We start from the raw sequence: 57,671 nt of genomic DNA on the forward strand, positions 1-57,671 counted from the left end.
ACGTCGACGGGTCTCAGCGCAGCGACCAGCGGGATCGCGTCGGTATCGACGGGCCTGAGCACGACCGACAGCAACGTCACGGCACTGTCGACCTCGACCTCGACGGGTCTCAGCGCAGCAAACAGCGGCATCGCGTCGGTGTCGACCGGGCTGAGCACGACCGACAGCAACGTCACGGCACTGTCGACCTCAACCTCGACGGGTCTCAGCGCAGCGACCAGCGGGATCGCCTCGGTATCGACGGGCCTGAGCACCACCGACAGCAACGTCGCAGCACTGTCGACTTCCACGTCGACGGGTCTCAGCGCAGCGACCAGCGGCATCGCTTCGGTGTCGACGGGCCTGAGCACGACCGACAGCAACGTCACGGCACTGTCGACCTCGACGTCGACGGGTCTCAGCGCAGCGACCAGCGGCATCGCATCGGTGTCGACGGGTCTGAGCACGACCGACGGCACTGTGACGGCATTGTCGACCTCGACGTCGACCGGGCTGAGTGCCGCGACCAGCGGGATCGCCTCGGTGTCGACCGGCTTGAGCACGACCGACAGCACTGTGACGGCATTGTCGACCTCGACGTCCACGAGCATCAGCACCGTGGCCAGCGATGTTGCGACCGTTTCCTCGGGTCTCGTGAGCCTCTCGACCACTACGAGCTCCGGCCTGGCGTCGGTATCGACCGGCCTGGTGTCGCTTTCCACGACCACGGCGCAGGATGTGGCTTCCATCAGCACGGCTCTGGCGCCGCTGCTTCCGGTAGCCGGCTCGGGCACGCAGGCGGTCGCCGTCATTGCAGGCGGTGCCGAAAGTTCGAACACCTTCAACACCCGCGGGGCAAGCGGGGATACCATCAAGACGGTGGAAGGCACGTCCTGTCGCACGGTGCAAGGGATCGATACGACGGCTGCCGGGCTTTGCTCCGCTGCACTGGGAGACGGTGCGACGGCCTATGGCTCGAACGCCAGGGCGGAATCGACGAACGGGACCGCCATCGGCTTCCGCGCGGTTGCCACCGGCAGCGGTGCGACGGCCGTGGGCTACAACAACAAGGCGACCGGCAACCAGTCCATCGCGATCGGCTATGCCAACGTCGTCAGCGGCAACAACTCGGGTGCGATCGGCGATCCCAACATCGTCAGTGGCAACGAAAGCTACGTCGTCGGCAACAACAACACGGTCGCGTCGAACCGGGTCTTCGTGCTGGGCAACAACGTCAACGTCGCCGCGGGCAATGACGGCGCCGTCGTGCTCGGCGACCGCAGCACGGCCAGCGGCCCGAACACGGTCTCGGTGGGGTCGGCGGATCAGACCCGTCGCATCACCAACGTGGCCGACGGCATTGTTGCATCGGATGCGGCGACGGTCGGTCAACTCGAGCGGTCGAACGCCGCGCTGGGCAACCAGATCGCCGGTGTCCAGAACCAGGTCTATGATCTCGCACGGTCGACCTCGTTCGGTATTGCCGGAGCGACGGCCATCGCGATGATCCCGGACATCGATCCGGATCAGCGCGTCTCCATCGGCATGAGTGTCGCCGGCATCAACGGATATCAGGCAGTCGGCCTCGGTATCACGGGTCGGGTTGGCGACAATGTCAAAGTGAAAGCGGGTGCGTCTATCTCTGGAGGCAAGTCGGTGTACGGCGCCGGCATCGCCTTCGGTTGGTAAACGCGTCGCTGCTCCGGGGCTAATAGTCCCCCAAGAGCTCCGGAGCGGGGAAGTGCGGGATCATGCCCGCCCGCACTTCCCTTTCATTATTACGTATGGACCATCACGAGTATTTCATGCGCATCGGGATTTCAATTTTCACCCAGGCTGACCAGAATATCTGGAACAACGGCATCGGGCAGAACGTGTATCACCTTGCCACCCTGTGCGAGCAACTGCCCTTCGTGGAAGCGGTATATCTGCTGAACTGCGGCGATACGGACGCCGTACCGGCAGGTGCAGGCGAAGCGGGTGCGCGCTTTCCGCTGTTGACGCTGCGCAACGCGATCGATTCGATCGACGTAGCGATTGAGGTGTCCGGCGCGCTGGATTCCGAATGGATCGATCGGTTCCGCGCCCGGGGCGGCCGCATTGCCTATCACATTTGTGGGCAGCCCTATGCCGCGCTCGTCGATCATACGACGTTCGGGCGCACCGGCTGCTTCGTCCGTCCGGATCGCTGCGACGAGGTCTGGCTGCTCGAGAAGGACGCGTCGTTCGCAGCGATGGTCGGCAGTCTGCACCGCTGCCCGGTCACCGTCGTGCCCTATTTGTGGGCACCGAATTTCCTAATGGAAAGCTTTACCGGCGGTGGGGAAAGCTTCGGCTATCGGAAGGGAGCCCTGTCTTCGGATACGGCAACCGTCGCAATTTTCGAGCCCAACCTGTCTCCTATCAAGACGGGGATCATTCCGTTCCTGATCGCGGAGGAAGTCGAGCGGATCGAGCCGCAGGCCATCGCTGCCGTCAAGTTCATGAACGCGGCACATCTGGCTGAGCACTATACCTTCTCAGCGCTGATCAGAAGCAGCAACCTGGGCCGAAATGGCAAGGTTTCGCTGCATCAACGCGACTTTTTCTCTCATGTGATGGGGCGAGGGGCGAATGTCGTCGTTAGTCATCAACTGGAGTGTTCGCAGAACTATCTCTATCTGGACGCAATTGCAGGGGGATATCCACTGATTCACAATTCTCCTCTGTTTGCGCAGGTGGGATATTACTATCCGGAATCGGACGTGGCTGCCGGTGCTCATCAGCTATTGCGGGCCTGGCGTGAGCACGATCGGGAGTTGCCGGCCTACAAGGCGGCGGCGGCGACCAAGATCGCAAGCCTCAGCCCTTTCGATCGGCATAATCAGAACGCCTATGCGCGGAGGCTGCTCGACCTCGTCGCGGTGGCTGAAAGGCGTCGCGCATGATCGCAACCAGTGCGCGTGCGGTCGGCCCTCGGCTCAAGGTCGGGGTCACCCTGTTCATCCGCGACGGCAGCCAGTCCCTCTGGGAAAACGGCATCTTTCAGAACTGCTATTTTCTTCTGATGTTGTTGGCGCAATCGCCGGTCGTTGAACGGTGTTTCATCGTCAACGGCGGGCCGGGCGATCCCGCCGCTGCCGGCGATTTCTTGCAACAGGCGCCGGCGCCGGTGCTCACGTTCACCGAGGCGATGAACGAACTCGACGTGATCATCGAACTCAGCGCCCAACTCGATCCCGAGTGGGGCCGGCAGTTCGCGGGGCGGGGCGGGCGCATCATCGGCATGCGGGTTGCAAACGACTTCGTGATCGATGTCGAGCGGATGATCTTTGCACTGCCGCCCGCATTGTTGATGTCGGGCGTGCCATACGACGAGATCTGGACGCTGCCCGCCTTCGAGAAAACCTGCGCGCCTTATTATCGGAGCGGCTTTCGCGCCCCGGTTCGGGTGATGCAGCACCTGTGGAATCCGACGCTGCTGGAACGCGCGAAGGCGACGGCAGGCGTCGAGGCACCGTTTGAATATCGACCCGGCCGACATCGATGGCGCGTGGCCGTGGTCGAACCCAACATCTGTACGGTCAAGACCTGCCACCTGCCGCTGCTGCTGTGCGATGTTGCCCACCGGCAGGATCCGAACGCGATCGAGCTCTTGCAGGTGTACAATGGCATGGCACTGAAGGAGCAGGCGGATTTCGTTGCCTATGCACGGTCCATGGACCTGGTGAATCAGGGGCTTGCGACCTTCGAACCGCGCTTTCCGATTTTCCACATCATGGGGCGCGCGGCGGATGCGATCGTCTCGCATCACTGGGAAAATGCGCAGAATTACGTGTATTACGAAGCCCTGTATGGCGGATTCCCGCTGATCCACAACTCGCACCTGCTCAACGACTGCGGCTATCGGTACCGTTCGTTCGATCCGCACGACGGAGCGCTGGCGTTTCGCCAGGCGCTGGCGGAGCATGATCGCAACCTGGACGCCTACCGTGCGCAGGCGCGATCCTTGTTGCGGCATCTGGATCCCGATGCGGAAGCGAACATCGCTATCTATGGCAACGCGCTGCAAGCGGTCGTTGCGCGGAAGCGGGAGCAATGAGCGAGCGGCGCGTGTGGCGCGGCAGGCTGGCGGTGGCGCTGCCGATGGCACTTGCCGGCTTCCTGCTGGGGCAGATGGCGGCCGCAGGGCCTAAGGCCGCTCCGACGCCGAAGGAGCCGCTGGTAGTAGCGGCGGCACGGACAGTGGGTGTGAAACGCTGCCTGCCGATGATCACCGCCATCGCCCAGCGCGGGACCGCGGGGGCGACCTTGCAAGACATCATCATCGACTGGGATCGTAAGGTGCCCGACAGCGCGCCGTTCTTCTCGCTGACCGGGCTGGGCAATGGCACGCTCCGTGCCGCGCTCACAATTGCTGCGATCCCATCTCCCGCAGGATGTGCGGTGCTGGTTGAGCGCGTCTCCTACGCCCCCCGCACTTGCTCTGCTGTTGCAGCCGCCGAGCTTGGCGGCTTCCCGTCCGGCCAGTTGATCGACGGCATCATGGTGTACCAGAACCCGCGTCAGGCGGGCGAGACCTACAGCCTGATCAGCAGCAACGGCGGCTGCATCATCCTTCGGCGCCAGGCTTCCCTCAACTGGACAGGATAGAATATGGCACGTCAGCCTTTGCGCATCGGTGTCACGATCGGCTTGCGTGCACCGGATGAAAGCCTCTGGAGCAACGGCATCAAGCAAAATGCGTTATTTCTTGCCAAGCTCTTCCGTACCTCGCCTCTCGGCCATGACGTCGTGCTGCTCAACACGACGGATGTTGCGATCACCCCCGCACTGCCCTGGGACTTGAACGCGTTTCCCACGGCGTCTTTCGACCAGGCCTGTGACGGTCTGGACGTGGTGATCGAACTAGGTGGGCAGATTTCCCCGGAGCAGACCGCCCGGATCAAGGGACAGGGTACCAAGCTTGTAAGCTATTGTTGCGGGCCGGAATATGTCCAGAACATCGAAGCCATGATCTTCGGGCGCCCGCTATGGGACTCGATCTTCATCAATCAGCAGTATGACGAGCTCTGGGCGATACCGCAGGTCTCGGGAACGACGCTTCCGTTCCTGCAGACGCTTCGCCGATGTCCGGCACGGGAGGTCCCCTTCGTGTGGGATCCGATGGCCATCGAGAGCGTCGCATCGGCGCTTCCCCATGGGGGTGAATATCGCCCCCGCGACGCACCGCGCCGGCTGGCGGTGATCGAACCCAATATCGACGTGCTGAAGTTCTGTCTCTATCCGATCTTGGCGGCAGAGCTCGCCTTTCGGGGTGCGCCCCAGAACTTCGAGACCCTGTACGTTGCCAACAGCGAACACATGGCGCTGGCGGATCGTGAGTTCGCCGGTTTGATGCGGCAGCTCGACATCGTGAAGGCGGGGAAGGCGGGTTTTCTTGGCCGCGTTCGCACGCCAGACTTCCTCAGCGGCCACGCAGACATCGTCATTTCGCACCAGTGGGGCTTGCCACTGAATTATTTTTATCTCGAATGCTGCTGGCAAGGATATCCGTTGATTCACAATGCGCAGCTGGTGCGGGATATTGGCTACTACTATCCGGATAACGCAGTGGACGTGGCCGCGCGTCACATCCTTGGCGTCTGTGCAAACCACGATGTCGAATGGCAGTCATATCGCGATCGTCAGCGCCGCCGAATTCAGCGTTTCCTCGCTAATAATCGCGCGTTAGCGAATCAATATGACGATCTCCTATTCCGCCTTTTGAACCGCAGCAGCACTTTCACGCGCCACCGCTAATGGGAAAGAAAATTGGGCAGTGAAAGGTGACATCTAGTCGTGAAGCTGATCGCCGGCCGTTCTGAACATGCAGGAAGAAGTTGAAAATGATTGTGATTGCTACCCTATTGAGTGTGCCTCGTGCGTCTGAAGGATTGCCTCATAGGCACGACGGCGGCATTGGTCGGCTGGCATGACCAATTCACTTGTTCGGCAACTGATCGATGCGGCGCGTGCTCGGATAGCTGCCGAAGGTATGCGAGGCCTCAGCCTTCGCATGATCGCGCAGGATGCCGGGATCTCGCTGGGTTCGCTCAGCTATCGGATCGGCGACAAAGCGGCGCTGCTTAAGCAATTGCTAGAGCGGGAACATCAGGATCAGCAAAAGCTGCACGCAATTTGGCACCGGCGCATCAAGTCGTTGAATCTGGCAGTTCCCTCGGTTCTTTCTGCCGTCATCACAGCGTGGCTCGACGAGGCGTCCCAACCACGCCGAGTAGCTGCATTGGCAGGTTGCGAGTTATTGCTCGAAGCCGGGGCCAATCCCGGCAGCTATCCGGGAATGGCCGCGTTTCTGGACGCGCAGGATGCTTTCTGGGGGGACATGTTGCTGGCGCATCTGCCCGCCGACGAAGCGCGAATCTTCGGCTGCGCTATTGCAAACTACATTCGCGATGAGCTTCCTTTCTCGCTCGCTGCCGGGAGCAACGTCGATTATCGACTGCTGCGCGCGGCCACGATCGAGCGTCTTGGTTCCCGGTTGACGGTCGGCGAGATTGGCCTGTCCGCCCATTTCGCCCAACTCGTGGCGGCTTCCGGCAGCGAGAGTGCGGACGCGCCTCTGCCCGTCGACTTGCTCGCTGGAACCAAGCGTGCGGAAGTGGCGACGGCGATTGCGTCGCTTATCGCTGAGCAGGGGGTTGCGGCGGTGTCGCATCGGGCGGTTGCGGCGCGCGCGGGAGTCTCGAATTCCAGCGTCGCACATTATTTTCGGACACGTGCGGATCTACTCGACGCCGGTTTCGGCGCGCTCGTGATAAACATGCGAGATGAATTTAAGGCGCATGGAGGGCTTGAGCGATACGGATCCTGGGCGGCATTAATGCGTTCGACCCACGCGCTTGCACTTGCCGCCGCGCGCGATCCGCAGTTTGTGCCGTTCGCATTAGACATGCGGCGGCGGCGGGCAGAAAACGGGCAGGACTTGCTGCGCACCGCATTATCGGGCGACGCGCCGATTGACGCTGCCGCTGTCCAGTCTGCGGCGTTGATACTCGTCGGCAATTTCCTGGCCATGCAGGCGCGGGGCGGGTTAGACCGGCCGGGGCGGTTGCAGTTCGAGGACCTCGCCAGGTTGCGGCGGTCAAGCATCGCGGAATCCGCTTGAAGGGGAGTGCCCGGGTTCGCGAGCAATGGCGAAGCCTGCCAAGCAGCAGCCGAGCATGACGAGAATGCCGAGCATCAGGAACCGCTGTGGATCGGCATGCGTGCTGATGTTGTTGAGAGACAGCCAACTCCCGACCAGCATCGCGGCAAGGCCTAGTGCGATCTTTGTCGCCATGGTGTAGACACTGAATGCTGCCGTGAAGCGTGCAGCAGCGCTTTGGCCATCGCGCTTGATCGCCTCCGTCAGCACGGCCCAGCTCAGGAACGCGACCCCGCCGCTCCCCAGGCCAAACCACGCAAGCAGCAGCGCTACGGCATTTCCCATGCTCTTCGTCCATGGAAGAAGCAGTGCGGTCACTCCACAGGCGGCATAGGCCCAGCCGAGGGCCTGTCGGTTGCCAATACGGCGCGCTATCGGCGACCATAGCCATATCGCAGCCAGTCGAGCGACGATGGTGACGAGCAGTGCCAGCGGGCCGATAGCGCCTTCGATAACATCGATGTGCAGCAACGCCTTACCCATTGCGGCGATCGATGCGAGGCCCAGCATGGTGGGAGCGCAAAAGCGCCAAAGAGCGGGCGATCCGCGCGGCGCAAGATCCGTTTCTAGTGTCTCGACGTGGAGACTATCGCGGCGCAGAAGAATTGGGAGCGGGACCATCAAGGCGAGTGCGGCCAATGCCACGCAGCTGGCCAGCACCGCCGCGCGATAGGGATCATTGCCGGTGCCGGCCTGAATCAGCGCCGCCACGAAACCTATCGCCAGGGTAGCGACCGCCGAGCCAATCGCGCGAGCCTTGGCCGCCATCAGATCGGCGCCTCGCGCGGCAAGGTGGCGGGTAAGGCCGTTATGCGGCACGTCCGCAATGCTGTAGCTCAACCGGAAGAGTAACAGCAGCAATGTTGCGGTCCAGAGATTGTTCGGTGCCAGGAGGGGCAGCGCGGCAAATCCGGCCGATGCCGTGAGGATCGCCAGGAACGATAGCCATGGTATTGCCCTGCGCAGCCAGGCGAAGCGAACGATCGCGCGGCCGACCATGCCGTCGCAGAGCGCATTAACCAACGCGCTCGCTAGAAACATCCCACCCGCCATACCTGGGGATATTGCGAGAAATCGTACCATGATATAGAGACCTAGAATTTCCTCGCCTATCCAAAGCAGGCTAATACCGAGATGTACTGATGTATAGCCGACGAGCAGGAGCTTAGCTCCCCAGCTTGGGGTGATGGATGAACTCATGTGAGTACCTGATTGATTTGATGGGAACCGTGACAGTGTTCTAGTTGGCGAGCGGAGGAGTACTCGCGCAACTGCTTCACCGGGAAGCTGCATTACATGAGGGTGCGATAACCGGCGCCATATTGCTCGAAATCTCTCGAAGCGATCTGCGCGTCTGTCGCGAATGCTGCATCCGCTCGCGTTCTGTCGTTAACTTGGCCTCGTACGCACCGATGTCTGCGTGTTCTGACCACGTAGCCCTTGACGATCTCGATTCGGATTTCGGCACCACAGGCCAATGCGTTGTCGTCAAGAATGAAGGCGGCGTGCGTCTGGCCGGGCTGGGAGTCGAGAAAGGCCAGTCGCCCGTCAGATTTGGATGATCCTGCAGATACGCTGCCACGCCGTCATGTCCGGTTGCGGTGATCAGTTGGAGCGGGACATTACCGCGTGGGCGCGCTATGGTTGGCCCGCTTCCCGCCCGTACTTCTTCTTCCAGCGTGGCGCACGGTCCGCGGCTCGAGTGGTTATTGTGCGTGCCGAGCATTTGGATGCGCTTGATGGACGTGGACTCCGGAATCTCGCTGGCTTTGGGGCGGGGGGCGTTCTGGGCCTTTTCCTGCGAGGGCTCTCCCGTCGATATCAGTGGCATGCCGGCCATTGCGGCAAGGGCAGGGGGAACCGAGTTGGCATCGCGCGCATCAGAAGTTGACGCTAACAAAGCCGCCTACCGTGCGGCGAGCGTTGGGCGAGGTGTAATGGAGCAATCCGATCGCACCATAGATCTGCCAGCCTGTCGAGAAATAGGTATCGAACAAATTGCGCGCGTAGACGCCCATCTCGGTGCCCGAGCGCGTGTGCAGAATGCTGACGCGCACGTTGGTCAGGCCGAATGCCGGGACATAGGAGTAGCCGGGCTGGCCCACCACGGTCCAGGATCCGCTCCGGTAGGCGTAATCGGCATGCGCACGCAGGCGCAACGAGGTCGAGAGTGCATGCTCGTAGGTTGCCGCGGTGGTCGCGGAAAATGCCGGCGAATTCGGCAGGCGCGTATTGGTATAGTTCGTCGTCGCGTCGGCGCGATAATCGGTGAAGTACGCGTCCGTGTAAGACGCCGACGCGGTGAGCGATAGCGACGCCGTGGGCCGCGCCGCGATGCTGGTCTCGACGCCCTGGCTGCGCAGGCCGCCGGCATTGCCGATGGCGGTAGTCAGAAGCGAGCCGCCTGCGCCGTCCGGTATCCGGGTTAGGATAGTCGCTTGAAAATTGGTGAAGTCGGATCGGAAGAGATCGATGTTGACGCGAAGTCGCCGCCCGAACCATTCGGATTTGAGGCCGACTTCCCAGGCCTTTACCGTTTCTGCTGAGAACGGATCATATATGTTGCCGACGAAGGCGATACCCGCCGGCTTGTAGCCCGTCGTGTAGGTGCCGTAGGCCATCAACTCCGCCGCGATCTGGAAGGTGGGCGAGATCCGGAAGGAGAAATCGTCGCCGGTCACGCGACCGAACGGACGTTCCGGCGGGGCGCTGGTCGGGACGAAACTGGGGGCGAAGCCGATTACCGGAACCGGGTCCACCGTCACATAGTCCAGACCTTGAGCATTGTCGTCATGGCTATAGCGCGCGCCTAGGTTGAGATGGAACCATCGCGTGGGGGTGATTCGGATCTCGCCGAATGTCGCTGCGGTTTCGTTCACGGCCCGGAACAGCGAGGCATTGCCGGTGGCGCCGATCGCACCGGAGAAGGCGAAGAGCGTACGAGTCGGGGTTCCGTTGGTGAAAACGGGGGCCCCCAGCGTAGCCCATTGGAGTTGCGTCTGCGTGGCTTCCAGTCGGTTGTAGAAGAGGCCGATCAGGTACTGGACCGGACCGCCTTCGGGCGAGGCGATATGGAACTCTTGGCTTACCTTGTCGGTGTGAAGGTCACCGACATTGTAGGGCACGTAGGCGAAGCGGTCGATCGGCGTCAGATTTGCGGGCGTGTCGTTGTTGTAGCGGGTGTAGCGGTAGGCGCTGATCGACGTTAGGTCGTGATTGCCAATCTTTGCATGAACACGCACCGAGGCGCCCCATTCCTCGGAATCGAGCTGCCCGTAAATCCCGTCTGCGGTATCGGCGTTTCTGGGGCCGGGGGTGACGCCGAGCGATCCCAGGGTCGCCGTCACGGCAGCGGGCTGGCCGGAGACCGGCGTCCGGACGTTGCTATCCCAATGATGGCCGTAATCACCCGACACCAACAGATCGAAGCGATCATTGGGCTGGACCAGCAGGCGGGCGCGGCCGCCATAGTCGTGCGTCGAACCCACCAGCTTGTTCAGGGTCACGTTCCGCCCGAAACCGTCCTGTCCTTGATCGAAGCCGGTGATGCGCAGCGCTGCCCTGTCCCCCAGTGGGAGATTGACCGTGGTATGCAGGATCCTGTCGTTGTGCGCCCCGAAGCTCGCGCTGGCCTGCACCGACGTCGTGTTCAGCAACGGTTTGTTGGTCGTGATCGCAATCACGCCCGAGGTGGAGTTCTTGCCGAACGCCGTCCCCTGCGGACCCATGAGGACATCGGCGTGCGCAAGGTCCGCAAGGCCGATCAGCCCATTGGCACGCTGGCCGTCCATTACCACGTCGTCGACGACGACGTTGACCGACTTCGCGTTGGAGAAATCGAACGACGTGGTGCCTACGCCGCGGATCTGGAATGCCGCGCCCTGGGTCGGATCATATTGCAGGCCCGGCGTGAGATACTGGAGATCCGTGAGGGTACTGTAGCCGGCGTCGCGGATCGCTTCCCCGGTGACGGTCTGGATTGCGACGGGCACCCGCTGGCCGTTTTCGCCGCGCCGCTGGGCAGTGACGACGATGTCAGCCAATTCAATCTTTCTGCTCTGGCTTCCATCAAGCCCCGCGGTCCCCCCACCGCTGGCCTGCGCAAAGCTCTGAGGAGCGTAAAATGCAGTCGTTGCCATTGCAACCATATTGGCAATACGAAACAATTGTACTGATTTGTCAGTGGTTTCCACAAAAATCTTACTATGCAAAAGGTGTGATTCGTCCGCCTTATAACAAAGATTCATTTTGGATCTAAGTCACTTGTACTGGTGGGTGCGCCGCCGCGATGGAACGTAGCAAGGCTCGACCCGACCAGCGCGCTGCCGCGCGATTAACGGGCGATCGGCTCCGCTTGTGAGTTCCTCCTCCTTGAACAGGAATGAGGGCAATAGATGGTTCGGAGAGCCACCCGGAAAGTGCCACGATTCGAGACAAAAAATACTAGGCGTAGACTCATATGGGCCGGCGCGGCGACATCATCGCGACGATGCACGTGCAACTGAAGGCGCGGGCGCCCGAGGTGCATCCGCAGGACTATGCGATCTCCGACCCGGCCGAGGGTAAGCCGCGCATCGGCCGCGTAGTGGCCGCCGGACTGGCCGACGAGCATCGCGACCGCCACTATCTGATCGTCGCGGGGACCGACGGGCGCAGCCACTATGTCGAACTGGGCAATCGGTCGCTCTCGGAAGTGAGCGACCACCCCCAAGTCGTGCGGGTGACGCCGGTCGTCGCAGGCATCCTTGATGTCGACCGGACGGTGGCCGAGGTCGCTGCCGCTAATAGCGGCATCTACAGCGTCGACCGGCACCTGCGCCATGACGCCAGCGCCAACCCGCGTTGCGCCGAAGCCCATGTCCGGCGGCTGGAAGCGGTGCGACGGGGAGGGGGCGAGGTCGAGCGCATGCCGGACGGCAGCTGTAAAATCGGCACCGATCATCTCGACAAGGTGCTGGCCTTCGAGCGAAGGGCGGCTGCGGCGCGGCCCGTCGAGATCGAAACGGGCGTTGCCTGTCCGATGATTGCAGGTGGGGACGCATCGACGGCACGACAGCCCACAAAGTGCCAATCCGTAGCGGATACGCATCGGCGGCAACGGGGGTCATGAATTTCGGCAGGTCCGACGGGCTCGGGTCTGTGTCGGTGTGCACCCAAAGCGCTCCTTATACCGCCGCGACAGGTCTGCCATGTGGACGAAGCCCCACCGGTGCGCCGTCTCGCGAATGGATGCCGCGTCCGATGTCTGCAACGCGTTGTGGACCTGGTCCAGACGCCGCCCGATGAGATACGAAAAGGGGCCGCAGCCCAGTCGCGCCTTGAACATCAGCTGCAGCATACGAACGCTGACGCCAGCCGCAGTCGCGATTTCAGAAATCTCCATCTTTCTCGCCAGGTTCGATTCAATATACTCCATCGCCAGACGGATCGCCCGGTGCTCGACCGGAGCTGCGCTGCTCGTGTCCGGCGCCCCCGACGAAGGCCAGGCGGATAGCAGCTGGTAGATCAGCAATTCTTCCAGCAGCGACGTCATCAGGCTGTCGGAGCCCTGATTGTCTAGAAGCTGGTGCTGGAGCAGCGACAGCGTCGAGCGCAGGGCGATCATCCCGGGCGTCGTGACGTCCGCGACGATTTCGAACGTCGGAGGCCGGTTCCTTCCGGCACCATAGAGCGACAGCCATGCTCGATCGAGCGCCTCCCGGCTCACCGTCGCGCTGATGGCGGAAAACCCCGGGGACGCCATCTCGCTCCGCATCTCCAGATAGGAGGTGAACAGCGCCTGCCCAAAGCCTGCGACGATGTTCTGCCCGGCGGCATTGTCCCGCGACATGTAGCCCGAGTTCACGAAGCGCAGCGTGACGAGGTCGGCCGGCACCTTGGGCGTGGTCCTGAAACCATGGCGTGTCGTGGTGGTCCAAACGCTGAACGTTTCGGACTGGCTGCCCTGGAAGGCGATATGCACTGGGCCGCGTGGCAGGCTTTCGAAGGCCACGGCGATCCCGCCGCCTGCGTTCAGCATGTCCAGCTGGCGGCAATCCCGGATGCTGTGATCGAGGATCAGCTTTGGCCGGGATTGGGGGGCCGCATGTTCACCCTCACCGCTTCCATGCATCGCTTTTGCGCTTCCAGGAAATTGCGTCCTCGGCGGTTCTTATCGAGCGGTGCAAACCTTTGAACAAGCAAATTTCGATGGCTATCATTATTGCGAAACGTCCCCGTGCGCCGCACGCGCCTCTGCTCTCCCAGGCTGATGTCGGGATAGAAGAAAAGCGCAAATTCCGGTGCGGGGTAACCATCTATCCAGTTGATAAGAAAGGTATTTCTCTAGGTTTTTTGTCGCATGAAAGCGCCGGTCGTCTATAAATGCGGCAGGAAGGCGGGCGTCTCTACCGCCATTTTCCAGGCAGTGCTCATCCTCTGGGAAGATCCTGAACGCGATTTGGAGGAACTGCGGATGCGTTGGTTCGAGGAGAGATTGCCTATCCGGCAGAAGACGATGGTGTTGCTGGGCACCAGCATCCCGCTCGCCGTTCTTGTCACGCTGTGCCCTGTCGTCGGCATGGTCCTCGGCTTCCCGGGGATCGGTGTCGGGGCTGGCTTGCTCGTCGCAGCCGGATTGCTGGTCGTTGCCCGCCAGATGCGCGAGGCGATCTGCGGCCCCTATGTGGCAACCGTGGTTCGCATGGAGGGGCTGGCGGGGGGCGATCTCGACACGCCCATTGCCTATACCGACTATCGGGACTGCGTCGGTAGAATGACGAAGGCGATGTTCACCTTTCGCGACATGGCGCTCGTCAATCAGCGGCAGGCGGCGGCGCAGCGAGACTTGGTGGAACTCCTACGCGCCCATCTTTCCGCCCTTCGCGACGGGGATCTGACCGCTCGCATCGTCGCGGATGTTACGCCTGAATATGCGGCGGTGAAGAGCGATTTCAACGATGCGATCGAAGGGATGCGCGACATCATCGCCGCTGTTTCGGACAGCGCCGCCGCGATCCAGACCGGGTCGGTGGAAATCGCGCAGGCATCGGAAGACCTCGCGCGCCGCACGGAAGGCAACGCGGCATCGCTTGAAGAGACGGCGGCCTCGGTCGTGCAGATCGACAATCGTCTGCGCGCCACGGCGATGGCGGCGGCGCGCACCGTCGAACGTGCGGATGTCGCCATGGCCACGGTGGGTGACGGGCGCGCAGTCGCGGAACAGGCGGCGGTGGCGATGGCGCGCGTTTCCGAAAGCGCCAAGGGCATCGATGCCGTGATCGAAGGGCTCGACAAGATCGCGTTCCAGACCCGCGTTCTCGCGATGAACGCCGCGGTCGAGGCCGGCCGGGCAGGGGATGCCGGTCGAGGCTTTGCCGTGGTCGCCGACCTGGTTTCCGCGCTTGCGATGCGGGCGGAAGAGGAGGCCAAGCGTGCGCGTGACCAGCTTACCGTTACCCAGTCCGAGGTGATGACGGCGGCCGGCGCCGTCGACAAGGTGGATGGCGCCCTTGCCGAAATATCGAAGGACGTATCGGAAGTAAACACGTTGCTGGCGCGCATGGCGGCGGACAATCAGGCACAATCCGTCGCGATCACCCAGATCTCGTCGGCCGTTGAGACGATGGACCGCGCAACCCAGCAGAACGCCGCGATGGTGGAGCAGACATCCGCGGCGGCACGCAACCTGGCGAACGAGGTCCAGGACCTGACCGACAAGACCGTTCGGTTCACCGTCAATGCGTCGCGCGTCGGTGCTGCAATAACGTCCGGCGCAAACGCCCGAACGGGTGGGGCATCGCAGGCCCGATCGGTTACGCGGCCCCACGCTCGCATGCGCGAGCCCGCCATCGCCTGAGGTATCTGGCAGGTGCTGCCCTGCGCTTGATGACGGGCCTGCCGGCATCTGGCGGCGCATCGGCGAGCGCGGTGCCGGGCAAGCGCGGATCGATCAAGCTGTGAAAGTGAAGTGTGCGATGGAGCGATCAATTTGCAACGTGCTCTTGTCTGCTGCCGATGACGCCGCCCTTTCTGATGGGCGCGATGCAGATTGTGCTCACCTTCCAGAATTCGTTGCTCGCAACGCTGTGCGCCGAAGCGACCAACCGTTTCTTGGCGAACCACGATGGTCTTACCGGATTGCTAAACCGGCAGGGGCTCGACGCGGCGATCGTCGCGCTTCGCGAGCGGGACGGGGCGGTTGCCATACTGGGTACCGACTCAATCGGGCCAACGACCAGTTCGACCATGCGATGGGGGATGCGCTGCTTCACGCGGTTGGAGCAAGATTGTCTGCCAATGTCCGCCCGGAGGATGTGGTCGCGCGTATCGGCGGGGACGAATTCCTGATCGTGCTCAGGAACATGCATCCGGATGCGGTGGGGCAGGTCACCGATCGTCTGATCCGCAGCGTGGCTGAAGAACCATTCGTCTTCGACGGCCAATCGGTCACTGTAGGAATGAGCATCGGATATGCCTGCTACCCCGAGGATGCGGCGGATCTCGATCTGCTGCGCCTGCGCGCGGACGCCGCGTTGTACACCGTCACAAGCGGACCGGCAAAGGCGTTGCGCTGCGTTACGATCACACCTGGTCGCTACCAGCCTTCGGCAGATCCTCGCCCCGGTCTTCTGCTTGTTGAGCCTTACGCGCGAGGGACCTGGCAGCTCGTTCGGGCGCACGGGTCTCGTTGGCGACGCAACCAGGCCGCCCCAACCCGAACGCTCTCGACTGAAATATCGCCGAGTCATCCGCGATGAACAAGTGGCTGCAAATGGCTTCAATTGAAGCTAAAATATAAAATCATGAACATTAAGATCCGTATAATTACGTAGGAAGTATAAACCACAGAATGTGGCCTATACTTAAGTAGGTTGTTCAATGCAAAGCCTAAAGGGGAAGATGCTGTGGATAAAAGTTCCGTTGGATATCGTCTACGAAAGGTCCTGCTGGCTGGTACGGTTTTGCTGGTACCTGACGCGCCCGCTTGGGCACAGGAGGATGCCAAGCAGGCCGTGCAACCCAAGGACGACGTTGAGATCGTCGTAACGGCGGTTGCTCGGGGCCGTGATCGGCTCGACACGGCAATCTCGACGAGTTCGCTCAAGGCAGACGAGATCCAGAAGACCGCACCGAGGTCCGTCGCGGAGATTTTCCGCAACATCCCGGGCATACGTTCGGAAAGCTCGGGCGGCGAAGGAAACGCCAACATCTCCATTCGCGGCCTGCCGATCGGCTCGGGCGGCGCAAAGTTCCTGCAGCTGCAGGAAGATGGACTGCCGGTGCTCGAATTTGGCGATATCACGTTCGGCAACGCCGATATCTTCCTGCGCGCCGACCTGAACCTGGCGCAGGTGGAAACGATTCGGGGCGGCTCCGCCTCCACCTTCGCCTCCAACTCGCCGGGCGGCGTGATCAATCTCATTTCCAAGACCGGAGAGACCGAAGGCGGCGCAGTCCAGGCAACCACCGGACTGGATTATCGCCAGTACCGCATCGAATTCGATTATGGCGCAAAGCTCAGCGATAGCCTTCGCTTCCACCTCGGCGGCTTCTACCGGCAGGGTGAAGGCCCCCGTCGTCTCGGCTATGACGGCGAGAAGGGCGGCCAGTTCAAGTTCAACGTCACCAAGACCTTCTCGAGCGGCTATATCCGCTTGTACGGCAAGTTCCTCGATGACCGGGCGCCCGGCTATCTGCCGATGCCGGTTCGGGTGACCGGAACCAATGCGAACCCCCAGTACCAGAATATTCCCGGCTATGTCGCCAACCGCGATCACCTGCTGTCCAGGTACATCACGCGAAATGTCACGCTGGATGGCAACAACAATCTCGTGACGGACGACATCCGTGACGGTCAACACCCGCTCGTGAAGTCGCTTGGCGTGGAAGCACAGACCGAGTTGGGTGCGTGGACGATCACGGATCGCTTTCGCTACTCCAGCATTTCGGGCAGCTTCACCACCAACTTTCCGTCCAACGTGGATTCCGCCAGCGCGATCGCAACCGCCCTTGGCGGCCCTGGCGCTACGCTCAGCTACGCCAACGGGCCGCGGGCCGGGCAGGCGATCGCAAATCCGGGCGGTTTGAACGGCAATGGCCTGCTTGCGCAGATCGTGGTCTTCGATACGCGCCTCAACAGCCTCGACAACATCACCAACGACCTGCGGGCCAATCGGGTGTTCGATCTAGGTCGCGGCAAGCTGACGACGACGGTCGGCTTCTACAAGTCCCGGCAAACGGTGGATACGGACTGGCTCTGGACGTCCATCCTCTCGGATGTTCGCGGGGATGGCGAAGCCGCGCTGGTCAACGTGCGGCGGGCCAACGGCACCGCGGTGACGCAGGATGGCTTCTACGCCTTTGGCGCCAGCTATTTCGGCGGCTGCTGCCGGCGCAGCTACAATGTCGATTACAATGTCAACGCGCCGTTCGCATCGCTGAACTATCTGATCGGCAAGGTTTCGGTAGGCGCCAGCGCGCGCTATGATTTCGGCAGCGCCGATGGCACGATCGCCGGCGCGGATCTGGGCGGAGGCCGTGTGGGCACCACCAGCCGCGACATCAACGGCGACGGCGTCATCTCCGACGCCGAAACCCGCGTTGCCGTCATACCGCTTACGAGCCCGGCACCGGTAAATTATCGCTATAACTACTGGAGCTATTCTAGCGGCATCAACTATCGGTTTGCCGATTATATGTCGGTATTCGGTCGCTACAGTCGCGGCGCACGTGCCAATGCGGATCGTCTTCTGTTCGGGCCGGCCGTCAGCACGACCGATGGCCGTCTCGTCAGCCGCCAGGCCGCGATCGACTTCGTCAAGCAGGCGGAGATCGGCACCAAGTACCGACGGGGCGGGCTCACGCTCAATCTGACGGGCTTCTGGGCGCGCACCGAAGAGCAGAATTACGAGGCGACGCGCCAGGTATTCATCGATCGCACCTACCGTGCCTATGGTCTTGAGTTCGATGGCGGCTATCGAAACGGGCCGTTCAGCCTGACGGCCGGGGCCACCTGGACCAAAGCGAAGATCGTCGCGGACATACTGAATCCGGGCGTGGTCGGCAACACGCCACGGCGTCAGGCCAGCCTGATCTTTCAGGCGACGCCCCAATACGATATCGGCCGGTTCGCGATCGGTACGAACATCGTGGGGACCACCAGCAGCTATGCGCAGGACAGCAATCAGCTGAAGCTGCCCGGCTTCACCCAGGTGAACGCCTTTGCCCAGTTCCGACCGGTCCCGCGGCTGCTCGTGGCGCTCAACGCCAACAACCTGTTCAATGTGACCGCGTTCACCGAGGCGGAAGACGCTGCCATTCCTGCCAACGGCATCGTCCGGGCGCGATCCGTCAACGGTCGCACCGTCAGTACTTCGGTTCGCATCGATTTCTGATCCCCCCCAGCCTTGCGGTCGGGAGCTCGCTCCCGGCCGTTCTTTTGCTTTGAGCCGCGCCGCCTCGCCCTTGGTCGCAGGATAGAGCAGTACGGCTACTAAGCTACAGTCGATCAAGCGACCCGCGCGCCCGACAGCGAAGTGTCGGCCACCAGCGCCAGACATTCCCGCGTGTAATCATCGACCACGCACAGGATGCGGAACCGACGGCTGCAGGTCAGGGTGTCGGAGACAAAGTCGAGCGACCAGCGCTGGTTCGGTCTGTCCGGCAGCACCATGGGCGCCCTGGTGCCCAGGGCGCGCTTGCAGCCACCACGGCGGCGAACCCGCAGGCTCTCCTCGCGATATATCCGCAGCAGCTTCTTGTTTGGGTGTCACGCCCTCGCGCGCCAGCAGATGGCCCAGGCGCCGATAGCCGAACCGGCGGCGTTCCGCCGCGAGCGCGCGCAGCCGCCGTGCTTCCGATACCTCCAGGCCGCAGAACTTGGCTTTGTACTTGTAGAACGTTGCGCCGCTGATACCGTGCCTGCGGCATACCTCCGCCGTCGAGATACCAGCCTCATGCTCCTTCAAGATCCCGATGATCTGCTCTTCGCTGAACCTGCTCCGCTTCATTCCGTCCGACTCCTTTGTGTCGGACTCTACTCAAAATCGGCTATATTTCAGGGGAGCACGTCAGGCGGCGTTGATGGTGTTGTCGGAGATGGGGCGAGCGTCTGACCGGACGCTTGGGAACAGAAGTTTCGACCTGCCGCTCACCTCTCGAAGCTCCGCTAGGAGCGCAAGCACCTGCCTGGAGAGGGGGACCCGATGCGGGCGGCCCATCTTCATCTTCTCGCCGGGGATGGTCCAGACCTCCGCTGAAAGGTCGAACTCTGCCCACGCAACAGCGCGCAGTTCGCCCGGACGCACAAAGACGTGTGGGGCGATCCGAAGCGCCAAGGCAATCGATGGCTGCCCCTCCTAGCCGTCAATGGCGCGTAAGAGCGCGCGGACCTTGCAAGTTCGATGATTGCGGCGTGATGCTTGATCTTGGGTGTGATCAGGGAGCCCTGAAGATCGGCGGCCACATCTCGTTGTGCCCGACCGGTGGCAATCGCGTAGCGAATGACGCTGCTGCAGGTGCTGCGGAGGCGTCGTGCCGTCTCATAGCGGCCTCGGACCTCCATGGTCCTCAATACGGTGAGCAGCTCTGGTGCGCTGATGTCGCCGATCGGTCGAGTGCCGATCAGCGGATTGGCGAACGCGATCAGCCAGCGGAGCTTTTCGAGGGTTTTCGCCGCTCGCCCTTCCGCCTCGATCTTCTTCAGCCATTCGTCAGCGACGGTGGCGAACGTATCTCCAGCCGAGATGCCGCCCACGCCGCGCGTCAGTTTGCCATAGGAGGAGGTAATGCCCTTCTCGAGCAGTTTCCGAGCGTTCTCTCGGCGCTCGCGCGCTTCCTTTAGGGGGACGTTAGGATATACACCCAGCGCCACCGTGCCGCGCTTGCCGTCGTGACGATAGTCCCACCGCCAGTACCGACCACCGCCAGGCTGAACGAGGAGGTACATGCCGTGCATGTCCTGAGTCTTGAACGCTTTGTCCCGCGGTTTGATTCGACGGACGGCTGCATCGGTGAGCATGACGGTATCTCCTCCGCTGGCGCAGTGTTGATACCGTCAAATATACCGTCAAATACCGTCAAGGGCTGCGAGTTCCAATGGATCGACCCGGATTTGGGTGGATCAGATACCGCCAAAACCCAGGGAAACCCGCCAATTTTGGATGCCCTTGGATGTCTATGAAAAGGCGGATGGTGCCGGTTGCAGGAATCGAACCCGCGACCTTCGGTTTACAAAACCGCTGCTCTACCAGCTGAGCTAAACCGGCGCTGGCGCATCGCCGCCAATCGGGTGTCCAGCATCTGGGCGGTTTGCCGTCGCGGGTCAAGCCGGAACGGCGCCGCGCCGGTGCAGCCGATGCACAAAAAAGCGCCTGCCCACCGAGGTGGACAGGCGCAGGCACTTGGGACTCTGAACGGCTTAGAAGTTGAGCGTCGCGCCCACCGCGACCTGGCGACCCAGCGAGTCATAGCGTGCCGACAGCGTGTTGCTGCGCGACAGGCCATAATTGTACGAGTTCGCGAGGATCGGCGGCGTCTTGTCGAGCAGGTTGTTCGCCGTGACGCGGAAGGTGAGGCTCTTCTCGACCCGGAAGGTCAGCGCCAGATCGAAATAATCATAGGCGGGGATCCGAGCGAAGGTGGTGCGGTCGTCACCCGGCTTCCAGCCCAGCGCCGGGTCACCCGAGTTGCTGACGTTGGTCAGCGGGCCCGTGTGGCGCCAGTTGAACGAGGCGCTGAAGACGCCGTTCGACGTGGTGTAGGTGCTGCGCAGGTTGTGCGACCACTTCGGGATCAGCTGGCCGCAAGGACCGCCGAAATAGCCCTTCGCGCAGTTGTACTTGGCGAGGATCGGCGAATCCTGGCCGCCGAGCAGCGTGGCGAGCGAGCCACCGAAGTCGAAGTCCATGCGACCGATCGTGCCCAGACCCAGCGCATACTGCGCCTGGAAGTCCCAGCCATGCGCCTTCGACTTGTAGTAGTTGGTCGTGCCCTGGCGGATATAGCCGGTCGCCGGGTTGGTGGCCGGCGTGCTGGAGAGCGTGCCATCGGCATTGCGGACGAACATCTTGCAGAAGAACTCGTTGCCCGTCGCAAGGCAGCCGGTGCTGAAATAGCTCTGATCGTTGTAGCCGATCGAGTCGTTCAGATCGACCATGTACCGGTCCGCCGACAGGGTCAGGCCCGGCAGGAAGCGCGGGCGCAGCACGACGCCGAAGGTCTTGGTGTAGGCCGTTTCCGGATCCACCGGGAAGCCGCCGCTGCGGAAGGTGCAGCCATCGGCCGGGCAGAGCAGGGTCGCGCTGCCGTAGAGATTGTCGGCCAGGCCGGTCGCGCGGCAGACCTCACGCGACGCGCGCGGCGCACCATAGATCGTGACCTGCTGGCCGGTCTGCGGATTAGTGGTCGTGCCGATCGCGGTGGGAGCGCAGAAATCTTCGAACGCGGTCGGTGCGATCCGGCCGTAATCGGTCCGCGCACCCTGACTCGCCTCGACCACGGTCGGGGCGCGCTGCGCACGGTTGATCGAGGCGCGGAAGGTGATGTCCTTCACCGGCGACCACACAGCCTCGGCCTTCCAGGTCGAGAAGGTGTCCGGGTTGGTGCTGTACTTCGACACACGGAACGCGCCGTTGAACTGCAGCAGCTCGGCGAAGCGCTTGTGCTCGACGATCGGCGCCTGGATTTCCGTCATGCCCTCCCAGACATTCTGGCTGAGCGCATTGTCGCTGCCGCCGTTCTGGCTGCGCCAGTTCGCATCGGCATAGCTCTTCAGCCGATCCTCGCGATACTCGGCGCTGAACGCGATCGCGATGCCCTGCTCGGCGAACGGGCTCTTGATGCCCATCTTGCCCAGGTCGCCCTGCACGGTCGCAAGGCCGTTGATCAGCGTGTTGACCGTGGTCTGGGTGCCGTAGGTGCCCTGGATCAGATAATTGTACAGCGCGGTGTTGTTATTGGCCGAGAAGGCGCTGAACGGATCGAGCGGCACGCAGCCGTCCGAACTGCCCGATGCGCAGGCCGGCTTGCCGTTGACCAGCACGCTGTCCAGCGCCCGGTTGATGCGGTCGATGTTCGGCAGGGCCCAGCTGATGTCCTGCTGGTTGCGGGCGTAGACGCCGCCGACGTCATACGACCAGCCGTCGGCGAACTTGCCGCGGAGGCCGCCGCTGAGGCGCAGGCCTTCATTGAGGTAGCGATCCTCGAGATCGGGCACGCCGCTCATGCGATAGCGCAGCTCGACCGGCACGGCCGTGGCGCTGCCAGCGTTGCTGCCGCAGATGATCTGCGCCTGCGAGGCCGAGAGGAACGGGTTGTTGCACTTCACCTGAAAACCGGACAGGCCATAGACGCTGGCGCTGTAGAGGCGGGCGGGGAAGGGGTTCGACGACTTGTCGCGGAACCACATGCCGTCCGCATAGACGGTCGCCGCTTCCGAGATCTCGAACTGGGTGAAGCCACCGGCGTTCCAGCGGTTGAACCGGCGCTGGAAGGAATAGCCGTCGAAGGGGTTGGCGGCATAGCCCGTCGCATAGGGCAGGAAGGTGCGGCTGCCGTCCGGGTTGTTGACATAGACGCTGCCCGAGTTCGGCCCGCTCCGCGGCGAGATATAGCCCAGCTTGGTGTAGGTCGAGACGGAGCAGGTGAGGGGGCCGTCCTTCACCGCCTGGAGCAGCTGGCAGCCCGAGGTCTCGCGTGCGCCGTTCGGCACCAGCGCGCCCTGGCGCCAATCGACATAGGCCTGCACGCGAAGGCGATCGTCGAACAGCTTCTTGCCGACGGTGAGCGACAGGTCCGAACGGCCGCCGTCAACCGCCATGCCGAGCGGCGGCTTGGCGAAGCCGTAGGCGGCTGCGGTCTGCGAGACGATGCCCGCCTTGTTCTCGTGCGCGTAGAAATTGTAGTTGCCGTCGATCCGGACGCCTTCGAAGTTGCGATCCATCACGAAGTTGACGACGCCGGCGACCGCGTCCGAGCCATAGACGGCGGAGGCGCCGCCGGTCAGCACGTCGACGCGCTGGAGCAGCGTCGGCGGGATCATGTTCGCGTCGAGGCCGTTCATCGTGCCCAGGCGCTTGCCGTCGACGAGGATGAGCGTGCGCTCGAAGCCGAGGTTGCGCAGCTTGATGCGCTGGCGGCCGTCCGAATCCTGGTAGTTCTGCTGGCTGTCGGGTGCGACCTGCGGCAGGCGGTTCAGCACGTCCTCGATGTTCACCGCGGCCTGGAGCTTGATCGCCTCCGAGGTGACCGAGGTGATCGGCGCGGCGGCCGTCAGGTTCGGGCGCGAAATGCGCGAGCCGGTCACGACGATCGCATCGCTCGCTGCCGGGGCGTTGTCCTCCGCCGGTGCAACGTCCTGCGCCATTGCCGGCGCCGCGAACAGCGTGGCAAGACAACTGGTTGTTATCAGTAAGTTGTTGATCGTACCCATAATGATCCCCTTATTTTATCGTGAACAAGCGTGCCGTCCCCATCCGGCACGCAAAAGGGGGGAGCGCCGGCATACACCGACGCTCCCCCCGGTTCCGGATTTACATCCGGAGCGTTGCGGTCAGCGAGAAGACGCGACCGTTCTTGTAGATCGACGTCGGAGCGTCCGGCGTCGAGCTATACTGGTAATAGGTTTCGTCGAACAGGTTCGATGCCGAAGCCGTAATCGAGAACATCTTGTTGATCGCGTAGGAAACCTGCGCGTCCAGCTGGCGATAGGCGTCGGTATAGTCCTGCGACTGCTGGCGGCCGAAGCGGTAGAAATACTTCGAACGGCGATTGTAGCTGACGCGTGCCTGGAACGGACCCTTTTCGAAATAGGGCGAGATCGTCACCGTGTTGCGCGACAGGAACGGCAGGCCGGTCGACTGCTGGGTCTCCGCATCGGCGAAGGTGTAGTTCGCCTGGATGCCGAAGCCCCAGATCACGTTTGCGTTCGCCGAGACCGAGAAGCCGGTGACCGACGCCTTGCCGCCGTTGACCGGACGGCTGATCGAGTAGCGCAGCGACTGACCGGTGACAGTGTTGGTGAAGGGCACGCCCTGGCCGTCGGGGCCGTCGTCGACCTCGTTGCCGACATAGTTGGAGATGTCGCGGTAGAAGATTTCACCCGAGAGGTAGCTGCCCGGTGCGAAATACCATTCGGTCGAGAAGCCGAAGTTGGTCGCCGCATAGGGCTTCAGATCCGGGTTGCCGCCGCTGCCCGAACGGGTGCTGTCGTCAAGCTGGATCGAGCCGGCGAGATCGCTGTAACGCGGACGTGCGATCACCTTGGCCGCCGAGCCGCGGAGCACGACGTCCTTGCCCGCCTGATAGATCAGGTTGAACGCCGGGAGGAAGCGGTTGTCGTCGGTGGTTACGCGGGTGAGCGCGTAGGTACCCCCGCTCTGCACGTAGAAGTTCGACTGGTCGCGCGTGTTGACGAAGCGGCCGCCGAGGTTGCCGCGGAAGTCACCGAACTCGAAGTCGGCCTGCACATAGCCGGCGAAGATCCGCTCCTTGACCTTCCAATACTCGCTCTGGGCGAGGCCGCGGTCGATCGAGAAGTTGCCGTACTTCTTCAGTGCCGCGATGATCGCGTCCTGGTCCAGGCCCACATAGGGCACGCCGTTGCCGGTGGTGCCCAGGCCATCCCACAGGCTCGCCGGGCGGATGCTCGGGCCGAGATCCGCTACGGTGAAGTTCTGGTTGGTGTAGATCGCGTTGCTGAAGCTGGTGTTGCTGTTCAGGTGGTTGACGAAGCGGCCGCCGAACTGGATCGTCTTGACCGGACCCCACTCGACTTCGCGCTTGGCGTTCAGTTCACCGAACCACTCCTTGTCGAGCGTAAAGCCGGACTGGGTCGGGATGCCGCCGATCTGGCGACCGAAGAAGCGGCGGCCGTCCGGCGCGGTGATGTTTTCGCCACCATTGGCGGTGAAGTTGCTCAGCCACTTGCTGCCGTCGCTGGCGGGCGACTGCCAGTTGACGATCGTGTTCTGGCCGTTCGCGCCGGCGGTGAAGCCCTGCTGGGTCCGGAAATCGAGCAGATATTCGGGGTTCTTGCCGCCCGATGCGCGCGTGTAGCCGACATTGCCGGTGACCGTCCACTCGCCCGGCTTCCAGTCGAGCAGCGCGGAGTAGGTATCGTTCTTCACGCGGGTGCGGCGGTACAGCGTGTCGAGCTGGCCGGTGGAGCCGGTGCCGCTGGTGATGCCGCTGAAGGTGGCGGAATTGACCACGCCGGGGCTGCCATCGGTGCCCGGGATGTAGGTGGCGGCGGTCAGGCGCGAGCCTTCGAAGCCATAGGTGTACATTGAGTTCGACACGTTGTCGAAATTGCCGCGAATGATCATCGCGGTGCCGGTCAGCGTCAGATTCTCGGCCGGCTTGACCTGGACGGCGCCGTTGAAGCCGATGCGCTCACGCTCCTGGCGGAAATATTCGCGGGCGAGGAACGATGCGTAGCGGGCGTTGCCGAACGCGGTGCGCTCGGCCGCGGTCAGCGCGCTGATCGCCTTGCCGTTCACAGTGGCGGTGGCCGGTGCGTTGTCGAGCAGCGCCTGGCCGGTGCGGTACCAGTAGCTCGCCACGCCGGCACGGGCCAGCTGCTGCTTGTCGTAATTGGCGCCGAGCAGGATGCCGAAGGTGCCGGCGTCATTGTGCCAGCTGTACAGCGCCGAGCCGCGGACGCTGCCCTTCTCGGCGCGGCTGTTATATTCATAGCCGCCGGTCGCCGCGATGGTGTTCGGCTTCAGATCGAGCGGCTTGCGGGTGACGACGTCGACGCTGGCGCCGATCGCGCCTTCCTGCAGGCGGGCTTCCGGCGTCTTGTAGACGACGGCCTGGCTGATGATCGACGGCGACAGCAGCGAATAGTTGAAGGTGCGGCTCGATCGGTCGGACGGGTTGCCGCCCCAGTCGGCCGAGGCGACCGAGTGGCCGTCGATCGTCAGGCGGTTGAGCGCGGGTTCGACACCGGCGATCGAGAGCTGCTCGCCGGCACCGAACTGGTGGTCGACGGTGATGCCCGGCAGGCGCGACAGCGATTCGGCGATGTTGTTGTCGGGCAGCTTGCCCACGTCTTCGGCGCTGAGCACGTCGACGATCGAGTTCGCCTTGCGCTTGGTCTCGATCGCGTCGGCGATGCTCTTGCGGATGCCGGTCACGACGATTTCGCTCTGGCCATCGTCGCTCTGCGCGCCGGTCTGGGCGAAGGCAGGCGCGGCGTAGAGGCCGGTGATCGCGATCGCGGCGACCGCGACCGAGTTAAGCAGCGGAATTTTGAATGTCATATGGTCTTCCCTCACTCCCCAAATTATCAGTTTTTGCCCGCGGGGCGCAGGCTCTGTGCCGCCAACACCTGTGTGTTGCCGTTCAGATCGGTAACCGCGTAGGTAAAGCCAGGCTGCAGCGCATAGGCGCCGACGCGGCCCAGACGGTCGATCGCAAGGAACGCGACCTGCGCGTCCTTCACGGCGTCGCCGCGCAGCTTGGCGATATGCAGAACGGCTTCGCGGCAGGCCGCCATCGGGTCCAGGCCTGCGCGCATCGAAGAAACAACGCGCGCGGAGCCCGCGATCCGCGTGACTTCCTCGCCGACTCCAGTGGCGGTGGCGGCGCCGACGCCGGGCTCTACCATCAGGCCGCAACCGGCCTGGGGAGAGTCCCCCACGCGCCCACGCAACTTGAAGGCCATGCCCGACGTGGTGCAGGCGCCGGCCAGCCGCCCGCCTGCGTCGCAGGCAACGATGCCGATCGTATCATGGTCCAACGCCGAACCGCGTTGGTTCTCGATGTTGGCGATCGGCTTGTACTTGGCAGTCTTCAGCCACTCGCGCCACGTCGCCTCGGCTTCGGCGGTCAGCAGCTTGGTCCGGGGAAAGCCCTGCTCGATCGCGAACTGGCGCGCGCCTTCGCCGACCAGGAAGGTGTGTGGGGTCTTCTCCATCACCCGGCGGGCGACAGAGATAGGGTGCAGCACGTCCTCAAGCGCGGCGACCGCGCCGACATTGCCGCGATCGTCCATGATGATCGCATCCAGCGTTACGTGGCCGTCCCGGTCCGGATAACCGCCATAGCCGACCGAATGGTTGCTGGCGTCCGCTTCGGGCACCCACGCGCCGGCCTCGACAGCGTCGACCAGCGATCCGCTCTTCTTCCACTGCGCATAGGCGGCGGCATTGGCCGCGGCGCCGAAATCCCAGGTAGAAACGATCAGTGCGCGCTTGGACGTCGGCTGGGCCAGTGCGGCACGTGCGGGCAGCGCCGCAGCGCCAGCCACCCCCAGCTTCAACGCATCGCGACGACGGATACCCATCGGTGCAACCCCCTCGAAACGCCGCATTTTCGCGGCCGATCCACGTCGCAGCGCGTCATTTGTCTGTCACTGCGATGAAGGGATGCTGTCATAGGTGCCACATCAATACAATACCATTTCGGAAAATTGGTTTTATATATGGCAACGTCAGCGCTGCCAGACGTCCCTTTTCGGGAAGGTTGTTGCGCGAATGCAACGCGCCGGCGCCCGATGGTTGCGGACGCCGGCGCGGCGGCATTCAGCGAGGCAGCGCTACCGTCAGCGCGGCACGGTGAATCCTCCGATTTCGGCGATCGCCAGCTTCGGTTCTGGCAGGGCGGTCTCGGCGAAGGTCAGACGCAGGAAACGCGCCGGACGCACGCGAGCAAAACCGATTCGCTGCGTGGATAGCGCATAAGCAATGTTGCTGAACTCACCGGTAGCAGCGGGCTCCCAATTGGTCCCGTCGGTACTGGTCTCGGCCTTGTAGCCCTTGGGCGGTGCGGCATCGGTCATCACATGCCGCGACGGGGTGAGGCTGAAACCGGCGAGCACGGTGCTGGCGCCGAGGTCGATCTCGACGGCCGCAGCGGTGCCGGGTCGCGGGGCTGGCAGGGTCCAGATCGTGCCGGGGTCGCGATCCAGCAGCTTTTCGGCACCGGGCGCCGGCGCGGCAGCGATCGTCCAGCCGCGCGTGTCGAGCACGGTCGGGTCCGACGAGACGATCGGCGCAACCGGCACCGGCGCCACCGAGCGGAACAGCGAAAATTCGCTGATCGCCGGACAGGCAGGCGCCTCGAGAATACGCAGGCGGACGCGGCGCGGCGCGATCGGCTGGGGCAGGCGCAGGATGCGCTGGGCGGAGATGCACTGCTTTTCCGCCAGTTGCTGCCAGACGCCGTCGATCTCCGCATCCACCGCAAAGCGCGTGACGCGCACGCCCAGCGGCAGATATTCGCGCAGGCGGATCACGTCGAAACGGGTACCCGGCTTCAGATCGAGGGTGAGGGTGGGCGTCTTGGCGGCGTCGGGGGTAGACCAGTAGGTCTCGCGATTGTCGTCGAGCACGCGCGCCGCCTCGAAGCCGGGCCCGCGCACGGCGCTGGCATGGGCGACGGCGCCCTTGGCCAGATCCTGCGCGAAGGTGGCGCGGATGGCGTCGCCGAAGCTCTTGAGGATTTTCACGTCCTGGTCGGCGATGCGGCCACGGCGATCCGGCGGCAGGTTGAGGTTTAGGTTGGTGCCGCGCCCGACCGACTCGTCATAGAGCTGGATCAGCCGCTCCGGACTCTTCACCCGCGAGTCCTCATCGGCATGATAGAACCAGCCGGGGCGGATCGAGACGTCCGTTTCCGCCGGCCACCAAAGTTCGCCGCCGCGTACGCCGGCATTGCCCTCGCTCTGAACATAGGGGTGGTTGGGCATGGTCGGCCAGCAGGGATCGCCCGCCACGCCGTCCTCATTGCCCACCCAGCGGATATCGGCGCCGAGCGGATCGAAGGTGCAGGCGTCGGGCTGCAGCTTGTGGACCAGCGCGATGATCGACGGCCAGTTGTAATAGGCGGGCGCATCGATCTTCCGCGTCTCGCGCGCGCCGCCATAATAGCCGTCGCCGCCGTTCGCGCCGTCGAACCAGACCTCGAACAGCTTGCCGTAGCGGGTGCACAGCTCGGTCAACTGCGCGCGGTAATAGGTGATGTAGCCCGGGCGGCCATAGTCCGCGTGGTTGCGGTCCCAGGGCGAGAGATAGACGCCGAAGGGCAGGCCGGCGCGCGCGCATGCATCGGACATCTCGCGGACGATGTCGCCCTTGCCGCCCTTGTAGGGGCTGTTGCGGATGCAATGCTCGGTCAGCTTGGTCGGCCACAGGCAGAAGCCGTCATGGTGCTTGCAGACGAGGATCAGGCCCTTCAGCCCGCCCGCCTTGGCGGCGGCGACGATCTGGTCGGCGCTGAAATCCGTGGGGTTGAAGGTCTTGGGATCTTCATCGCCAAAGCCCCATTCCTTGTCGGTGAAGGTATTCACCGAAAAGTGGATGAAGGCATATTGCTCGCGCTGGTGCCATTTCCACTGGCGGGCGGAGGGCGTCGCCCCGAACGGCTTGGGCGCGGAAGCCTTGGCGGTGCCGGTCGCCGCATGCGCCAGCGCCGGCGAGGCGAGGCCGGCGGCGACGAGCGCACGGCGGGAAAGGGTCGTCATTTGCGTTCTCCGGAGAGGGGTTCGGGGATGAGCCAGGTCTCGGCGACCTGATGGCCACGGCCGCTGCCGCCCATGCCGGCGGGCCGCGTCCAGGCGAGATCGAGGGTGCCGCCACGCGTGGCGGCGGCGGGAATGTCGAATGCCACCGTCATCGGGTTGGTCTTGCGGTCGAGCGGGGGGTGGATCTCGATGCTGCCATTGGCGACGAGGCGCATCGGCAGCCAATAGTCCTCGCCGGCATAGGTGGCGACAAGACGGTAGCGGCGCCTGCGATCGAGGCCGGTGTAGCGGAGCCGCAGCGGGGCGTCGTACAGGCTTTCGGCATAGCTGATCCACGCCATCCGCCAGCCGTCGTTCGGGGTGCGATCGGCGATGCCGTCCACCGCGCCGTGGAAGCGCAGCGGATCGGCCATCGGGCTGCTGCCGCGCACGAGGTGCGGGGCGTTCGAAGGATCGCCGAGATCGTCGTACAGCGCGCCCTCGCGCTGGCGTTCATGGTCGGCCAGCTGCGCGGGCGTGCGGGTGGCGAGCTGGCGCTCGATCCAGACGCGGTCGTTCAGGTCGACATCGACGCGATCGAGATTGGCGCCGCGCTCGATCGTGGTGGCGCCGTACAGCTGCACGCTGAGCTGCAGCCGCGCGCCCTGCCACAGCCGCTCCGCCAGCGCGAACAGCAGGGTACGCAGGGCGGGCACGGGCGCCGGATCGGCCTCCGCCAGTCGCGCGCGGGCGGTGGCGGCATCGGGTGCGGCGAGCGCGGCGGCCTCGCGGGCGCGCGCGGCGATCAGGCGGTGGCGGACGATGGCGTCGTACACCGCACGGTAGCGGAGCGCGTCGATCCGCCAATCGGCCCAGGGGGCGGGCCTGAGGCTGTCGACCAGCGCCAGCGTCGCGTCGATCCGGGCGTTGCGGGCGGGATCGCCGATCCAATTGTCTTCCAGCGCGAAGAGCGCCCTGGCGCCGGCGGGATCGCCGAGAAAGGCACGGGCATAGTCGCGGGCGAACGCCTCCGGCGTGACGCGCGGATCCCAGCCGAGACGGAACCAGAGGAACTGGTTCGCATCGTCGTTCACCCCTTCCGAATAGGTGACGAAGCCGCTGCTGCCGGGATCGAGGTGGCGGAACAGCGCCGTCATCGCGCGCGGACGCGGGTTGATCGGCTCGCGGCCTTCGGTGAGCGCGAAGGCCGGGCTCCAGCGGTCGACCGGCACCTGGGCGTGCATGGTGTGGGCGACGTCCGGGTAGAGCAGCAGCTGCATGCCGGCGGGCAGATGGCGGCGTTGGACGGCGACAGGATCGCGCGTCTGCGGCCCGGCGAAGATGCCGGTCAGCCAGCGCGGGCGGCGGGCAAGCTGGGCGTAGAAGGCGTCGAGCCCGGCGGCGTCGAAGCCCTGGGTGGATATCCACACGGCGGCCGCGGGATTGCGGGCGCGCAGCGCCGCCGCTTCGTCTGCGACGAGGGGAAAGAGGTTGGCGGGGGCGGCATGGCCGGGGTCGCCGCCGGGGACGTAGAGGGCATCCACCTGCGGCAGTTCGCCGAGCAGCGTGCGGAAGCGGGCGACCTCCGCGTCGCGCTCGGCCACGGTCGCATAGTCGTGCAGGTTGGGGTAATAGAGCGCGAAGTCGATGCCGAGCCGGTGGGCGATATTGCCGATGCCGCGCAGTGTTTCCAGCGGCGGGGCCGGGAAGAGCGGGCTGGTGGCGTCGTCGTCGGATACCGGCGCGATCACCTGCACGCCGCTGGCGCCCCACAGCGCGAAATCCTCGATCCGGCGCTGGAACATCGCCAGCGTCCAGGCATCGTAGCTGTTGTTCTTGGCGCGATAGCCGATCTGGGTGAGGCGCACCGGGCGGGCGGGGGCGCTGTCGTAGCGCAGCGGACGGGCGCCGGTGCGGAGGTACCAGCCGGCGCCGTAGACCAGCCCGCGCTGTCCCCGGGCCGTGATTACCAGCGTTTCGCCAATCCGCCGCACCGCAAATCCTTCGCGCGGGACGGTGCGGGGCGCCACCTTGCGCCACACCGTGCGCTGCCGTGCCGGGAGCGCCGCCTCGGCTGCACCGAGCGGCGCGAGCAGCACCCGCGCGCACGGTGCGTGGCGCTCCACCAGCCGCGTGCGCAGCAGCGCCGCTGCGACCTCGCCGCCGGCACCGGCGGCAACGCAGGGCGTCGTCGTCAGAAGCGCGGCGGCGAGCAGCATCAGCCGGGCGTACGTCCGTTGGAGGGCGGACGATCGGCCGGCGCACGACCGAAGGCGGGGTTGGGCGTAGCCGACATGGTGAAACGCAACGTGCCGCCCTTAACCAGATCGGCGTGCGCGATCCAGCTTTTTGTCCAGGGGCGGCCGTTCCAGGTGACGGCGACGACGTAGGGCGTGTCGGCGCGGTTGCCTGGCGCCTCGATCACCAGCCGCTTGCCCGCGCCCACCGTCACCTCGGCGCGCTCGAATAAAGGTGAGCCGAACACGTACACGGCCTCCACCGGATCGACGGGGTAGAAGCCCAGCGCCGAAAAGACGAACCAGGCGCTCATCTGGCCGCAATCGTCGTTGCCGATGATGCCGTCGGGGTCGTTCTTGTACATCTCCGTGCAGAGACGTCGCACCATCGCCTGCGTCTTCCACGGCGCGCCGCAATAGGCATAGAGATACGGCGCGTGCTGATCGGGCTCGTTGCCGTGTGCATATTGGCCGACCAGCCCCGAGATATCGGGCGGCGCATTGGCGGGCAGGGTGGAGGGCGCGTTGAACAGCGCGTCGAGCTTCGCCTCGAACTTCGCGTCGCCGCCCATATGCGCGATCAGGCCGTGCACGTCGTGCTGGTTGAGGAAGGTCGCCTGCCAGCCATTCGCCTCGGTATAGTCGCGCCACCAGGGCTTGGGCATGTGGCCGAGCTGGATCGGATCATAGGGCGTCCACCAGCTGCCATCGGCGAACCGGGGCCGCGCGAAGCCGATGCTGCCATCGATCACGTTGCGCCAGTTGCCCGAACGCGTGGCGAGCCGGGCCGCATCCCCCTTCTCACCGATCGCGGCGGCGAGGTGCGACGAGGCCCAGTCGTCATAGGCATATTCCTGGGTGCGGCTGACGCTTTCCCACCATTTGTCGGCGGGAACATAGCCAAGCTTGTCGTAGAGATCGCGGCCCTTGCTGTTGTCGAGATCCTTCGCGGTGAAATCGAAGCTGCGGCGGCGGATGGCCGGCCAGGCAGCGGCGTAGTCGGCCGGAATGCCCTTGGCCTGCGCCTCGGCGAGCGGCACGACGCCGTGCCAGCCGATCATCGTGCCGGTCTCCTTGCCCTGCAGCGGCCAGACCAGCGGGCCATAGGGCGACTGGGCGGTCTGGCGGATCAGGTCATCGACCAGCGACTTGACGCGGGCAGGCGCGATCAGGGTGAGCAGCGGGTGCAGCGCACGATAGGTGTCCCACAAGGAGTAGGTGCTGTACGCCGCGCCGCCCTTGGGCACGGTGTGGATCTGCCCGTCCATGCCGAGATAGCGGCCATCGACGTCCGAAAACAGCGTGGGCGCCAGCTGGGCGTGGTAGAGCGCGGTGGTGAGGATCGTGCGCTGGTCTTCGGTGCCGCCTTCGACGCGGACGGCGTCCAGCGCCGGTTGCCACCGGGCGGTGGCTTCGCGGCGGGTGGCATCGAAGTCCCAATGTCTCGCTTCGGTGACCAGATTCGCGCGGGCGCCGGCGAGATCGACCCCGGAAATGCCACAACGCATTATGATCGGGGCCTTTCCTGCGTCCGCATAGTGCAGCACCGCCTTCAGTCTCCGTCCGGTGACGTGGCGCGTGCCGGCCGGTTGCGCGGCATCGTCATCGGCGTAGAGCGTGATCCGATCGGGCTGGCGCGAGAGCTGGAGCGCGAAAAAGATCTTGCGGCCCTTGGCCCAGCGAAAGACTTGTCGCTGCCCGGTGATCATGCCGTTGGGCGCCACGTCGATCACCGCGTCGGCGATCAGTGGCGGGCTGTCCGAACTGTCGAGCACGAGGTGCGACAGGTCGAGCAGGATATGCCCGGGGCCGGCGGGAAAAGTGTAGCGATGCCAACCGGTTCGCTCGGTCACGGTCACTTCCGCGCGGACGCCGTTTTCCAGGGCCACGCTGTAATAACCGGGCTCGGCGCGCTCGTCCTGATAGCGCTGGCGATAGCCGGTCTCCGGCTTTTCGCGCGTGCCGGGCTGCAACACCACCGGTCCCCGGCCGGGGACAACGAGCAGATCGAGCATGTCGCCGATGCCGGTGCCCGAGAGATGCGTGTGCGAGAAGCCGAGGATCGAGCCGTCTGTGTGGTAATAGCCCGAGCAGGTTTCCCAGCGCTCGACACCGGTATCGGGGCTCAGCTGCACCATGCCGAAGGGCAGCGATGCGCCCGGATAGGTGTGGCCGGTGCCGCCGGTGCCGATGAACAGATTTGCTGCAGTGCGGCGAGCGGTCTGGGCGCGGGCGAAACGCGGGGCCGCGGCTGCGGCGATGCCGATCGCGCTGGTGGCAAGAAGGTTGCGGCGGGAGAGCATCACAGGGTCTCCTGAAGGATCTTGGGCTGCGTGGCGGCCAGGTGGGCGAGCAGCTCGCCGAACAGGCCGTTGGCCCAGGCGAACCAGTCCCGCGTGAACTTCGCTGGGTCGTCCTGGTCGACGGCCTCGTGAATGAAGCCGGTGTTTGCATCGCTATTGCTAAGCATTCGCAAGATATTGCGAAGCATTCGCGGGTCGTGATCTTGCGAGAAACCACGTATAATCAATGACATCGGCCAAACCTGGCGCAAGCCGACGTGCGGGCCGCCGATCCCCTCGACCACCTTGCCGCGCGACCAATAGGGGTTGGCATCGCTCCACGCCGCGGCAGCCGTACGCTGCCACAACGGGTCGTTCCGATCGACGCAACGCAGATAGGCGAGGCTGGAGAGCGACGGCACATTGGCGTCGTCCATGAAGATCGCATTGCCGAACCCATCGACTTCATAGGCGATCACCTCGCGCCCGTCGCGTAGCCGCATCGTGCCATAGGCGCGGAGCGCCTCCGTGATTTCACCGGCGAGAGACGTCGCTTCGTTCGCAAGTGCAGCATCCTGGCGCGCGGCCATGGCGAGCGCCGCGAGTTCCCGCAGAACCGTCACTGCGAAATAATTGGCTGGAATGAGAAAAGGATAGACGCAGGAATCGTCCGACGGGCGGAATCCGGAGTGAATCAGCCCCACGGGCCGCGTCGGCGCGCCATAGCCGTCGAGCATCAGCGTTTCGGTCGGCCGATCGCTGTTGCGCAGGAAACGATAGGGGCCGGGGCCGTGTTTTCGCTGCTGCTCGCGGAAGGTGCGCAGGATGGCGCGGGCCGATTCCGCCCATTGCGCATCGAACGGCGTGACGTCGCCGGTCGCCTTCCAATAATCATGTGCCAATCGAATGGGATAGCAGAGGCTGTCGATCTCCCACTTCCGCTCCGCGACGCCCGGCTTCATCTCGGTCTTGTCCGCCAGCGCCCAGCTGAGCTTGGTGCGGGCGTTCGGGTCCTCGAGAAAGGCGTTGGCGTAGGGATCGAGCAGGATACAGCGCGCCTGCCGCGCGATCAGCCCGTGATAGAGCCGACGCAGCTCGGCATCGTCCTTGGCAAGATGCAGATAGGGCCGCACCTGTGCCGAGCTGTCGCGTAACCAGAGAGCGTCGATATCGCCGGTGATGACGAACGCATCCGGTTTGCCGTCCACCACGCCCATCTTCACCGTGGTGTCGAGCGTGTTGGGATAGCAGTTGACGAACATCCAGCGCAGCTTCGGATCGGCGATCTGCCTGGAAACGCGGGCGATTTCGCGCTCCACCGCCTTGCTGACGAAGCGGCGGTCGGCGAGTGCCGGGCGCTTGCTCGCGAAGTCGGGGGCGGCGCCGGCGAATGCGGGCGTGGCGGCGAGCGCGAGGCTCGAGCCGAGCAACGTGCGGCGATCGATCATTTCGGCAACTCCTGCGCGGTGCCGGTGAGCGTGAAGTCGGCCCATTGCCCCGCACCGTCGCCGGGTTGTCCGCCGCCGATCCAGACGCGATAGGTGCCCGGCAGCACCCGTCGGGTGCCGTCGCGTGCAACGCTGCTGATGCTGCGCGGATCGAGCGTGAATGACAGGCTGGCCGATTTGCCCGGCGCGAGGGCAGTGCGCTGGAACCCGGCGAGCTGGCGCTGCAATACCGGCGTGGTGAGCCCGCCTGGTTTCCCCGCAGCTGGAGTGACGACATAGACTTGCGCCACTTCCTCACCGCTGCGGTTCCCCGCATTGGTCAGCGTGGCGCTGACCTGCACCGGCTGCCCGATGCCCGCCGCCTTCACCGCGACGTTGCCATAGGCGAATTTGGTGTAGCTCAGGCCGTGGCCGAAGCCCCAGAGCGGCTTGCCGGTGAAGAAGCGATAGGTGCGCTCCTTCATCCCGTAATCGACGAAAGCCGGCAGGTCGTCCACCGAGGCGTAGAAGGTGAGCGGCAGGCGGCCCGAGGGGTTGTTCTTGCCCGCCAGCGTCTCGGCGATCGCGGTGCCGCCTTCCTCGCCGGGATACCAGGCTTCGAGGATCGCGTCCGCGAGGCTCGGGTCCACCGCCACCGCGCTGCCGCTGGTGAGGACGAGGACCAGCGGCTTGCCGGTCTTGCGCAGCGCCTTGAGCAGCTCGAGCTGCGGGCGGGGCAGGGCGATATCGGTCCGGTCGCCGCCGACGAAGCCGGGGATCGAGACGCTGAGCGCCTCGCCCTCGAGATCGGGCGACAGGCCGAGCACGGCGACGATCGTGTCCGCGTTCTTGGCGGCGGCCAGCGCCTGGGCGAGCATCGGCTCGGCGGGCGGCTGCCACATCAGGCGGACGCCGAAATCTTCGCTGCGATGGTCGATCTCCATGCGGAACGGCACCGGCTTCCCGTCGCTGGCGAGCTTCACCGCCACGCGCGCCTTGCCGAGCGGGCCATCGTGGAGGAGCTTGCCGTCGACCCACAGCCGCACCGCGTCGTGCGTGGTGCAGTCCTTCCAGCAGGCGGGGATGTCGATCGCCAACTCGTACTCGCCTGCGCCCGGGGGCGTGAACTCGCCGCTCCAGCGCACCGCGAAGCCGGTGGGGTCGAGCCCCGGCAGCGGTGCGGCGCGGGTATAGTTGAAGTCGATGCGGCGGTCCTGCCGGGTGGCGACCGGCGTACCGGTTACCGTCGGCGAGGCGAAATATTCGGCCTTGAGGCCCGGCTTGCCGTCGGCGCGGAAGGCCGTTTCCGGCATGATCACCGCCGCTGCCTCGGCCAGCTGCGCGCCTTGCGCGTACACGACGCGATCGGCGCCGAACTGGCGGCGGATGCCGTCGAGCGGGGTTACCGGATCCCTGGCGGTGCCGTGGTAATTGCCCTCCAGCACGCCCAGATCATCGGCATTGGCACCGATCACCGCAATGCGGCCGCCAGGCGCGAGCGGCAGGCGGTCACCGTCGTTCTTGAGCAGCACGATCGCCTTGCGCGCGGCCTCCAGCGCCAGCGCGCGCTGGGCCGGGGTGCCGCGCTCGCCGGGCTTGATCCGGCTCCACGGATTGGCGCCGCCGAACGCGATGCCGAGTGCGCGGCGGGCATCGAGCGCGCGCTTGAGCGCCACGTCGACCTCTGCCTCGGAGACCAGCCCGCGCTTCACCGCTTCCGGCAGCGCGGCATAGGTGGTGCCGCAGTTCAGATCCATGCCGGCCTTGATCGCCGCGGCCGAGGCTTCGGCGGCATCGAGGCGGTAATGGTGGAACAGGTGGATGTTCGCCACCGCATCGCAGTCCGAGACGATGAGGCCGGTAAAGCCCCAGTCCTTGCGCAGCCGATCGTTGAGCAGCCCGCCGGAAGCACAAGCCGGCGTGCCGTGGATCGAATTGTACGCGCACATGACCGACTGCGCCTTGCCCTCGGTCAGCGCGAGGCGGAAGGCGGGGGTGTAGGTCGATTCCAGATCCTGCGGGCTGGGATCGACATCGAAGCCGTCGCGGCCTGCCTCGGGGCCGCTGTGCACCGCCAGATGCTTGGGCGTGGCGAGCACCTTGGGGTGCGCCGGGTCCGGGCCCTGCAGCCCCTGGATGAAGCCCACCGCGAGATGCCCGGTGAGGAACGGATCCTCGCCATAGGTTTCCTGGCCACGGCCCCAGCGCGGATCGCGGAAGATGTTGATGTTGGGCGACCAGATCGTCAGCCCCTCATAGATCTTGCGATCGGCGGTCACCGGCTTCGCGTTGAACTTGGCGCGGGCCTCGGTGGCGACGGTGTCGCCAACCTTGTGGAGCAGCGGCACGTCCCAGGTCGCGGCAAGACCGATCGCCTGGGGGAACACGGTGGCATAGCCGTCGCGGGCGAGGCCGTGCAGGCCCTCGTTCCACCAGTCATAGGCGGGCAGGCCGATCACCGGATCGGCCGGCGCCGTGCTCTGGAGCTGCGCGGCCTTCTGCTCGATCGTCATCTTGGCGATGGCGGCGGCGACCGGATCGGGATCGCCGGCGAGGAGGAGCAGGGGGAGAAGCGGCATCAGCGGGGTCCCAGCGTGCGAAGGGTAAGGGCGCGGGCGAGTGCGGCGGCACTGGCCTCGGACGTGATGGTGAGCGTGCGGCTCTCGCCGGGCAGCAGGTCGAAGCCATTGTCGCTAGCGTGCGCGACGGTGGTGCCGAAATCGAGCATCACTGCGCGGGCGAGCGCACCGGCGGTGAGCGTCACCTGCTTGCCCTGCCAGCGCACCGACAGGCGCGGGGCGGGATAGGCCATGTCCTTGGGCAGCAACCGCTCGACGATCTGGCGCGAGACCGGCTTGCCGTCGATCCACAGCTCGGCGACGGCATAGCTTTCAGCCGGCGCGGCGGTGCCGAACAGATCGGCATCGGCGATCTTCGCGAGTTCGAGGGAGCCGTTCGACAGGTCGAATTTCTCCGATTTCGCGCCCAGCGGCTTGCCGTCCATGGTGAAGCCGCGGACGCGCCATTCGGCGGCGATAAGCTGGCTGGCGTCGGACACGGCGGCGAGGCGGGTGGCGCCGTCCTTGTGCTCGGCGACGATCGCCTGGGGCGCGAACATCCGGCGCGCCTCGAACTGCAGCAGCTTCCACTGGCCGTCATGGTCGATGCTGGCCCAGCTGATCGCCGGCCAGGCATCGTTGAGCTGCCAGAACAGCGACCCCATGGTGATCGGCGCGCAGGCGCGGTGGTGGCGCGCGGCCATGCCGATCGCCTGCATCTGGTTCACCTGGGTGAGATAGACGAGATCGGCGAAGTCGGCGGGCTTGCGCAGCCGCTGGTCGAGATAGAGCTGGAGGCGGCTATTGCCTTCGCCGGCCAGGAACTTCTGGTGCGCCTTGAGCACCGGGCTGTCGATCGCCAGCGGGCCGGTGCCCGCGAAGCCACGGATGGTCGCGAGGTTCGGCATCGCCTGGAAGCCATATTCGGACATGAACCGCGCGCAGCCGTTCAGATAGTTCTCGACCGGCTTGGAGCCCGACCAGACATCCCAGAAATGGCGGTCGCCATTGGCGTCGGTGTCGGTGGGGCCGGTATAGTCGGTGGAGGGCGAGCCGGGCCAATAGGTGCTGCCCGGCGCTTCCTTCAGCACGGCGTCCCGCAGCGTGCGATCGAACAATACGGCCATGCCGGCGCCGATCCGCTCCTGCTCGTCCGCACCGACATTCTTCTTGAACGCCTTGCGATCGGACCAGTTTTCCCAGCCGGACAGGATCTCGTTGCCGCCGTTCCAGCCGACGATCGACGGGTGCGGCTGGAGCCGGGCGACCTGCTGCTCGGCCTCGATGCGGACATTCTCGCGGAACGCCGCGTCGGGCGGGGTGATCGAACCGCCGAACATGAAGTCCTGCCACACCAGGATGCCGAGCTCGTCGGCGGCGGCGTAGAAGGCGTCGTCGAGATAATAGCCGCCGCCCCAGACGCGGAGCATGTTCATGTTCGCGTCGCGCGCATCGGTGACCATGCGGCGCATCCGCGCCTCGGTCACGGCGTTCGGGAACATGTCGAACGGGATCAGGTTCGCGCCCTTGGCGAAGATGCGCAAGCCATTGATGCGGAAGCCGAAGCCGCCGCCCTGGTTCAGCAGCTCTACCGTACGCAGGCCGATGCGCTGGGAGATCCGGTCACTGACCGCGCCGTCTACCTCCAGCACCGCTTCCACCGTGTAGAGCGGCTGCGCGCCATAGCCGGCCGGCCACCAGAGTTGCGGCTTGGGGAGGGTGAGCGGCACGCTGACGGCGTTCTCGCCCAGGTCGATCGACAGCGTGCGGCTGGCTTCCACCGTCTTGCCGTCGGGGCCGGTGATGCGGGTGCGGACGGTGACCGACTTCTCGATATCGGTGAGGATCTTCCAGCGCGCGACCAGCCGCGCTTCCGCCGGGATCAGCGCTTCCTGGTCGATGCGGAAGCCGTCGATGCGCGCATCGTCCCACGCCTCCAGCCGCACCGGCCGCCACAGCCCGATCTTGACCAGGCGGGGCGCCCAGTCCCAGCTGTAATCATATTTGGGCTTGCGGATATAGGGCGAGGTCTGCTTGCCTTTGGGCTCGTCGCCGAAAGCGGAGTCATATTCGCCGGGGAGCGGAAATTTCTCCGCAAGCACCATCGGCTGCAGCGTCCTGATCGGCGAGGCGATGGTGACGACCAGTTCGTTGGCGCCGGCCTTCAGCGCCTGCTTGGCGTCCACCCGCCAGCGGCGATGGGCGTTGTCGGTCTCGAGCAGCTTCTGGCCGTTGAGCGTCACCGTGGCGAAGGTGTCCAGGCCGTCGAACACCAGATCGAGATGGTCGCGTGCCAGCATCGCGGGCGTGACGTTGAGCGTGCGCCGGAACTGCCAGCGGGTCAGGCCCGCCCATTGGATCGGTGCCTCGTTGATGCCCTTATAGGGATCCGGCACGCGCTTCGCCGCGATCAGGTCCTGCTGGACGCTGCCGGGCACCTTGGCCGGGAACCAGACGGCTTCCTTCGGATGCGCCTTGGCGGCGCCCGTGTCACTGGGGTCGATGCGGACCTGCCATGCGCCGTCGAGCGACAGCGACTGGCGCGGATCGGCCCAGGCCGGCGCGGCGAGGGCGAGCAGCGGCAGCAGCGCGAGGGAGCGTGCCTTCACTTCGCGTTCTCCGTCAGCACCACCTTCGCGACGGTGTAGAACGGGTCACTGAGGGGCGACGTGAACTGGAAGCACAGGTCCTCGTCGCCCGCCAGCTTGGGCAGGCTGCCGGTGAAGCGGAACTGCTGCGGCGCGCTGTCCGGATCGGGCAGGGGAAAGGTGGCGACGACGATCGGCTTGATCGTCTTGTCCTTGGCGGCCTCAATGCACCGGGTGGTGACGATCAGCTCGCCATGGGTGCTGACATTGTAATGGGCGCGGACCTTGTTGAAATCATGCGCCAGGCCATAGTTGCGCGGCGTGCGGGCGACGTCGACGGTGAAGCCGGTCGCCACGTCGAGCGGCGCGGCCGGATAGGCGGTGCAGGTGTCGAACAGGTTGACGTTGAACACCGGCGCATTCTCCTGCGCCTCGGCGGTCAGCGGCACGCGCAGGCCGAGCGCGCCCCTGGGGCAGGCCACCATGTCCGAGCTGGTGCGGGTTAGCAGTGCCGTCCGGCTGGTATCGAAGCTGCGCGGGGTAGCGGTGACGATGCCGGCTGCGTCGAACGCCGCCGCGGTGATCGTCGTGCCGGGCTTGAGCGCCAACGGTGCCTTGTACACCGGCGACTTGGCGGTGGGCTGCTTGCCGTCGAGCGTGTAGCGGATCGTGCCGAAACCGGTCTGGGTGGCGAGCGTCACCTTGGCCTGGTTTGCCCGCAGCGCCTCGCCGCGCGTGCCCTGCAGCTTGTAATCGACGGCGAAGGCGCTGTCGGCGACTTCCATGCCTGAACGGCGCCAGCGCGCGATCTGCGGCTGGAGGCGCGTCACGAAGCCGGTGAAGTCGCGCTTGTCCTTGCCCGACCAGGTGATTTCGGCGATCGCCGCGGCGCGCGGGAACAGCATGTGCTGCACCTGGTACGGCGTGATCAAATATTCGCTCCACGCATTGCCCTGCGCGCCGAGCACATGGCTCGCCTTGGCCGCATCGATGCCGACGGGCATCGGCTCGTACTTGTAGACATCGGCCAGCGTCTGGATCGAGAGGCGGCCCGGCGGCTCGTCGCGACGATCGCTCTGCAGGCTGTCGAGATAGAGGGTGGGGGCGGGCGAGAGCACCACGTCATGCCCCGCATTGGCGGCTTCCACCGCGCCCTTCTCGCCGCGCCACGACATCACCGAGGCCGAGGGCGGCAGGCCACCTTCGAGGATCTCGTCCCAGCCGATCAGGCGGCGGCCATGGCCCTCCAGATAGGCGCCGAACTGGTCGATCATCCAGCTCTGCAGCCCGTTTTCGGTCTTGATGCCGAGCGCCTTCATCTGCGCCTGCACCTCCGGCGAGCGCTCCCACTGGTCCTTCACCGCTTCGTCGCCGCCGAGATGGACATAGGTGCCGGGGAACACCGCCATCAGCTCGTCGAGCACTTCCTTGACGAAGGCGATGCCCTTGGGGCCGGGGTTGAACAGATAGGGGTTCACGCCCCAGTCGTGCGACACCTCGGGCTTGTCACCGAAGATGCCGAGTTCGGGATAGGCGGCGACCAGCGCCTGGGCATGGCCCGGCAGGTCGATTTCCGGCACGATGGTCACGCCGCGCTCGGCGGCATAGGCAACCAGGCCTTTCAGCTGTTCCTGGGTGTAGAAGCCGCCGACCTTCGGGCCCGGCGCGCCGCCGGTGCTCGGCGGGGTCCGCCAGCCGCCCACTTCGGTGAGCTTGGGATAGCGCTTTACCTCGAAGCGCCATCCCTGGTCGTCGGTCAGGTGCAGGTGCAACGTGTTGAGCTTCACCGAGGCCATCTGGTCGACCACGCCGTAGACGAACTCGATCGGCTGGAAGTGGCGCGCAACGTCGAGCATCAGCCCGCGCCAGCCGAAGCGGGGGGCGTCCTCGACGCTGAGCGCCGGCAGCTTCACCGCCTTGCCGAAGCCGTGGTCGGGGCTGAGCAGCTGCGCCAGCGTCATCGCGCCGTAGAGCAAACCGCGGTCGCTCGAGGCGGCGATGCGCACGCCCTTGGCGTCGATGGTGAGGCGGTAGGCCTCTTCGCCCTTAACGGCTGCGTCGCGGTCGAAGCGGATCACGCCGTTGGTGCCGGCAGCGCCCAGGGTCAGGCCGCGTTCCACCTTCACGTGCGCGACGAGCAGCTTCGCGGCGTTCGCAGCTGCGGTGTCGCCGGCAGGGACGGCGATGCCTGTACCGTTCGTCACGGTGAAGCTGCCTTTGCCCATCTGCACGCTGGCGGGAAGCGGCGTGAGCGGCGGTACCGTCTGGGCAAACGCCGTCGAGGACAGCAGCAGCGCCGCCCAGCCGGAATGCCTTGCCTGCTTCAGGAACGCGCGCATCGGAAACTCCCCTTGGTCTCGGCCGCCGGACGGGGCCTGCGTAACGGTGTAACCAATTTAGATCCTATCGGACAATAGGCTTGCGTAGCGCGACATAGTTCTTTGCAATTAGCCCCTTGACCAAGTCGCTTGAGACTGTTGGTATTGTCATACCAATGTAGATCCCCGGGGAACGTTTGCATCCGCCGGGGAGCTCGCTGCTGGCGCCGCGGTTCCGGTGGGCACCGGTGTCAGGCAAGGGGGAGGACAAATGACGTTTTCGGATCAGATTGGCCGGTTCCGCGAGGGCAACCCGTCGCCGCTCTATCTGCAGCTGCAGCAACTGATCCGCGAGGCGATCAGCGGCAAGATACTCGCGCAAGGCGATGCGATTCCGCCGGAGCGCGACCTCGCCGCGGAGTATGACGTGTCGCGCATCACCGTGCGCAAGGCGATCGGCGGACTGGTCGAGGAAGGCCTGCTTACCCGTCGTCGCGGCGCTGGCACCTTCGTCGCCGAGCGCGTCGAGAAGAGCTTCTCCAAGCTCTCCTCCTTCACCGAGGATATGGCCGCGCGCGGCCGCGCCGCCAGCAGCAGCTGGATCGCGCGCTCGGCGGGGCAGGTTACGCCGGAGGAAGCGATGGCGCTGGGCCTTTCGCCGGGCGCGGGCGTGCTGCGCTTCTCGCGCATCCGCTTCGCCGATGGCGAGCCGATGGCGCTCGAATTCTCCACCATCGCGGGCTATTGCCTGGCCTCGGTCGATGCGGTGGGGGACTCGCTCTACACCGCGCTCGAAGCTGCAGGGAACCGCCCGGTGCGGGCGCTCCAGCGGCTTCGTGCGGTGCCGTTCCTTGGCGAACATGCCAAGATGCTGGGGGTCGATCCCGGCCATGCCGGCCTGCTGATCGAGCGCCGGGCCTTTCTGCGCGACGGCCGCCCGGCGGAAGTAACCCGCTCCTATTATCGGGGCGATGCCTATGATTTCGTAGCGGAACTCAGCGACGTCTGAGTCGCCGCCTGCCTGCCTGACATTTGGAGATTGCTGCATGGATCGTCGCCAGTTGCTGCTCGGCAGCGCGGGGTTGGGAGTGCTTGCCTCGCTGGGCATGCCCGAGGCCGAGGCCGCCGCACGGGCCGTGGAGGGTGACGGCTTCCCCATGCCCCCGCCCAGGACCGCGCTGCCGCAGCGTTTGCCGGATGGCGATCCCACGCGGACCCGCATCGAACGCGGCTGGCGCTTCCATGAAGGGGATGTCGCCCCCGCGCCGCTCAAGGACCATGACGATACCTATGGTAGCGTGAAGGCAGGCAATGCCCGCGGTGCCGCTGCGCGGGATTTCGACGACAGCGACTGGGCGGAAGTGCGCCTGCCGCACGACTGGGCTTCGTTCCAGCCGTTCGACAAGACCGCCAACGTCTCGCAGGGCTATCGCAAGCGCGGCATCGGCTGGTACCGCCGCCGGCTGACGCTCGATCCTGCCGATCACGGCAAGACCATCGAGCTGCATCTCGACGGTGTCGCGACCAATGCCACCGTGTGGGTGAACGGCAGCGTCGTCGCGCACAGCTGGTCGGGCTATGCCAGCATCCTTATCGACATGACGCCGTTCGCGCGGTTCGGCGACGAAGACAATGTGATCGCGATCCGCGTCGATGCGGAGGCGATGGAGGGCTGGTGGTACGAAGGCGCGGGGCTCTACCGCCATGCCTGGCTGGTGCGCCGGTCGCCGGTGTCGATCGTCACCGACGGGGTACATTGCGATCCGCGCAAGACCGACAATGGCTGGCAGGTGCCGGTCACCGTCACGATCGGCAATATCGAGCGTGCGCCGGTGGGCGTGACGATCGAGGCCGAACTGCTCGATCCGGCCGGCAAGCGCGTCGCCATCGGCACCACCGCCGCGACGGCACTGGTGCTCGATCGCGTCGAGGCCTCGATCGAGCTGTCCGCCGGTGCGCCGCAGCTCTGGTCCGTCGAGACGCCGACGCTCTATACCGTCCACACCCGGCTGCTGCGCGACGGCAAGCTGATCGACGAGCGCCGCACCGCGATCGGCTTCCGCACCGTCCGCTTCGATGCCGACAAGGGGCTGTTCGTCAACGACAAGCCCGTCAAGCTGAAGGGCGTGTGCATCCACCAGGACCATGCCGGCGTGGGCGTGGCGCAATATGACGCGTTGCTCGGCTGGCGGCTCGAGCGGCTCAAGGCGATGGGCTGCAACGCGATCCGCATGTCGCACAACGCGCCCACCGCCGAGCTGCTCGACTGGTGCGACCGGATGGGCTTCCTCGTCATGGACGAGAACCGCCACTTCAATCCGGCGCCCGATTATCTGGCCCAGCTCAGCTGGATGGTGCGGCGCGACCGCAACCATCCGAGCGTCATCCTCTGGTCGGTGTTCAACGAAGAGCCGATGCAGGGCACCGAATCCGGCATCGAGATGGTTCGCCGCATGGAAGCCGCGGTGCGCAAGCTCGACGACAGCCGCCCGGTGACCTCGGCGATGAACGGGTCGTTCTACAATCCGTCGAACGTCTCGTCGGTCGTCGACGTGATGGGCTTCAACTATTACCAGGGCGAGTATGACAAGTGGCACCGGCTGAACCCCGGCCGGCCCAGCACCAGCTCCGAGGATACCAGCGCGTTCGAAACACGCGGCGCCTTCGCCAGCGATCCCGCCGCGCACGTCATCACCTCGTACGACGAGGAGCCCGCGCCCTGGGGCAACACGCACCGCAAGGCATGGCAGCTGATCGCCGCGCGCGAGTTCATCGCGGGCGGCTTCGTCTGGACCGGGTTCGACTATCACGGCGAGCCGACGCCCTATGCCTGGCCGACCATCGCCAGCTTCTTCGGCATCATGGACCTGTGCGGTTTCCCCAAGACCGCGTTCGGGATTCACAGCGCCGCCTGGATCGATGACGCCCCGGTGGTGTGGCTGGCGCCGCACTGGACCTGGCCGGGCAGGGAAGGCCAGGCGATCAAGGTGTTCGTCGCCTCCAATGCCGAGAGCGTGACGCTGCTGCTCAACGGGAAGGCGATCGGCACCCAGAAGGTCGATCGGCTGCAGGGCAATGAATGGCAGGTGCCCTATGCGCCCGGCCGGCTGGAAGCGCAGGCGATGCGCGGCGGCAAGGTCGTGGCGCGCATGGTTCACGAGACCGCCGGCGAGCCGGTCGCGCTGCGGCTGACGCCCGCCCGCACCGTGATGGCGGGCGATGACGAGGACGTCCAGCCGATCACCATCGACGCGGTCGACGCCAAGGGCCGGCATGTGCCGACGGCGAACCTCATGACGAATTTCACGGTCGAGGGCGCTGCGATCATCGGCGTGGGCAATGGCGACCCGAACTGCCATGAGCCGGAGAAGGGCAATGCGCGCTCGCTGTTCAACGGCCTCGCGCAGATCCTGGTGCAGGCCGGCACCGGCCGCGGCAAGATCACCGTCAAGGCGACCGCCGAGGGGCTCAAGCCCGCGCTGCTGACGATCGACCGCGCCGACATCGCGCCGCGCCCGCAGGTCGGCGTGACCCCGCCGCTGATGGTGCTGGGCGACTGGCGCCGCTCGGGGCAGACGGCGGACAAGCCAAAGCCGGGCCTGGTGCCGGACAATAACAGCTGGGCGTTCCTGCGCAGCGCCATGCCGACACCCGCCGAGCAGCAGCCGGGCTGGCGGGTGTACAACAACCGCCTCAGCCCGTGGAAGCGCATCGCCGCCGGGGGTGGGACGCTGCGCTTCGCCAGCGTCGGCGGGCGCGCGGAACTGTGGGTGGACGGCAAGAAGCTCGCCGAGAAGACCGATGCGGCCCCGGCACCGCTGGAGGCCGCGTTGCCGGCAGGGGCCGGGCAGCGGACGGTCGAGCTGATCGTCGAGGCGCCGGCGGGACAGGTGAGCGGGCTGTTGGGCAAGGTGACGCTGACGCCGCGGTAAGCGGACGGGTCTATCCTCTCCCGCCAGGGGGAGGTGGGCCGCGCAGCGGCTCCGAGGGGAGGATGGCCGAACGCTGGCGGCGCATTTCCTCCCCTTCGCCGCCTTCTCTACGAGCGTGGGAGACGGCGCGCGCGTGCAGAGACTTGCGCTGTGCCGATGACCTATCTTGCCCTAGCTACGATCAGCAGGGCCCGTGCCAGTACATGTCTTGCCCCAGCGATGACCAGCAGGCGGGCAGCATCCCAAGATCCCGCTTATCCGGTGCGAAGCCATACCCCGAGCCGCCGTCGAAATATCGCTTGGTGGTGATCTCAACCGCTCCTTCCCGCACAATGACATTGGCGGGGTGCAGCGCTGCGATCTCGTGCGGCCATTGGCTTTTCGGGACGGCTCCCGGACGGTCTGTGTAGCGTGCCAGAAGATGTCGGGATTCCGCAGCGATGGCCCGCAGTTCCGCTTGATCATGGGTCGGGTGCGGAAAGGCTGCGTATATCGCGATGGCAGCAAGAAGCGTGACCACGACAACGCCGCCCACCCATGTACGCATCCGGCTTCTCCAGAAATTGGTCGTGAAGAAGCGTAGCAGCGTGCGCGGGCGCAGCAAGGTCCGCGCTCCGCCTCATCGGCGGTGGCGCGGACCGGCCGATTACCCCCGCAGCGCCGCCAGCGCCGCCTCGTCGCCCAGCAGGTGCAGTACCTTCGCCGTGGGGCGGGCAACCCCGCGGAGGCCCAGTGCCAGCAGCGCGTCACCATCGATGTCCGCCGGATCGTTCAGTTCCACCCGCAGGCGCTGGTCATGGGCGCTGACTGATACGATGTTCGCGGCGCCGCCCAGCGCCGCGAGCGCGGCTGGCTGGAGCGCCACGGCCAGCTCGCGCGTCGGCGCGGCGACGGGGGCTGCCGGCGCCGTCACCCCCCCGCGCGCGGTCGCGTCGCGGATCTCGACTGCCACCACGTCGGCGATCGGGCCCAGCACCACCTGCAGCGCGCGCTCGGACGGGCGCAGGATGCCGTGGGCGCCGAGTGCCTTGAGCGCGGCATCATCCACCACGCTCTGATCGGCGACGATCAGGCGCAGGCGGGTGGTGCATGCGCCGACCTCGATCAGGTTGGCGGAGCCGCCCAGCGCTCGGGCAAAGGCCTCGCCCCGGCTCGACGGCGCGGCATCGCCGGCATCCGCCACCACCGGTGCCTCGGCCTCGCGGCCCGGCGTCTTCAGGTCGAAGCGGCGGATCGCCCAGGCGAAGATGCCGTAATAGAGCGCGAAATACACCACTCCCACCGGCACCAGGAGCAGCGGCTTGGTCGCCTTGCCGAAGTTGAGCACATAGTCGAACAGGCCGGCGGAGAAGCCGAAGCCGAGCTTCACGCCCAGCAGGTCCATCACCACCATCGCCACGCCGGTCAGCACCGCATGGACGACGTAGAGGGCCGGGGCCAGGAACATGAAGCTGTATTCGATCGGCTCGGTCACGCCGGTCAGCAGCGAGGTAAGCGCGAGGCTGAACAGCAGGCCGCCCACCGCCGCTCGGCGTTCGGGCAGGGCTGCGCGGTACATGGCGAGGCAGGCGGCGGGCAGGCCGAACATCATCACCGGAAAGAAGCCCGCCATGAACGCGCCCGCATTCGGATCGCCCTCGAAGAAGCGGCGCAGGTCGCCCGTCGCGCCGTTATAATCGCCCTGCACGAACCAGAACACGTTGTTGAGGATATGGTGCAGGCCGGTCACCAGCAGCACGCGGTTGAGCACGCCGAAGGCGAACAGGCCGAAGCTGCCGGCACCGGCGATGCCATGGCTCAGGCCGTCGACGCCCGCGCTGATATGCGGAAAGCCGACGCCGACGATCACCGCGAAGACCAGGCCCGCCAGGCCGGAGGCGATCGGCACGAAGCGACGGCCGCCGAAAAAGGCGAGGTAGGAGGGCAGCTTTATGGCCGAGAAGCGGTTGTAGAAGCTGCCGCCGATCAGGCCCGAGGCGATGCCGATCGGCACGTCGAGCCGGGCGACCGCCTTGGCCTTCCATGCCGCGACGGCAAGTGCCGCCTGGTCCTTGGCGAGGCCGGCGCCGACATCGGCCGGCACGGCCAGCAGGCTCTTGCCCGCCTCGGTCGAGACCAGGAAGCAGACGATGCCCGCAAGCGCCGCCGCGCCGTTGCCGTCCTTGGCATAGCCGGTCGCCACGCCGATCGCGAAGAGCAGGCCGAGATGCGAGAACAGCGCGTCGCCGGCGGCGCTCACAAAGGCGATGTTGAGCAGGTCGGGTTGGCCGAGCCGCAGCAGCAGCCCCGCCACCGGCAGCACCGCGATCGGCAGCATCAGCGCGCGGCCGAGCGGCTGGAGCGTTTCTAGGATCTGCTTCATGCGGTGAATTCCCGGGCAAGGCGGCGGACATCGGCGGCGGTGGCGCAGTTGAGCGCTGCGGCGGCATGGGCACGGGCGTGCTCGAGCGTAAGGGTAGCGAGCAGGGCCTTCACCTCCGGCACCACCGATACGGTGGCGGAAAGCTCGGTGACGCCGAGACCCACCAGGATCGGCACCGCCAGCGGATCGGAGGCGAGGCCGCCGCACACGCCGACCCAGCGGCCCCTGGCAGCGGCTCCTCGACAGGTGTCGGCGATCAGGCGCAGCACCGCCGGATGCAGCCCGTCGATGCCGCTTGCCACCGCCGGGTTCCCGCGGTCCATGGCGAGCGTATATTGGGTGAGGTCGTTGGTGCCGATCGACAGGAAGTCGGCTTCCGTTGCCAGCAGGTCTGCGGTGGCGGCGGCGGCAGGCGTTTCGACCATGATGCCGAGCTCCACCTTCTCACCGATGCCGAGTTCGTCGCGCAGCCGGTCCAACACGGCGCGGACGGCGCGAAGCTCGCCGACGCTGGCGATCATCGGCAGCATGATCTTCGCGATGCCGATCGGGCGCACGCCCAGGATCGCGCGCAGCTGGTCTTCCAGCACCTGTGGGTGGGCGAGGCCGACGCGGATGCCGCGAAGCCCTAGCGCCGGGTTCTCTTCCGTGGCGATCGGCAGATAGGGCGCGGGCTTGTCGCCGCCGATGTCGAGCAGCCGGATGATCAGCGGGCGGCCCTGCAGCGCGTCCGCGATCGCCTGATATTCGGCCGTCTGTTCGGCGACGCTGGGCGGCGTCTCTCGTTCCAGGAACAGGAATTCGGTGCGCAGCAGGCCGCTGCCTTCTGCCCCTGCGGCAACGGCGCGCTCGGCATCGCCGACCGAACCGAGATTGGCGAATACCTCGATGCGGGTGCCGTCCGCCAGCTTGGCGGGCGCGGCGGCGGCGGCATGGGCGCCGGCGAGCGCGGCGGCGCGAGCGTCGACCCGGGCCTGCGCCTCGGCGCGCTGGGCAGTATCGGGTGCGATGCGGATCGTGCCGGCGCCGGCATCGAGGATCAGCGTCTCGCCCTCCGCGATGCCCCGCAGCGGCGCACCCATGGCGACCAGCGCGGGAATGCCGAGGCTGGCGGCCAGGATTGCCACATGCGAGGTCGGCCCGCCGCGCACGGTGGCGAAGCCGCGCACCTGTGCCGGGTCGAGCCCCGTTACCTGCGACGGCAACAGGTCGTCGGCGAGGAGGATCGTGTCCGGCGGGAACACCAGCGGCGCGTCTTCCAGTCCCTCGATCGCGGAAACGACGCGGCGCTCCAGATCGACCATGTCGTCGGCGCGCTCGGCGAGGTGGGCGTCGCCGCTGGCCCGCAGCAGATCGGCCTGCGGACGCAGCGCGAGCCGCCAGGCATGGCCGGCGCTGGCGCCGTCGAGGATCGCCTGCCGCGCGGTTTCCAGCATGTCCGGATCGTCGAGCATGGTACGGTGGGCCGTCAGGATCGAGCGCATCGGTCCGGCGGCGTGGCTGAGATCGGCGTCGATCGCGCGAACCACCTTGGCGATGCCATCCTCCAGTCGCGCGCGTTCGAGGCTGGCGCCCTTGCCGACCGGATCGATGCTGAGCTCGGGAAGGCGGAAGAAGCATGCGGTGCCGATGGCGAGACCGGGCGCGGCGGTGACGCCGCCCAGCAGGCCGGGCTCGTTCGATACCGGTGCTGCAACCGGGGCGGCGGCAGGCGCGGGAGCGGGGGCGTTGGCCGGATCGGCCTTCTCGCCCATGCCGGTCTCGATCAGCGCGGCAAGCGTGGCGGCTGCTTCGTCGGCGCGGCCACCCTCGGCGGTGATGCGGATGGTGTCGCCCAGCTTGATGCCCAGCGTCATCAGCCGCACGGGGCTGCGCGCATCGGCGCTCTGATCGCCTTTGGTGATCGTCACCCTGGCGGCGAAGGGGACCAGCACTTCGCGCAGTCGCGCGGCGGGGCGGGCATGGATGCCATGGGCGAGGGGAACGACCACCTCGCGCACCGCGGTTTCGCTCACCGGGCCGGCAACGGCCTCGACAGCGACCGCTTCGCGCCGGATGGAGAAGATCGGCTCGCCCGGCGCGACGATGCCGCCACCATGCTTGCCCGTCAGAGCCAACCCGTCCTGGCCGATCAGCAGCACCGGTGTCGTCACCGACGGCGCGCCACACACGATCGCGTCGAGATCGAAGCGTATCAGCACGTCGCCGGCACGCACCTTGTCGCCCACCTTCACCCGCGGATCGAAGCCCGCGCCGGCCAGCTGCACCGTATCGATCCCGATGTGCATCAGCAGCTCCACGCCGTCGCCGGCGCGCAGGGTAATGGCGTGGCCGGTCGGCTGCAGCACCGTCACCTCGCCGTCGCACGGCGCGTAGAGGCACCCTTCGGTGGGGTCGATCGCCACGCCGTCGCCCAGCATGCGCTGGGCAAAGACGGGATCGGGAACTTCCTCCAGCGGCATCAGCCAGCCGGCCATCGGGGCGCCGATGGCGAGAGCCCCGGCCGTGGCGTCGTTCTGGGCGGAGGGCGGCGCGATCGTGCTCAGGGCGGGTCTCCGAGGGCTCAGGGAAAGCGGGTTGCGCCGATCCAGCAACCGGCGGGCTGGAAGTCGCGGGTCATCTGCACCCAGTCGGCGCGCAGGCCGGGCGCGAGCGTGCCTCGCTCGTGCGACAGGCCGAGGAACGCGGCGGGGCTGGCGGCGGCCATCATCGCCGCATCCTCGGGCGAGGTGCCGACGCGGGTGACCATGTGGCGGAACGCGCCGGTCATATCGAGCGCCGATCCGGCGAGCGTGCCGTCCTGGCCAAGCAGGCGGCCGCCTTCGACGCGGATGTTCTGGCCGTGCAGATCGAACGCGGTCATGTCCGATCCTACGTTGGGCATCGCATCGGTGACCAGCAGGAAGCGATCGTGCGGACGCGCCTGCAGTGCGATGCGCAACGCCGCATCATGGACGTGGAAGCCGTCCGGAATGATCCCGCAATAGGCGGTCTGGTTCTCCAGCGATGCGCCGACCACGCCGGGCGCGCGGTGCAGCAGCGGCGACATGGCGTTGTAGAGATGGGTCACCCCCGTCATGCCGGCGTCGAACGCCGCCACGGCGGTCTCGTAGGTTGCGTCGCTGTGGCCGATGGCGAGGATCACGCCCGCCTCCGCCAGGCGGCGGACATCGGCAAGGTCCACCATCTCGGGCGCCAGCGTCACCAGCACCTTGCCGCGGCGCGGACGGCCGAGCAGCTCGACCATGCCGGCATCCAGCCCGCGGAACTTCTCCGCATCATGGATGCCCTTGCGCGCCTTGTTGAGGATCGGTCCTTCGATGTGCACGCCCACGCAGCCGGGAACACCGGCCTCGATCGCGGCATCCGCGGCGTCGAGCGCGCGCGCAATTACCTCGGGCACGTCGCTGATCAGTGTCGGCAGGAAGGCGGTGGTGCCGAACTTGGCATGGGCCGCGCCGATCGCGGCGATGCCCTCCACGCTCGGGTCATCGTTGAACAGCACGCCGCCGCCGCCATTGACCTGCACGTCGATGAAGCCGGGGACGACCCAGCCGCCGTCGAGGTCGATCGTGTCGGTGCCGGTACCCTCGGTGGAAATCGAGACGATGCGACCCTGATCGACCTCGATCACCGCCTGCGGCAGCGTGCCGGCGGCGGTGACGATGTGGCCGTTGACGAAACGGAAACTGCTCATCGAGTCTCGGTCACCTTGCGGAGATACAGTGGCGCATCGGGATTGTTGCCGCGCGCCAGCGAGAGCGCGTTGACCATCGGGTAGAAGCTTTGGACCATCAGGATCGGCTCCAGCGCCGGGTGGCCCGCAAGGACCGGCAGCGGCGAGGCGTTACCGGCCTTGGCGTCCGCCAGGCACACGCGGGCGCCGCGCTCGCCGAACTCGGCCGACGCTTCGCGCACGCTGTCGCCGGCGGTGTCCGATGTGCCGAACGCGAGCACGGGAAAGCCCTTGCCGACGATCGCCATGGGGCCGTGGCGCACTTCCGCGGCGCTGAACGCCTCGGCGTGCAGACTGCAGGTTTCCTTGAACTTGAGCGCCGCTTCCTGCGCGACGGCGAAGCTGTAGCCGCGCCCGATCACGAACAGGTTGGTCGCGGTGCGGAGAGTCTCCACCACGGCAGACCAGTCGAAGTCGCGCGTCGTTTCCAGCTGCTCGGGTAGCGCTGTCAGGGCCGAACGAAGGGTTTCGTCCTGCGACCATTCGGCGACCAGTGCGGCGAAGGCGGCGAGGGCCGTGATGTACGACTTGGTCGCGGCGACCGAACGCTCCGGACCCGCCTTGAGGCCGATCGTGGTGTCGGCCATCGCGGCAAGCGGCGACTCCTCGTCATTCACGAAGGCGACGACGCGAGCGCCCGCTGCCTGATAGGCCTTGACGGTGGCGAGCAGGTCCGGGCTGCGGCCGCTCTGCGACACCGCGATGCACAGGGCACGGGCGGTGGAGACGGGTGCCTCGAATACCGATGCCACGGACGGCGCGGCGGATGCGACCGGCACCCCGATCATCGTCTCGATCAGATATTTGCCATAGGTCGCCGAGTGATCCGAAGAACCGCGCGCACAGGTGACGACCAGTGCCGGCGGGTTGGCGCGAAGATCCTCGGCGAGCGCGCCGAGCGCGGGGCCGTTGGCGACGAGCAGGCGGCGGACCGCTGCACCGGCTTCGGCAGCCTCGGACGCCATCAGCGTCTTGCCACCTGCGGGCTTTTCGATTTCGGCGATCATATCCCCCATTGCCTCCACTGGCTATGACACCGGCAGGGATAAGTTACATATTGGTATTGTTCAAGCGCTAGCTTGCAGATTGAGCAAATTCCGCAGCTCGGCCACCTTGGCAGGGTCGGTGGCGAGGCGCGGGCCGGCCTGGAAGCCGAAGGCGGTTTCCGTCGCGGCCACGGTCCCTTGCGGGCTGCGGCACGAGGCGTGGACTTCGCGCACGCCGGTTTCCAGGATGGGGGGCAGGGTCGTGGCGTCGATCCCGCTGCCGGCCAGGATGATCAGGCGATCGCCCGCGGCGGCGACCAGTTTCGCGAGCGTGGCGCGCCCGTCGATCGCCTTGGGGCTGCAGCCCGAGGTGAGGATTCGGTCGAAGCCGAGGGCGATTGCCGTTTCCAGAGCCGCGAGCGGATCGGGACAGAGGTCGAAGGCGCGATGCAGGGTCAGGGACAGTGGCGTCGGCGTACCCCGGGCCACGGCCACCCACTGGGCGAGCAAGTCGGCGTCCAGCCGATGGTCGGCAAGGCTGGCGCCGATGACGACGCCGGCCAGGCCCGCCTCGGCCGCGGCGCGGATATCGGCTGCGACCAGTGCCGCTTCGGCCGAGCTGTAGGCGAAGGTGCCGTCGCGAGGACGGGCGAGCAGATGAACCGGGATCGGCGCACCGGCGGCAGCGGCGATCAGCGACGCCGGTGGGGTCAGCCCACCCACCGCCAGCGCGGCGCACAGCTCGATTCGGTCGGCCCCGCCGGCCACGGCCGCGTCGATTCCGGCAACATCTTCCACGCAGACTTCGAGCAAGCGGCGCATAAGGTATTCGATCCATTCTGGCAGGTTCTAGAAAAGTCCTATTCCTTAGAGCACACCGAACGTCCAGCCCTCGGTGGTGGCGAGTTCCGGCGTCAGTGCAGCGGGCGACCACAGGCCGGGCTGGCCCGCCGCGACGCGAAGCCAGGCGGCGCTCAGGACCGCATCGGTGGCATGGTCGTCATAGCGGGAAAGCGGTGCGTGCGGCGCGGAGCCGAACGCGGCGAGCATCGTATCCAGCGTCTCGGCGTCGCGGATCTTGGAGATGCCCTTGCGCATCCCCGCAAGCCGCGCGGCGAGCGAGGTGTAGATTTCTACCAGCACCGGGCCGGTATCCGGCAGCGGATCGAACGGCCAGACGCCGATGCGGCCGCGCAGCCGGTGGAGTACGCGCATGCCGGTGAGGCTCGACTTGCCGACCTGGCTCGCGCCGACCAGGTTGAAGCAGCTATAGGGCGATAGCGCCATCGCCTCCTGGCCATGTTCGCACACCCGGAACCGGCCGCGCCCGCCGGGAAACAGGTCGCCGCAATCGCCCATCTGACGGAAGTGGCGCCGCGCCTCCGGATGCCGCACGAAGCTGGTTGCGGCAAGGTGGTCATCCGCATCGGACAGGCGATCCACCAGCGCCCAAAGTGCGGGGCCATCGGCTGGGCTTTCCTCCCAGCCCGGGAAATAGGCACCCGCATCGGCGAAGGGAAAGGCGAGCGACAGATCCAGCCCCACCAGCGCGCGCATGCCGTGATCGGCAAGTTCGTCCAGAAAGGCCAGAATGTCTCCGCGCGACCAGGGCCGATCGATCAGCACCGGTGCGGCGTCGCCGGCGCGGGCGTGCGCCACCGCCAGTCCCCTGGGCCGCTCCACCGCCTGGCCGGACCAGTCGATCGCGAAGAAATCGGTAAAGCCAGGGGTGGCTATGCGCCGTCTCCGCGCCGCTGCTCGCGCATCGACGCCCACCAGGCGAGCCGCTCCGAAACGCGCTTTTCGTGTCCGCGATCGGTGGGGGCGTAGAAGGTCTGCGGCTCCATCTCGGCCGGCCAGTAATTGTCGCCGGAGAATCCGTCCTCGGCATCATGGTCGTAGGTATAGCCCGTGCCGTAGCCGATCTGCTTCATCAGCTTGGTCGGCGCGTTGAGGATGTTCTGCGGCGGCATCAGCGAGCCGGTTTCCTTCGCCACCTTCCATGCCGCCTTCTGCGCCTTGTAGGCGGCGTTCGATTTGGGCGCAGTCGCCAGGTAGAGACATGCCTGTACGATCGCCAGTTCGCCCTCCGGCGAGCCGAGGAAGTCATAGGTGTCCTTGGCGGCGATGCACTGCACCAGCGCATTGGGATCAGCCATGCCGATATCCTCTACCGCCATGCGCACGAGGCGGCGGAGCAAGTAGAGCGGTTCCTCGCCGGCGGTGAGCATCCGCGCGAGATAATAGAGTGCCGCCTGCGGATCGGAACCGCGCACCGATTTGTGCAGCGCCGAGATCAGGTTGTAATGCCCCTCGCGGTCCTTGTCGTACACCGCGACCCGACGCTGGAGGAAGGCCGAGAGTCCGGCGGGATCGAGCGGCGCCTCGAACTGCACCGAGAACAGGGTTTCGGCCTGGTTGAGCAGGAAGCGGCCGTCGCCATCCGCGCTTGCCACCAGCGCGTCGCGGGCTTCCGGCGTGAGGGGTAGGGGACGTTCTTCCAGCGCCTCGGCGCGGTCGAGCAACTGGCTCAGCGCCTCATGGCCGAGCCGGTGCAGGATCAGCACCTGCGCGCGGCTGAGGAGCGCGGCATTGAGCTCGAACGACGGATTCTCGGTGGTAGCGCCGACCAGGGTGACGGTGCCGTCCTCGACATAGGGCAGGAAGCCGTCCTGCTGGGCGCGGTTGAAGCGGTGGATCTCGTCCACGAACAGCAGGGTGCGCTTGCCGATCCGGGCATGTTCGCGCGCCTCGGCGAACACCTTCTTGAGGTCTGCGACCCCGGAGAACACCGCCGAGATCGCGACGAACCGCAGGCCCACCGCATCGGCGAGCAGCCGCGACATGGTGGTCTTGCCGGTGCCGGGCGGCCCCCAGAAGATGATCGAGCTGAGCTTGCCCGCGGCGACCATCCGCCCGATCGCGCCGTGCGGGCCGGTGAGATGCTCCTGCCCCACCACCTCGTCCAGCTTCTGCGGGCGCAGGCGATCGGCGAGCGGTCCGCTTGCAGGCGCGGCATCGGAGGCGGGCGGTTCGTGGGTGGCAAAAAGGTCGGCCATTGCGACCAAGATAGGCGGCGGCGCGGCAATTTGCATCCCGCTGGTTGATCGGGCGCAAGGTTAGGACAAGCCGGTGCGCCCAAAGAGGCCGCCGTCCCGGCGAACGCCGGGAGGACGGCTGCTAAAGGGGAAGCGGGCATGGACTGCGACGTCGTCATCGTTGGCGGAGGGCCTGCGGGTCTGGCCTTCGCCCGCTCGCTGGAAGATTGCGGTCTAAGCATCGTCCTGCTCGAGCGTGCGCCGCTGGAGGCGCTGGCGACCCCGCGCTTCGACGGGCGGGAAATCGCGCTCACCCATGGCTCCAGGCGCATTCTCGAGCAGCTCGGCGCATGGATGCGGCTGCCCGCGGGCGAGATCGCGCCGCTCCATGCCGCCAAGGTGGTGAACGGCGACTCGCCCTTTGCGCTGAACTTCACGGCCGGGGGCGGGGCGGACGACCAGCTCGGGTGGCTGGTGCCCAACCACCGCATCCGCGCCGCGCTGTACGATGCGGTGCTGGACCAGCCGGGGCTGCGGATCGTCACTGGCGCCGAGGTGGTCCATGCCCGCTCCGGCGCCATGGGCCCGCGCGCCGAAGTGCTGCTCTCCTCCGGCG

The 57,671-nt window shown here is 65.9% G+C and carries 37 protein-coding genes, 1 tRNA gene and 2 pseudogenes (1 of these 40 running past the window's edge); 13 read left to right on the forward strand and 27 right to left on the reverse strand.

The features are described from left to right. Positions 1-728, reverse strand: a 728-nt coding sequence (locus KK7_RS23095) for a hypothetical protein (RefSeq protein ID WP_158000046.1), incomplete at its 3' end; no start/stop codon positions are given. Here KK7_RS23095 and KK7_RS23100 point away from each other — a divergent pair. The 6 genes from KK7_RS23100 to KK7_RS21355 all read left to right on the forward strand — a co-directional run bounded on the left by KK7_RS23100 (position 718) and on the right by KK7_RS21355 (position 7,126). Then, positions 718-1,668, forward strand: coding sequence for a YadA-like family protein (locus KK7_RS23100; protein ID WP_158000047.1), 951 nt, complete (start codon positions 718-720; stop codon positions 1,666-1,668). The genes KK7_RS23095 and KK7_RS23100 overlap by 11 nt on opposite strands. A gap of 62 nt (positions 1,669-1,730) precedes the next feature. Further along, on the forward strand, positions 1,731-2,906 hold the full coding sequence (locus KK7_RS0119315; protein ID WP_083836152.1) for a DUF2827 family protein: 1,176 nt from the start codon (positions 1,731-1,733) through the stop codon (positions 2,904-2,906). Beyond that, positions 2,903-4,060 carry a DUF2827 domain-containing protein gene (locus KK7_RS0119320; RefSeq protein ID WP_010546282.1) on the forward strand — a complete coding sequence of 386 codons (1,158 nt, stop codon included), beginning with the start codon at positions 2,903-2,905 and terminating at the stop codon, positions 4,058-4,060. Before KK7_RS0119315 ends, KK7_RS0119320 begins: the two co-directional genes overlap by 4 nt. Continuing rightward, positions 4,057-4,611 (forward strand): hypothetical protein, encoded by a 555-nt coding sequence (locus KK7_RS21350; protein WP_010546283.1) that lies wholly within the window; start codon positions 4,057-4,059, stop codon positions 4,609-4,611. Before KK7_RS0119320 ends, KK7_RS21350 begins: the two co-directional genes overlap by 4 nt. Before the next feature lie 3 nt (positions 4,612-4,614). Beyond that, a complete protein-coding gene (locus KK7_RS0119330; protein WP_040599431.1) occupies positions 4,615-5,760 on the forward strand; it encodes a DUF2827 domain-containing protein in 1,146 nt (381 codons plus the stop codon). 172 nt (positions 5,761-5,932) lie between these two features. After that, positions 5,933-7,126: a TetR/AcrR family transcriptional regulator gene (locus tag KK7_RS21355; protein ID WP_083836153.1), complete on the forward strand. Its 1,194-nt coding sequence runs from the start codon at positions 5,933-5,935 to the stop codon at positions 7,124-7,126. Here KK7_RS21355 and KK7_RS0119340 read toward each other — a convergent pair. The 3 genes and pseudogenes from KK7_RS0119340 to KK7_RS0119345 all read right to left on the reverse strand — a co-directional run bounded on the left by KK7_RS0119340 (position 7,103) and on the right by KK7_RS0119345 (position 11,358). Continuing rightward, positions 7,103-8,248 (reverse strand): MFS transporter, encoded by a 1,146-nt coding sequence (locus KK7_RS0119340; protein WP_010546286.1) that lies wholly within the window; start codon positions 8,246-8,248, stop codon positions 7,103-7,105. The two genes, KK7_RS21355 and KK7_RS0119340, sit on opposite strands and share 24 nt — an antisense overlap. 209 nt (positions 8,249-8,457) lie before the next feature. Further along, positions 8,458-8,718, reverse strand: a pseudogene (locus tag KK7_RS23855) (Ca2+-dependent phosphoinositide-specific phospholipase C); the annotation flags it as partial. Positions 8,719-9,045: 327 nt separating this feature from the next. Beyond that, positions 9,046-11,358: a TonB-dependent receptor gene (locus KK7_RS0119345; protein ID WP_237709261.1), complete on the reverse strand. Its 2,313-nt coding sequence runs from the start codon at positions 11,356-11,358 to the stop codon at positions 9,046-9,048. Positions 11,359-11,624: 266 nt separating this feature from the next. On the opposite strand from KK7_RS0119345, the gene KK7_RS0119350 reads away from it, so the two are divergent. Then, positions 11,625-12,275: a DUF3363 domain-containing protein gene (locus KK7_RS0119350; protein WP_010546288.1), complete on the forward strand. Its 651-nt coding sequence runs from the start codon at positions 11,625-11,627 to the stop codon at positions 12,273-12,275. Here KK7_RS0119350 and KK7_RS21715 read toward each other — a convergent pair. Then, positions 12,270-13,184: a helix-turn-helix domain-containing protein gene (locus tag KK7_RS21715; protein WP_158000049.1), complete on the reverse strand. Its 915-nt coding sequence runs from the start codon at positions 13,182-13,184 to the stop codon at positions 12,270-12,272. The genes KK7_RS0119350 and KK7_RS21715 overlap by 6 nt on opposite strands. Before the next feature lie 435 nt (positions 13,185-13,619). On the opposite strand from KK7_RS21715, the gene KK7_RS21365 reads away from it, so the two are divergent. The 3 genes from KK7_RS21365 (at position 13,620) to KK7_RS0119370 (ending at position 18,540) form a co-directional block, all read left to right on the forward strand. Then, complete coding sequence (locus KK7_RS21365) at positions 13,620-15,002, forward strand: methyl-accepting chemotaxis protein (protein ID WP_040599447.1); 1,383 nt, start codon at positions 13,620-13,622, stop codon at positions 15,000-15,002. A 394-nt stretch (positions 15,003-15,396) separates the two neighbouring features. After that, positions 15,397-15,903, forward strand: a complete 507-nt coding sequence (locus tag KK7_RS23860) for a GGDEF domain-containing protein (RefSeq protein ID WP_158000050.1) — start codon at positions 15,397-15,399, stop codon at positions 15,901-15,903. A gap of 204 nt (positions 15,904-16,107) precedes the next feature. Further along, complete coding sequence (locus KK7_RS0119370; protein ID WP_420186430.1) at positions 16,108-18,540, forward strand: TonB-dependent receptor domain-containing protein; 2,433 nt, start codon at positions 16,108-16,110, stop codon at positions 18,538-18,540. A 116-nt stretch (positions 18,541-18,656) separates the two neighbouring features. Here the strand turns inward: KK7_RS0119370 and KK7_RS22180 are convergent. The 14 genes and pseudogenes from KK7_RS22180 to KK7_RS0119435 form a co-directional block, all read right to left on the reverse strand. Then, positions 18,657-19,155: pseudogene (locus KK7_RS22180) on the reverse strand (transposase); the annotation flags it as partial. A 60-nt stretch (positions 19,156-19,215) separates the two neighbouring features. Next, the gene (locus KK7_RS23565) at positions 19,216-19,452 is read right to left on the reverse strand and encodes a tyrosine-type recombinase/integrase (RefSeq protein WP_237709263.1); all 237 of its coding nucleotides are present in this window, start codon (positions 19,450-19,452) and stop codon (positions 19,216-19,218) included. Then, on the reverse strand, positions 19,368-20,165 hold the full coding sequence (locus KK7_RS21375; RefSeq protein ID WP_010546296.1) for a tyrosine-type recombinase/integrase: 798 nt from the start codon (positions 20,163-20,165) through the stop codon (positions 19,368-19,370). The genes KK7_RS23565 and KK7_RS21375 overlap by 85 nt, the downstream gene beginning before the upstream one ends. Positions 20,166-20,336: 171 nt before the next feature. Next, positions 20,337-20,412 (reverse strand) — tRNA-Thr (locus KK7_RS0119385). 152 nt (positions 20,413-20,564) lie between these two features. After that, positions 20,565-23,576 (reverse strand): TonB-dependent receptor domain-containing protein, encoded by a 3,012-nt coding sequence (locus KK7_RS0119390; RefSeq protein WP_051121422.1) that lies wholly within the window; start codon positions 23,574-23,576, stop codon positions 20,565-20,567. A 100-nt stretch (positions 23,577-23,676) separates the two neighbouring features. Continuing rightward, entirely contained in the window at positions 23,677-26,409 is a 2,733-nt protein-coding gene (locus tag KK7_RS0119395) for a TonB-dependent receptor (RefSeq protein WP_010546298.1), read from the reverse strand. A 26-nt stretch (positions 26,410-26,435) separates the two neighbouring features. Next, positions 26,436-27,434 (reverse strand): glycosylasparaginase, encoded by a 999-nt coding sequence (locus KK7_RS0119400; RefSeq protein ID WP_010546299.1) that lies wholly within the window; start codon positions 27,432-27,434, stop codon positions 26,436-26,438. Between the two features lie 258 nt (positions 27,435-27,692). Further along, entirely contained in the window at positions 27,693-29,612 is a 1,920-nt protein-coding gene (locus KK7_RS0119405) for an alpha-L-fucosidase (protein WP_010546300.1), read from the reverse strand. Further along, positions 29,609-31,810: a hypothetical protein gene (locus KK7_RS0119410; protein WP_010546301.1), complete on the reverse strand. Its 2,202-nt coding sequence runs from the start codon at positions 31,808-31,810 to the stop codon at positions 29,609-29,611. Before KK7_RS0119410 ends, KK7_RS0119405 begins: the two co-directional genes overlap by 4 nt. After that, positions 31,810-34,131, reverse strand: coding sequence for a GH92 family glycosyl hydrolase (locus KK7_RS0119415; protein WP_010546302.1), 2,322 nt, complete (start codon positions 34,129-34,131; stop codon positions 31,810-31,812). The genes KK7_RS0119410 and KK7_RS0119415 overlap by 1 nt, the downstream gene beginning before the upstream one ends. Next, positions 34,131-35,558, reverse strand: coding sequence for a glycoside hydrolase family 125 protein (locus KK7_RS0119420; RefSeq protein ID WP_010546303.1), 1,428 nt, complete (start codon positions 35,556-35,558; stop codon positions 34,131-34,133). The genes KK7_RS0119415 and KK7_RS0119420 overlap by 1 nt, the downstream gene beginning before the upstream one ends. Then, a complete protein-coding gene (locus KK7_RS0119425; RefSeq protein ID WP_010546304.1) occupies positions 35,555-38,116 on the reverse strand; it encodes a glycoside hydrolase family 3 C-terminal domain-containing protein in 2,562 nt (853 codons plus the stop codon). The genes KK7_RS0119420 and KK7_RS0119425 overlap by 4 nt, the downstream gene beginning before the upstream one ends. Continuing rightward, on the reverse strand, positions 38,116-40,704 hold the full coding sequence (locus KK7_RS0119430) for a beta-mannosidase (RefSeq protein ID WP_010546305.1): 2,589 nt from the start codon (positions 40,702-40,704) through the stop codon (positions 38,116-38,118). The genes KK7_RS0119425 and KK7_RS0119430 overlap by 1 nt, the downstream gene beginning before the upstream one ends. Then, positions 40,701-43,022 carry a beta-N-acetylhexosaminidase gene (locus KK7_RS0119435; RefSeq protein WP_010546306.1) on the reverse strand — a complete coding sequence of 774 codons (2,322 nt, stop codon included), beginning with the start codon at positions 43,020-43,022 and terminating at the stop codon, positions 40,701-40,703. Before KK7_RS0119435 ends, KK7_RS0119430 begins: the two co-directional genes overlap by 4 nt. A gap of 250 nt (positions 43,023-43,272) precedes the next feature. Here KK7_RS0119435 and KK7_RS0119440 point away from each other — a divergent pair, with 250 nt between their 5' ends. Together KK7_RS0119440 and galA are read left to right on the forward strand one after the other, a co-directional pair. Further along, positions 43,273-44,010, forward strand: a complete 738-nt coding sequence (locus KK7_RS0119440) for a GntR family transcriptional regulator (protein ID WP_010546307.1) — start codon at positions 43,273-43,275, stop codon at positions 44,008-44,010. A 37-nt stretch (positions 44,011-44,047) separates the two neighbouring features. Continuing rightward, on the forward strand, positions 44,048-46,933 hold the full coding sequence (galA, locus tag KK7_RS0119445) for a beta-galactosidase GalA (protein ID WP_010546308.1): 2,886 nt from the start codon (positions 44,048-44,050) through the stop codon (positions 46,931-46,933). Positions 46,934-47,114: 181 nt separating this feature from the next. Here galA and KK7_RS22750 read toward each other — a convergent pair whose 3' ends face one another. From KK7_RS22750 to KK7_RS0119480, 8 genes are all read right to left on the reverse strand, one after another. Continuing rightward, a complete protein-coding gene (locus KK7_RS22750) occupies positions 47,115-47,537 on the reverse strand; it encodes a hypothetical protein (RefSeq protein WP_138984011.1) in 423 nt (140 codons plus the stop codon). Between the two features lie 42 nt (positions 47,538-47,579). Then, entirely contained in the window at positions 47,580-49,295 is a 1,716-nt protein-coding gene (gene nagE / locus KK7_RS0119450) for an N-acetylglucosamine-specific PTS transporter subunit IIBC (RefSeq protein WP_010546310.1), read from the reverse strand. Next, complete coding sequence (gene ptsP, locus KK7_RS0119455; protein WP_010546311.1) at positions 49,292-51,772, reverse strand: phosphoenolpyruvate--protein phosphotransferase; 2,481 nt, start codon at positions 51,770-51,772, stop codon at positions 49,292-49,294. Before ptsP ends, nagE begins: the two co-directional genes overlap by 4 nt. 86 nt (positions 51,773-51,858) lie before the next feature. Beyond that, a complete protein-coding gene (gene nagA, locus KK7_RS0119460; protein ID WP_010546312.1) occupies positions 51,859-52,992 on the reverse strand; it encodes an N-acetylglucosamine-6-phosphate deacetylase in 1,134 nt (377 codons plus the stop codon). Continuing rightward, on the reverse strand, positions 52,989-54,038 hold the full coding sequence (locus KK7_RS0119465; protein WP_010546313.1) for an SIS domain-containing protein: 1,050 nt from the start codon (positions 54,036-54,038) through the stop codon (positions 52,989-52,991). The genes nagA and KK7_RS0119465 overlap by 4 nt, the downstream gene beginning before the upstream one ends. Before the next feature lie 60 nt (positions 54,039-54,098). Continuing rightward, a complete protein-coding gene (locus KK7_RS0119470) occupies positions 54,099-54,839 on the reverse strand; it encodes a copper homeostasis protein CutC (protein ID WP_010546314.1) in 741 nt (246 codons plus the stop codon). Positions 54,840-54,884: 45 nt separating this feature from the next. Beyond that, the gene (locus KK7_RS0119475) at positions 54,885-55,793 is read right to left on the reverse strand and encodes a hypothetical protein (RefSeq protein WP_010546315.1); all 909 of its coding nucleotides are present in this window, start codon (positions 55,791-55,793) and stop codon (positions 54,885-54,887) included. Beyond that, entirely contained in the window at positions 55,751-57,076 is a 1,326-nt protein-coding gene (locus tag KK7_RS0119480) for a replication-associated recombination protein A (RefSeq protein ID WP_010546316.1), read from the reverse strand. Before KK7_RS0119480 ends, KK7_RS0119475 begins: the two co-directional genes overlap by 43 nt. A 138-nt stretch (positions 57,077-57,214) precedes the next feature. Here KK7_RS0119480 and ubiM point away from each other — a divergent pair, with 138 nt between their 5' ends. Then, on the forward strand, positions 57,215-57,671 hold the beginning of the coding sequence (gene ubiM / locus KK7_RS0119485) for a 5-demethoxyubiquinol-8 5-hydroxylase UbiM (protein ID WP_010546317.1). 716 nt of this gene lie beyond the right edge of the window; the window shows 457 of its 1,173 coding nt (coding positions 1-457); the start codon lies at positions 57,215-57,217; its stop codon lies beyond the right edge, outside the window.

This window comes from Sphingomonas elodea ATCC 31461, from assembly GCF_000226955.1.
In the GTDB taxonomy this organism is placed as follows: Bacteria; Pseudomonadota; Alphaproteobacteria; order Sphingomonadales; family Sphingomonadaceae; genus Sphingomonas; species Sphingomonas elodea.

Coding starts and splice junctions, on each gene's coding strand:
- KK7_RS0119315 (WP_083836152.1), top strand. CDS start 1,731: ATGCCCGCCCGCACTTCCCTTTCATTATTACGTATGGACCATCACGAG.
- KK7_RS0119320 (WP_010546282.1), top strand. CDS start 2,903: ATGATCGCAACCAGTGCGCGTGCGGTCGGCCCTCGGCTCAAGGTCGGG.
- KK7_RS21350 (WP_010546283.1), top strand. CDS start 4,057: ATGAGCGAGCGGCGCGTGTGGCGCGGCAGGCTGGCGGTGGCGCTGCCG.
- KK7_RS0119330 (WP_040599431.1), top strand. CDS start 4,615: ATGGCACGTCAGCCTTTGCGCATCGGTGTCACGATCGGCTTGCGTGCA.
- KK7_RS21355 (WP_083836153.1), top strand. CDS start 5,933: ATGACCAATTCACTTGTTCGGCAACTGATCGATGCGGCGCGTGCTCGG.
- KK7_RS0119340 (WP_010546286.1), bottom strand. CDS start 8,248: ATGGTACGATTTCTCGCAATATCCCCAGGTATGGCGGGTGGGATGTTT.
- KK7_RS0119350 (WP_010546288.1), top strand. CDS start 11,625: ATGGGCCGGCGCGGCGACATCATCGCGACGATGCACGTGCAACTGAAG.
- KK7_RS21715 (WP_158000049.1), bottom strand. CDS start 13,184: ATGCTGAACGCAGGCGGCGGGATCGCCGTGGCCTTCGAAAGCCTGCCA.
- KK7_RS21365 (WP_040599447.1), top strand. CDS start 13,620: ATGCGTTGGTTCGAGGAGAGATTGCCTATCCGGCAGAAGACGATGGTG.
- KK7_RS23860 (WP_158000050.1), top strand. CDS start 15,397: ATGGGGGATGCGCTGCTTCACGCGGTTGGAGCAAGATTGTCTGCCAAT.
- KK7_RS21375 (WP_010546296.1), bottom strand. CDS start 20,165: ATGCTCACCGATGCAGCCGTCCGTCGAATCAAACCGCGGGACAAAGCG.
- KK7_RS0119390 (WP_051121422.1), bottom strand. CDS start 23,576: ATGGGTACGATCAACAACTTACTGATAACAACCAGTTGTCTTGCCACG.
- KK7_RS0119395 (WP_010546298.1), bottom strand. CDS start 26,409: ATGACATTCAAAATTCCGCTGCTTAACTCGGTCGCGGTCGCCGCGATC.
- KK7_RS0119400 (WP_010546299.1), bottom strand. CDS start 27,434: ATGGGTATCCGTCGTCGCGATGCGTTGAAGCTGGGGGTGGCTGGCGCT.
- KK7_RS0119405 (WP_010546300.1), bottom strand. CDS start 29,612: ATGACGACCCTTTCCCGCCGTGCGCTCGTCGCCGCCGGCCTCGCCTCG.
- KK7_RS0119410 (WP_010546301.1), bottom strand. CDS start 31,810: ATGCTGCTCGCCGCCGCGCTTCTGACGACGACGCCCTGCGTTGCCGCC.
- KK7_RS0119415 (WP_010546302.1), bottom strand. CDS start 34,131: ATGCTCTCCCGCCGCAACCTTCTTGCCACCAGCGCGATCGGCATCGCC.
- KK7_RS0119420 (WP_010546303.1), bottom strand. CDS start 35,558: ATGATCGATCGCCGCACGTTGCTCGGCTCGAGCCTCGCGCTCGCCGCC.
- KK7_RS0119425 (WP_010546304.1), bottom strand. CDS start 38,116: ATGCCGCTTCTCCCCCTGCTCCTCCTCGCCGGCGATCCCGATCCGGTC.
- KK7_RS0119435 (WP_010546306.1), bottom strand. CDS start 43,022: ATGCGCGCGTTCCTGAAGCAGGCAAGGCATTCCGGCTGGGCGGCGCTG.
- KK7_RS0119440 (WP_010546307.1), top strand. CDS start 43,273: ATGACGTTTTCGGATCAGATTGGCCGGTTCCGCGAGGGCAACCCGTCG.
- galA (WP_010546308.1), top strand. CDS start 44,048: ATGGATCGTCGCCAGTTGCTGCTCGGCAGCGCGGGGTTGGGAGTGCTT.
- nagE (WP_010546310.1), bottom strand. CDS start 49,295: ATGAAGCAGATCCTAGAAACGCTCCAGCCGCTCGGCCGCGCGCTGATG.
- ptsP (WP_010546311.1), bottom strand. CDS start 51,772: ATGGCCGGCTGGCTGATGCCGCTGGAGGAAGTTCCCGATCCCGTCTTT.
- nagA (WP_010546312.1), bottom strand. CDS start 52,992: ATGAGCAGTTTCCGTTTCGTCAACGGCCACATCGTCACCGCCGCCGGC.
- KK7_RS0119465 (WP_010546313.1), bottom strand. CDS start 54,038: ATGATCGCCGAAATCGAAAAGCCCGCAGGTGGCAAGACGCTGATGGCG.
- KK7_RS0119470 (WP_010546314.1), bottom strand. CDS start 54,839: ATGCGCCGCTTGCTCGAAGTCTGCGTGGAAGATGTTGCCGGAATCGAC.
- KK7_RS0119480 (WP_010546316.1), bottom strand. CDS start 57,076: ATGGCCGACCTTTTTGCCACCCACGAACCGCCCGCCTCCGATGCCGCG.